Here is a 54,081-nt window from a genome sequence, read left to right on the forward strand (position 1 = left end):
TCTGTTTTTTTATTTGCTTTTGGGGGGTGGCTTACAACACCTTTTCTATTACCGCCCCCCCCCCCACCCCCGCAGGCCCACCCCCTCCCGTGGAAGGGAGAGAAAAACGGTGGGTCGGGGCGTGTCCGAGTGGTCCCCCTCCGGTAGTCGAGGGATCAGGCCCGCCACCGCCCCTACGCTTCTCGCATGATCCGTGCAGTGGCATTCGACGTCGGGGAGACCCTGATCAGGGACGACCGCGGATGGGGTGCATGGGCCGACTGGCTCGGCGTCAATCGGCACACGCTGTCTGCTCTGGTGGGTGCTGTGGTGGCACAGGGCCGGGACAACGCGGACGCGCTGAGACTCGTACGGCCCGGCATCGATGTAGCGGCCGAACGGGCAGCGATGGAGCGGGCCGGGCACGGCGAGTTCCTGGATGAGACGGACCTGTACCCGGACGTGCGGTCGTCCTTGGCCGCGCTCCGGAAGGCGGGCCTTCGCGTCGTGGTATCCGGCAATCAGACGTCCCGGGCCGGGGAGTTGCTGCGGGCGCTTGATCTGCCCGTGGATGCACTGGCCACCTCCGGCGAATGGGGCGTGGCCAAGCCTGACGCGGAGTTCTTTGCCCGCACTGTCGCGCTGGCCGGGGCCGCCGCCGACGAAGTGCTGTACGTCGGCGACCACCCGCAGAACGACGTCGCCCCCGCCCGCGCCGCCGGGATGCGTACCGCCCACCTGCGCCGGGGCCCACTCGGGCACCTCTGGGCGGACAGCGAGTACGCGCAGGCCGCGGACTACCGCGTCGGTGACCTGTTCGAGCTGGTGGAGGCCCTGCGGCGTAGGTGAGGCAACTGCGCTGCCCCGCCGGCGCGATGGCAGCGAGACAGGTTACGGCCTCTGACCGTGACGGCCCGGGTACGGTTCGGGGTGGCTGTACCGAACGGAGGTGGTATGCGCAGCATCGTGTACCACGGGGTGGGCCCGCGCATCGCCTACGAACGTCGCATCGCCGGCCTCGCCCAACACGCCCTCGCTGAGCGCGCCCGCGTCGCGCTCGGCACCATCCGGAAGATCGAACGGGGCGAGCGCGGGGTGTCCGATGCCGTGTTGGCGGCCATCGCCGATGCCCTCGATGTCGATCCGACCCGTCTGCTTCCGGACGGCGAACTGCCGGACGGGCATATGCACCAGGCGATGCCGGGGCTGTCGGCCGTCTTGGCCGCCTATGAAGAGTCGGACGACGGGCCGCTTCGCACCCTGCCCGCGCTGCGCGAGGCTGTGGCGACAGTCGTTACCTACCGGCTGAGTGCGCAGTACGCGCGTATCGCACGGGCCGCGCCGGGGCTTCTCGCCGAGCTGTGTCGTGCTTTGCACGCGGCGGTGCCGGGCGACCGGCCCGTGGTGGCCCGACTGTTGGTGGATGCCTGCCGAGCCGCGGACGCGGTGGCTTTCAAGCGCGGCGCCAAGGACCTCTCAGCGCGCCTCCTCGATCTCATGCACTGGGCCGGAGCTCGGGCTGATGACCCGATCGTGGACGCGACCGTTTCCTACGTACGGGCCGAGCTGCACTTCGGCGCCCAAACGCACGCCGTGGGCCTGCGCGTTCTGGAGCGAGCCCTCGACCGTGCCCCGCGTACCGACTCGTGCGAGGCGTTGGCGGCCCGCGGCGCGCTGCACATGCGGGCCGCGGTGCTGGCAGGCCGGTCCGGCAATGGCGACGCCGCAGACACCCACCTCGACCATGCGCGGGAACTCGGCGACCGGGTGCCGGAAGGTGTCTACCACGGCACGGCGTTCGGGCCGGATAGTGTCCGCGTCCATGAGGTGTCGGTGGCAGTGAGCCTCGGTGACGGGCGGCTCGACCGCGCGCTGCGGCTGGCTCACGAGTGGAAGCCGCCGCGAGACCTGCCGGCGGAGCGGCGGTCGGGTTTCTACATCGAACTCGGCCGTGCCCAACTCTGGGCGGGCCGGCCGGACGCCGCGTTCACTTCGTTGAAGGTCGCCCGCCGGATCGCGCCGCAGCATGCTCGGGAGCACCGCTGGGTGAGGGAGGACGCGGCCACCTTGCGCCGGCTGAAACGCGCGGACGCCGAGTCTCTGACGAACTTTGCAGAGTGGTGTCACGCGCGGGCAGGCGGCTGAACGCTACCCCTCACAGGGGTACTTGCGGTGTACGCACCAGGCCACTCTCTCTCCGAACCCAACGGCTCAGGGAGAGGCCCATGACCGCAACGAAGGCTCCACCTGCCGCAGACCTCGATGTCAGTATCGTGTTGCCGCGTGGTGATGTGCACTCCCGGTGGGGAGTCGCGCACAGCACGCTCGCTCCAGCCGGATCGGTCACTGCACCGGTCAGCAGCGGCGTGCGTGCCTGGTCCAGGGTGGCCTGCCTGCGGCACCTGTATCGGAGGCCGCAGTGACGGCCGCGACCGGCGCCGCAGGCCACCAGGAGATCAGGAAGACCGTCGAGTGCGCATTGCGCCCGGGGCCGCCCCCGCCGTACGACGAGTTAGTGGCGCAGGAGCAGAGGCTGCTCCTCCTCATCGCCGACCTGTGGATGGTGGTTGATCGCTGTCCGCTCCGCGGTGCGGAGAATGACCAGCGCAAGGCCCGGATGGACGCCATCCGTTACCAGACAGCCGTTGGGCTGGGCAACGGCCTGGTGTCCGCGCACCGGCAGGTCCGTGCTCTCGCCCGGGACTGCCTGTGGCTGCTTGATCAGCACTCCACGGCACCCCACTGACACAGCGGCCACACCTCCCTCATGAGGAGCACACCATGACCACCGACGACCAAGGGGTACGGGCCACCGCCCCCCGCTGTGACTGCGGCAGCACACTCGATCTTCGGGACGTGCTGCTCGACTCGGCCTCGGGCCCGTGCCGGAGCGTGACCTTCTGCGGGCGGTGCGCACCGTACGCCACCGAATCCGTGCCCGAAGGGGTCGCCCGGATCCTGGCCCGCCGCGCAGGCCTCCGCCTCCCCGACGATCCCCCGACGATCCGCCCCTGATGCCTCGCGGCGCCGCCCGCCTACCGGGCGGCTGCCGTCGACGCTCACCGGGCAGCACAGGGCGGGCGACCGGCATTGCGGCCGGGGGAATTTGCCGGGCCATTGCTGATGGCATTCCAAGAATTGCCCCTCCTTGTCGCATCTTTGATGCGTACGCGGTGCCCGGGTGACCCAGCGCCGGTTAGCGTGTTCGAGCGAGATCACGTTCATCGGGGGGAGCCAGTCATGGCGGCGGAACACTTCAGCGTGCATCCGGAGAAACTCCGGGGGTTGTCCAAGGACTTCACGCATACCGGTGACCGGCTCGACGGGCAGATCAAGCACTTCGCCGGTAAGGCGGAGAATGTGGACGACGCATTCGGAGTTCTCAGCGAATCCACCGAAGCCCTGGCGAAATACGTGGAGATGACGAAGGCCACGGTGACCAGCCTCCAGCAGTTGCGTCGGCAGCTGGCCGCATACGCCAGCGGGCTCGACCACTCGGCGGCCGGCTACGAACACACCGACGTGCAGCACGCGGCCGGATTCAAGGAGGCGTAGCGACCGTGGCCGAGGAACAGCAGCACATCGAGAAGAGCTTCAACATCCTCAAGCCCGGCGGCAATCCCCAGGTCCTGCGCACCTGCGCCGCGGCGTGGCGGGAGATGGCCCAGGAGCTGCGGGCGGCGGGTGCCGATCTGAACCGCCACGTGGAGGATCTGGACGAGGCGGACTGGGGCGGGAAGGCGGCCACCGGTTTCCGCGCGCACTGGAAGCACACCAAGGAACAGATCGATCACGCGCTGCCCAGATTCCATGAGGTCGCCAAGGAATTGGAGCAGGCGGCCGACCATATCGAGGACACCAACAAGCAGGTCGAGCACGTCCTTGAAGAGCTCGCGGTCACCGCGGCCGTGGGTATCGGACTGACCGTCATCACGGCAGGCTTTTCGGATGCGGTGGCCGCCGGGAGCGCGGCGGCCGAGGTCGCCGAGGCGGGCGCCGTCGTGGCACGACTCGGCAGGGTCCTCAAACAGGTCGAATCGGCCCTGGAGACCCTGCGGGAGCTGATGCAATCCAGCAAGCTCCTGAAATTCGGCGTGGAGTTCGCGACGAACACCGCGGGAAATTTCACGGGAAATGTGCTGGGCCAGGAATTCACCGGCCAGGACATCACCTGGGGCCAGGACTTCCAGGACGCCGCGGTGGCCGGCGGGGTGGGCACCGCGCTGGGGGCGGGCGGCCGGGTGCTGGGCAAAGAACTGCCCGGCGCGTTCGGCGATGTCGTCGGCGGCAAGGGCCTCGCGGGCAGAATGGCCACGGGCGCGGTCACGAGTGGGGCAGGTCAAATGGCCGCGGACGGGGTCGATATCGCCGATGGCCATGCGGGCGGCAAGACCAGCGACAGCATCATCCCCGACCTGATCACCAGTGCCGTCGGCGGTGCCGCTGGCGGTGCGGCGGTGCACGGCGGCGATTCCTGGTACGAGCACGGCGGACTCGGCGGAGGAGGGCGGCACCGCAACCCCGAGACCGGCCCGACCTTCGGCCCCGGGCGGGAGGCCGCCACCAACGGCGTGGTGTACGGAGATGCCGGCGCCAATGAGTCCGACCGCACGGCCGACCATCCGGACAGCCCGTTCGACAAGCCCCGTTCGGCACTGACCGACCCGGACGGCGCGTACAAGGGCTGAGGAGAGAGCCAGGAATGTGGGGCGTCTGGAAGAGCGTGCGCGCCTACCGCGAGGACCCCGAATGGCAATACCGGAAGCGGGAGTCCCGTGACTGGGTGAAGGCCTTCGGCGTACCCGGCCATCCCTTCGGCCCGCGCGGCAATCACGTCAAGCATGTGCTCGAGGGGCGGGTGCGCGGATACGAGGCGACGCTCTTCCATCTCGCCGCCGTGCATCAGGGCGGGCGGCACCCCACCGACGTCAGCATGTATGCGGTGGCGGTGCTGACCCTGCCGGGCCGGCTCCCCGCCACATCGGCCTCGGTGGCCAGCCTGGTGCGCTGGCTCGGTACGGAGCCACTCCCACCCCGCGCCGGTACGCCTGTCCACCTGCCCTCCAGGCACAAACCCCGCATGGTGACGTGCTCCGTCGACCCCGCCTTTGCCGAACGGGTCCTCACGGAGCAGGTGATCCGGATGACAGCGGACGCCACCATGGGGTGGCGCCTGCACGAGGACCGGATGATCGGGTGGATCAAGGATCACCAGCCGTACGAGCGCCTCATCGCGCTCGCGGAGACGATGGCCGAGATCCTCGCGGAGTTTCCCGCGTCGGTGTGGCAGCAGGGCCCCACCGGCCAAGAGCGCGAAGAGCGCCAAGCACGCTGAACCAGCGAGGGTGCGCGGGGCCGGTGGGCGGCGGCCCTGGTCGTTGCGGCGGCTCGGGGCGGCGGGGGCGCTGGGCGCCGTCGCCCCGAGCGGCTGTGACCAGGGCATGCCCGGCCGGATCCGGGCCGGCTCTAGGCCGGTTCCACCGCCTCCGCGAACTGGGCCGCGTAGAGCCGGGCGTAGGCGCCGCCGGCGGCCAACAGGGCCTCGTGGGGGCCCTGTTCGACGATGCTGCCGTTCTCCATGACGAGGATGGTGTCCGCGTCGCGGATCGTGGAGAGGCGGTGGGCGATCACGAAGCTGGTACGGCCGGTGCGCAGCTGGGCCATGGCCTGCTGGATGAGGACCTCGGTGCGGGTGTCGACCGAGCTGGTCGCCTCGTCCAGGACGAGGATGGCGGGCTCGGCCAGGAAGGCCCGAGCGATGGTGATCAGCTGCTTCTCGCCCACGGAGACATTGCCGCCCTCGTCGTCGATGACGGTGTCGTAGCCGTCGGGGAGGGTGCGGACGAAGCGGTCGACGTGGGTGGCCCTGGCGGCGGCGACGATCTGGTCCAGGGAGGTGCCGGACGGGGCTCCGTAGGCGATGTTCTCCGCGATCGTGCCGCCGAAGAGCCAGGTGTCCTGGAGGACCATGCCGATCTGGGCGCGCAGTTCCTCGCGGGCCATGGCGGCGATGTCGGTCCCGTCCAGGGTGATCCGGCCGCCGTCGACCTCGTAGAACCGCATCAGGAGGTTGACCAGGGTGGTCTTGCCGGCGCCGGTCGGACCGACGATGGCGACGGTCTGGCCGGGGTGGACGGACAGCGAGAGGTTCTCGATGAGCGGCTTGTCCGGGGTGTACGAGAAGGAGACGTCCTCGAACACGACATGGCCGCGGACCTCCGTGGGGCGGGCCGGCTCGGTGGGGTCCGGCTGCTGCTCCTCGGCGTCGAGGAGTTCGAAGACCCGCTCGGCGGAGGCGACACCGGACTGGACGAGGTTGGCCATCGAGGCGACCTGGGTCAGCGGCTGGCTGAACTGGCGGCTGTACTGGATGAAGGCCTGGACATCGCCGATGGACAGGGCGCCGGAGGCGACGCGGAGGCCGCCGACGACGGCCACCAGGACGTAGTTGAGGTTGCCGATGAACATCATCGCGGGCTGGATGATGCCGGAGATGAACTGGGCCTTGAATCCGGCGGAGTAGAGCGCCTCGTTCTGCTCGCGGAAGAGCGCCGCGGACTCCTTCTGGCGGCCGAAGACCTTCACCAGGCTGTGCCCGGTGTACATCTCCTCGATGTGGGCGTTGAGCTTGCCGGTGGTCTTCCACTGCTGGACGAACTGCGGCTGGGCACGCTTGCCGATCTTGGTGGCGACGACCACCGACACCGGGACGGTGACCAGCGCGACCAGCGCCAACAGCCAGGAGGTCCAGAACATCATGCCGAGCACGCCGACGATGGTCAGCAGCGAGGCGACGATCTGACTGAGGGTCTGTTGGAGCGTCTGCTGGATGTTGTCGATGTCGTTGGTGGCCCGGGAGAGCACCTCGCCGCGCTGCTGCTGGTCGAAGTAGCTCAGCGGCAGCCGGGCGAGCTTCTCCTCGACCTGTTCGCGCAGGCGGAAGACCGTGCGCTGGACGACGCGGGTGGCGATCCGGGCCTGGACGAAGCCGAAGACCGAGGAGCCGGCGTAGATCAGGGCGACCCAGAGCAGCACCACGCCCACCGCGTCGAAGTCGATGCCCTGGCCGGGGACGACCGGCATCGCGCTGAGCATGTCGGCCAGCCCGCCCTGGCCGTGGGCCCGCAGCTCGGCGGCGGCCTGCGCCTTGGTCAAGCCACTGGGCAGCTGCCGGCCGACGATGCCGGACATGATCAGGTCGGTGGCGTGGCCGAGGACCTTGGGGGCGACCACCATCAGCGCCACGCTCGCCACGCCCAGCAGCAGCGCGACGGACATGACGGCGCGCTCGGGGCGCATCTGGGCCAGCAGGCGTTTGCCGGAGCCCTTGAAGTCGAGGGATTTCTCGGTGGGTTGGCCGCCCATGAACCGGGCGGGTCCGGCCGCCGGGGCCGGGCCTCGTCGGGGCGCCGCCTGGGGGGTCGCCCCGGTGGCCGCCGGGGCCGCGGCGCGCGCGTCCCCCTTGTCCGCGGTGGTCACGCCGCCTCCTGCTCGGTGAGCTGGGAGAGCACGATCTCCCGGTAGGTCTCGTTGTCGGCCATCAGCTCGGTGTGGGTGCCGGTGCCGACGACCCGGCCTTCGTCGAGGACGACGATCCGGTCGGCGCCGCGGATCGTGGCGACCCGCTGGGCGACGATCACGACCGTGGCCCGGTCCGTCTCGCGGGCCAGCGCGGCCCGCAGCGCGGCGTCCGTCGCGTAGTCCAGCGCGGAGAAGGAGTCGTCGAAGAGGTAGATCTCGGGCCGGCGCACCAGGGCGCGGGCGATGGCCAGCCGCTGCCGCTGGCCGCCGGAGACATTGGTGCCGCCCTGGGCGATCGGGGCGTCCAGCCCGCCCTCCATGGCCGCGACGAAGTCCCGGGCCTGGGCGGTCTCAAGGGCGTGCCAGAGCTCCTCGTCGGTGGCGTCGGGGTTGCCGTAGCGCAGGTTGGTCGCCACCGTGCCGGAGAAGAGGTAAGGCTTCTGCGGGACCAGGCCGATGGCCCGGGCCAGCGTCTGCTCGTCGAGGGTGCGGACGTCCTCGCCGTCCACCAGGACCTGGCCGCCGGTCGCGTCGAACAGTCGCGGTACCAGCCCCAGCAGGGTGGACTTGCCCGCGCCGGTGGAGCCGATGACGGCGGTGGTCTCCCCGGGGCGGGCGGTCAGCGAGATGTCCTTGAGGACCGGCTGTTCGGCGCCCGGGAAGCGGAACTCGACGTTGCGCAGCTCCAGTTCGCCCTGCCGGCGCAGGGTGGTGACCGGGTCCTTGGGCGGGGTGACGCTGGAGTCCGTCGCCAGCACCTCCTGGATGCGTTCGGCGCAGACCTCCGCGCGCGGCAGCATCATCACCATGAACGTCGCCATCATGATCGACATCAGGATGTACATCAGGTAGCTGAGGAACGCGGTCAGCGCGCCGATCTCCATCCCGCCGCTGTCGATGCGCAGCCCGCCGAACCAGACGACGGCCACGCTGGAGAGGTTCACGATCAGCATGACCAGCGGGAACATCGTCGACATCAGCCGGCCGGCGCGCAGCGAGACGTCGTAGAGGTCGGTGTTGGCCCCGGCGAACCGCTGGTGTTCGTGCCGGTCGCGGACGAAGGCCCGGATGACCCGGATACCGGTGATCTGCTCGCGCAGGACGCGGTTGACGGTGTCGATGCGCTCCTGCACCCCGCGGAACAGCGGACGCAGCCGGCGCACGATCAGTGAGACGAGGATCCCGAGGGCCGGGACGATGACCAGGAGAAGGCCGGAGAGCGGCACGTCTTGATTGAGCGCCATGACGACACCGCCGACGCACATGATCGGCGCCGAGACCATCATCGTGAACGTCATCAGCACCAGCATCTGGACCTGCTGGACGTCGTTGGTGGTGCGGGTGATCAGCGACGGTGCGCCGAACGCGCCGACCTCCCGCGCGGAGAAGGACTGCACCCGGTCGAAGACCGCGGCGCGGATGTCCCGGCCGAGCACCATCGCCGTACGGGCACCGAAGTAGACCGCTCCCACGGCGCAGACGATCTGCAGCAGCGTGACGGCGACCATGAAGCCGCCGAGGCGCAGGATGTAGCCCGTGTCCCCCTGCACAACACCGTTGTCGATGATGTCGGCGTTCAGGGTGGGCAGGTAGAGGGTGGCCAGGGTCTGGATCAGCTGAAGCAGCACGATCAGGGATATGGAGCGCCTGTGGGGGCGCAAATGCGCCCACGCGAGTCGGACCAGCACACACTGAGACTAATAGAACGCTTGCCTTCGGCAATCGAATTTCCGGAGTACGCCGGGGGCTGGCCGGGGTGCGGTACGGGGCGGCGCCCGGACCGGACCGGCCGCCGCGTGCGCCATCATGGAGGCGGCAACGACGGGGTGCCCGCCACCGCGGGCACGCCCCCTGACCGACACGACGAAGAGGCCGCCGTGACAACAACTGGCACCGTGCGCTACTGGGCCGCGGCCAAGGCCGCCGCCGGCACGGCAGAGGAGCCGTATGCGGCGGCGACGCTCGCCGAGGCGCTCGACGCGGCACGCGCGGCGCATGCCGCGAACCCCGAGTTCGCCCGCGTCCTGACGCGCTGCTCTTTCCTGGTGGACGGCGATCCGGTCGGCACCCGCGACCATGCGGGGGTGTCGCTGGCCGAGGGCGGCACCGTCGAGGTCCTTCCGCCGTTCGCGGGAGGGTGAGCAGCAGACCATGAGCGACCACCAGCCGCAGGGCCACCGCCCGTACCCGCCGCACGACCCCTACGCCCAGCAGGACCCCTACGGCCAGCAGGCCCCGCAGGATCCGTACGCCCAGCAGGCCCCGCAGGCCCCTTACGCCCCGCAGGCCCCGCAGGCCCCTTACGCCCCGCAGGACCCCTACGGCCGGCCGGCCCAGCAGGCGCCGCAGCCGGGGCATCCGCCGTACGACCCGCAGGCGGGGTACGGCGACCCGTACGGGCAGCAGGCGTACGACCCGGCCGCAGCGCAGCAGCGGCCGCAGGGACAGCCGGGGCAACCGGGGCCGGGGCACGCCCCGTACGGGTACGACGCCCACGCCCAGCAGCAGCCACAGCAGCCCCAGCACCACCAGCAGCCACACCCGCAGTACCAGCACCAGCACCAGCAGTACCCGCAGCAGGCGCAACAGCAGCACGGCCAGCAGCAGCCACACCAGCAGCAGCACGGCCAGCACCCTCAACACCACCAGCAGCAGCCCGGCCAGCACGCCCAGTCCGGCCAGCACGGCCAGCACGGCCAGCACTCCCCGCTGCCCGCCCAGCCCGCGCAGCACCAGAGCCCGCAGCACCAAAACCCGCTGCCGGCCGAGGAGCCGTACGCCCGCCAGCACCCGCAGGCCCGGCCCACGGCCCCGGCCCCGGCCGCCGCGCCCGCTGCCCCGGCGGCTCCGACCTCGCCGCTCCTGACCGCGCCGCTCGCCCCCAACCAGCGCGCCCGCGCCGAGGGTCGCTCGCCGATCATCCCGCCGGGGATCCAGCCGGCCGCGCTGACCGCCGTGCTCGCCCTGCTGCTGGCGCTCACCGCGCCGCTGCCCCGCCCGGTGCTCGCGGTGCCGGTGGTCCTGCTGCAGGCGGTCACCGCCGCCGGCTGGTTCCGGCTGAACGGCATGTGGCCGGCCCGCCAGGGCATCGCGCTGGCGTTCCTGGCCGGGGTGACCACCGATGTCGCACTGCTGGCCACCGACCGGGACAGCGCCCCGCTGGTGGGGATCGGCACGCTCGGCGTGTGGTGCCTGTTCGTCCTCGTCCTCCAGCTGCGCAACCGCAGCAGCGCCGACGAGCGGCTCTACGCGCTGACCGCGGGGCTGACCTCGACCGCGTTGGCGGTACTCGCCGCCGGGCAGCTGGCCGCGGCCCCGCACGCCGTGGTGGTCGGCGCCGCCGCGGTCGGGGTCGCCACCCTCGCCCGGGCGCTGCCGCTGCCCTCCCCGGTCTCGATCGGCGTCTCCCTGGTGGCCGCCGCGGGCGCCGGTATCGCCGCTGGGCAGCTGACCGGCCTGGGCGCGGCCGGTGCGCTGCTGGGCCTGGCGGCCGGCGGCTGCGCCCTGATCGGCCTGCGGGTGGCCAGCTACGACTACCCCTCCCGCTTCGTCCACATGACGGCCGGGGTGGCCCTGCCGCTGGCCCTGGCCGCACCGGCGGTCTACGTCCTGGGGCGGGCGCTGGGGTGAGCCCCGTAGGGGCCGCGGACCGCAGACGGCGGGCCCGCGGACCGCAGAGTGCGCGGCGGCTGCCGGGCGGTGGATGCACCGGCCGGCGGCCGCCGCTCCCGCTTCCCCGACCCCGTCCTCTAGGGTCTGTCCGGAGCGCAGGCAGGGGGCCTGCCCGGACGAGCGGCCGCGATCCGGCCGAAGTGTGGGGGAAGTGGTTCGATGCGTGCACTACGGGTGCTGCTGATCATCCTTGTCATATTCGGCGGGCTGTTCGTGGCCGCCGACCGAGTGGCGGTGAACCTCGTCGAGGACCAGGCCGCGGAGAAGATCCGCAGCAGCCAGGGCCTCGACCGGGCGCCGGAGGTCTCCATCAAGGGCTTCCCCTTCCTGACCCAGGTCGCCGGGCGCAGCCTCGATGAGGTGGACGCCGACCTCAAGGGCATCGAGGCCCGGGCCCAGGGGCGTACGCTGCGCATCGACCGGCTCTCCGCGCAGTTCCACGAGGTCGGGCTGACCAGCGACTACATGTCCGTCGAGAGCGCCGCCTCGGCCACCGGCACGGCCCGCATCAGCTACGCCGACCTCACCAAGGCGGCGGGCGGCGACGTCAAGATCTCCTACGGCGGGCAGAAGAACGGCCGCAGCCAGGTCAAGATCTCGCCGAATCTGCCGGCCCTCAGCACGCTGGACGTGACCGGCTCCATCTCCATCGTGGGCGGCAACACCGTCCGGCTGCGCGCCGACGGCCTCCCCACGATGTGCCGGGTGCTCCCGGGCTGCGAGTCCAAGGTCCGTGCCCAGACCGACCACGACTGGAAGCTGGACCAGCTGCCCGGCAATCTGAAGCTGGACAAGGTGGCGACGCAGGCGGACGGCCTCTCGATCTCCGCCTCCGGCAAGAACGTCAAGATCACCGGCTGATCGGCCGCCCCCGGCGGGCCGCCCCACCGGCCCGCCGTCCATTCCCTGAGACACGCCAGTCCGTACGCCAGACCCCCCACCTGCGCGTCCGCCCCGGCACCTTCTCCGCGACCGGCGCGAACGGCTTCGCGTATCACAGTGCGGACAATCACGTCTCACCATTCGACACGCCGGTGACATGCCCGGCTCCGCGTCCCTACGATCGGAGCCATGCAGAGCGCATTGAGCCGTCCCCACCCCCGGGGTCTGGCGGTACTCACCAAGCGGCGGGCAGTCGACCTGTGCCGCGTCGCCGCCATGCTCTGTCGCCCTGTCTGACGGATCCTTCGCCCCCCGTCACACCCCGGCCGGCCCCTCTGGCCGGAACCCCGCGTGTCCCCGCACAGCGCCCTCGGGCCCGTACGACACTGAACGGCGCCCGACGACCGGCGCTCGCCCGGCGTACCCGCGTGCCACTCCGCAACCGCCCCCGCAACTGCCCCGGAGGAGAAGAACATGAGCCGTAGCGACGTCCTCGTAGACGCCGACTGGGTCGAGGCCCACCTCGAGGACCCGAAGGTGGTTCTCGTCGAGGTTGACGAGGACACCTCGGCCTACGACAAGAACCACATCAAGAACGCCGTCCGGATCGACTGGAAGCAGGACCTCCAGGACCCGGTGCGCCGCGACTTCGTCGACCAGGAGGGCTTCGAGAAGCTCCTCTCGGCGAAGGGCATCGCCAATGACGACACCGTCGTCCTCTACGGCGGCAACAACAACTGGTTCGCCTCCTACGCGTACTGGTACTTCAAGCTCTACGGCCACGGCAGCGTCAAGCTGCTCGACGGCGGCCGCAAGAAGTGGGAGCTGGACTCCCGCGACCTGGTCGACGGCTCCGAGGTCCCCGAGCGCCCGGCCACCGACTACAAGGCCAAGGCCCAGGACACCTCCATCCGCGCCTTCCGGGACGACGTCGTCGCCGCGATCGGCAACCTCAACCTGGTCGACGTGCGCTCCCCCGACGAGTTCAGCGGCAAGCTGCTCGCCCCGGCACACCTCCCGCAGGAGCAGTCGCAGCGCCCCGGCCACGTGCCCAGCGCCCGCAACATCCCGTGGTCGAAGAACGCCAACGACGACGGCACCTTCAAGTCGGACGAGGACCTCAAGGCCCTCTACGAGGCGGAGTCCGTCGACCTGGCCAAGGACACCATCGCCTACTGCCGCATCGGTGAGCGCTCCGCGCTGACCTGGTTCGTGCTGCACGAGCTGCTCGGCCAGAGCAACGTCAAGAACTACGACGGCTCCTGGACCGAGTACGGCTCGCTGGTCGGCGTCCCGATCGAGCTCGGCGCCAACAAGTAAGCAAGAAGCTTCTCCCCCGACCCTCAAGGAAGTACCCATGTGTGGAGCACAGGCCGGCGGCCCGGACGCCTCGACCATCAAGCCCGGTGAGACCACGATCCAGGGCAGCGTGACCCGCGACGGCGAGCCCGTCACCGGTTACGTCCGACTCCTGGACAGCACCGGAGAGTTCACCGCCGAGGTCCCCACCTCCGCGACCGGACAGTTCCGCTTCTACGCGGCCGAGGGCACCTGGACGCTGCGGGCGCTCGTCCCCGGTGCCACCGCGGACCGCACCGTCGTGGCCCAGAAGGGCGGCCTGGCGGAGGTCTCGATCGCCGTCTGACGGCAAAGCCGCCCTCATGGGCAGCTTCCCCGCGGCCGGAGGGCCGCACCCCAGAGGTTTGGACGCCTTACACGGGGGTGCGGCCCTTCTGCCTGCGCACCGGCCCCCACCGGGCCGCGACCGGGCCGCTGCCCGGCTTCTTTCCCGTCCCGCGCGGACTTACCGTGGAGGTATGGACCCGCACCGCCGGTCGCCCGCAGAGCGCCGTCATCGCCGGTACTTCGTGCTGATGGGCGTGTGCCTGGTGTTGTTCGTGCTCGCCTGGGCCGTGGTGCGGCTGTGGTCGGTGCCGGCCGCGGTGGGCATGTGCGTGGCCGCCATGGTGATCCCGCCGGTCGCGGCGATCATCGGCAACCGGCGCGAGCCCGACGAGCGCTGGTGGGACGAGTCCGGCGACCCCGAGTCCGACCGCTGGTGGCGGGAGCTGGACGAACGGGGCGACGACAAGCACCCGTGGCAGTGAGCGGACAACGCACGCTGCCGCCGGGACGCCGTCCCACAGCGGCACACGACGCACACCGGCACGCCCCATTCACCGACGCCCCGTACACCGGCGCGCCCCGTAGAACAGCACGCCCTGTAGAACAGCACGCCCCGTAGAGCAGCGCGCCCACCGCACCGGCGCGCTCCGCACACCAGCGCCGGGACGCTCAGTACACCAGCGTCAGCACGTCGTCCGGCATGACCTCGCTGACGAACACCTGGGCCCCGGCGATGCCCGCGCCCTCGATCAGGTCCTTCTGTTCGATGTTCCGCCGGGCCGCGCACTGGGTGCTGACGGTGATCGCCCCGCCGCCCTTGCGGATCGTGTCGATCAGCTCCGGCAGCGGCTCGGTGTGCGGCAGCGAGAACTCGGCCGCCCGGCCGGGCAGCGCGAACCACACCGCCTCCCCGGTCAGCCACAGCGAGACCTCGACGCCGTCGGCCGCGGCCGTCGCCGCCACCGTGAACGCCTGTGCACACCGCTCGGGCGCATCGGCACCCGACGTCACCTTGATCACGAGCTTCTTCGCCATGAGGCCAGAGTAGGCCCGCGGGGCGTCCGCGGCGGACCTCACAGCGCCGCCGTCACCGCCGCCGACTAGACTCGCAGGCGGTCCGTTACACCCTCACTCCGTCCAAGGAGCGCGCTCGTGCTTGAGGCATTCTTCACCACCCTGCTGGTTCTGGTCGCCGTCGGCGTGCTCGCGTTCGCCGGGCTGACCTGGAAGAAGCTGTACCAGGGCCAGCGCTGACCCACCGCCGTCCGCCCTCGTCGGAGCGCTCCGCGCGCCCCGTCGATCCCGTCTCTACAGATCGCCTGAGCTGTCATGATCGAGATTCCGTCCGACCTGAACCCGGCCCTGGTGCCGCTCGCCTTCCTCCTCGGCCGCTGGGAGGGTGCCGGCGTCGCCGACTTCCCCGGCACCGAGAAGTGCAACTTCGGGCAGGAAGTCACCTTCAGCCACGACGGCCGGGACTTCCTTGAGTACACCTCGCACAGCTGGGAGCTCGACCAGGAGGGCAAGAAGGTCCGCGCCCTGGAGAGCGAGAGCGGCTACTGGCGCATCGACGCGGACCGCAAGGTCGAGATCGTGATGAGCCGCGACCAGGGTGTGGTGGAGATCTGGTACGGCGAGCTGGCCGACAAGAAGCCGCAGATCGACCTGGCCACCGACGCCGTGGCGCGGACCGCCGCGGCCGGCCCGTACAGCGGCGGCAAGCGGCTGTACGGCTACGTCAACGGCGACCTGATGTGGGTCGGCGAGAAGGCCACCCCGGACGTCCCGCTGCGCCCGTACATGTCGGCCCACCTGAAGAAGGTCGCCGACCTCAAGGAGTGGGCCGAGAGCCTGCCCGACGACATGCCGGACGGCGTGTCCTTCTTCAACCCGGACGGCACCCCCTACCAGGGCTGACCGTCCGCAACCGCACCACGCGCCCCGCGGGGGAAGTCCGGTGAGAGTCCGGCGCTGACCCGCAACGGTAAGCGGAGAGTCTCCGCAAGCCCGATCGCCCGCGGCGGCGTTGGATCCTGACAACTCGCCGTGGACTGCGAGGGGACACCGCCGCTGCCCCGGCCGCGGGCCGGGGCTCCTTTCCGTACGCACGGCCCGAGCCGAAGGCGTACGCCCCGTGGCAAGCCCCGCCCGTACCGCCCCGCTGGTGGTCGCGCTGAGCGCCGCCCTGCTCGGCTCCCTGCTGTGCGGCGTCGGCCTCGGCGCCGCCGGGGTGAGCTGGGCGCAGGTGGTGCGCTACCTCGGCGCCGGACTGACCGGCGGCACCCTCCCGGCCGGTGACGCCGCCGCCTACACCATCGTCTGGGAGCTGCGCTTCCCCCGGGCCGTGCTGGCCGCGGTCGTCGGCGCCGGGCTCTCCGCCATCGGGGTCGCCGTCCAGGCACTGGTCCGCAACGCGCTGGCCGACCCGTTCGTGCTGGGCATCTCCTCCGGCGCGGCGGTCGGCGCCAACGCGGTGCTGCTCTTCGGTGCGCTCGGGGCGCTCGGCGTCTGGGCGCTGTCGGTCTCGGCGTTCGTCTCCGCGCTGCTGGCCATGGCCCTGGTGTACGCGGCCGCCCGCACCGCCCATGGGCTCACCCCGCTGCGGCTGGTGCTGACCGGCACCGCCATGTACTACGGCTTCTCCGCCGTCACCACCCTGATGGTGTTCACCGCCGACCGCGGGGAGGCGGCCCGCTCGGCGATGATGTGGCTGCTCGGCAGCCTGAGCGGGGCTGGCTGGGGGTCGCTGCCGGTCGCCGCGGCCGCGGTCGCCGTCGCGCTGGCCCGCCTGCTGTGCACCGCCGGCCGGCTGAACGCGCTGGCCATGGGCGATGAGACGGCCGCCGCCCTCGGCGTGGACGCCGGGCGGCTGCGCCGCGAGCTGTTCGTGCTCGCCGCCGCCGTCACCGGCGCGGTGGTCGCGGTCAGCGGCGCCATCGGGTTCGTCGGGCTGATGGTGCCCCATGTCGCCCGGATGCTGGTCGGCGCCGACCACCGCCGGGTGCTGGCGGTCGCCCCGCTGCTGGGTGCGGTGCTGCTGGTGTGGGTGGACCTGTTGTCGCGGGTGCTGCTGGCGCCGGTCGAACTGCCGGTCGGGGTGATCACCGCGGTGATCGGCGTGCCCTGCTTCGTGCTGCTGATGCGGCGGCGCGGCTACACCTTCGGAGGCGGCGCCTGATGCGGCTCGACATCGAGGACCTGTCCGTGGACGTGGCCGGCCGGCGCCTGGTCCACGACATCGCGCTGCGGGCCGGCAGCGGCCGGGTGATCGGCCTGGTCGGACCCAACGGCAGCGGCAAGTCGACCCTGCTGCGCTGTGTCTACCGCGCGCTGCGGCCGTCCGCCGGGACGGTCCGGCTGGACGGTGCGGACCTGCACGCCATGGACGTGCGCGAGGGCGCCCGGCTGCTGGCCGCGGTGCCCCAGGAGAACGGCACCGAGTTCGACTTCACCGTCGCCGAGATCGTCGCGATGGGGCGGCTGCCGCACCAGCGCGGTGCGGGCCGGGCGAGCGCCGCGGACCGGGCGGTGTGCGAGCGGGCGCTGACCCGGGTCGGCGCGCAGCACCTGGCCGACCGCGGCTTCCTCGGCCTCTCCGGCGGCGAGAAGCAGCGGGTGCTGATCGCCCGCGCGCTGGCCCAGGAGCCACGGGTGCTGGTCCTCGACGAACCCACCAACCACCTCGACATCGCCCAGCAGTTGGAGGTGCTGGGGCTGCTGCGGGACGGGGACGCCCACCGGGCCGGGTCCGCCGGGGACACCACCCGGGCCGGGTCCGCTGAGGGCGCCGACCGGACCGGGTCCGCAGGGGGACCGACCGTGCTGACCGCCCTGCACGACCTCAATCTGGCCGCGGTGCACTGCGATGAGCTGTACGTCATCGCCGGCGGCCGGCTTGTCGCCTCGGGGCCGCCGCACGACGTGCTGACGCCACAGCTGCTGGCCGAGGTCTTCGGCGTACGCGCGCACCGGGTCCGGCACCCCGAATCCGGCGCCGTCCAGCTGCTGTTCGACCGTCTCCCGCACCCCGCCCCGCGCGCCTCTTCCTAAGGACCCGCCATGCCCCGTCGCCCCGCAGCACTGCTCACCGTCCTCGCCCTGGGCCTGACCGGCTGCGGCGCCACGATCTCCGACGCCGGCAAGAAGGGCGGACCGGGCGGCCACCGCCCCGTCACCGTGGAGAACTGCGGGGTGCGGACGACGTACGACAGCACGCCCCGCCGCGTGGTCACCAATGACGTGGGCATCACCGAGATCATGTTCGCGCTGGGCCTGGAGGACCGGATGGCGGGGTACGCCATGCCCGACGACCGGGGCGACCTCGACTCCGTGCCCTGGAAGGCCGCCTACCGCAAGGTCCGCTGGCTCTCCAAGAAGCCGCTCACCAAGGAGCTGGCCCTGGACGCCCGGGCCGACCTGGTCTTCGCGGGCTGGAACTACGGCTTCGGCGAGGACAACGGCCTGACCCCCGCCGCCCTGAAGAAGCTCGGCATCGGCAGCTATGTGCTGACCGAGTCCTGCCGCCACGGCCGCGACGGCAGCGCCCGCGGGGTGCTGCCGCCCCTGGAGGCGCTCTACGCCGACCTGCGGAACCTGGGGAAGATCTTCCACGTGGAGGCCCGCGCCGCCGCACTGGAGAAGACCTACCGCCGCCAGGTCGCCGAGGCCGCCGCCCAGGCCCCCGCGCCGGACCGCCGCCCCACCGTGTTCCTCTACGACGACGGCCGTGACAAGCCGCTGACCGCGGGCCGTTACGCCGGCCCGCACGACATCATCGGCAAGGCCGGCGGGGTGAACGTCATGGGGGACCTCAAGGACTCCTGGACCACCGTCGGCTGGGAGACCGTCGTCGCCCGCGACCCCGACGTGATCGTCATCAACGACTACGGCGACACCTCCGCGGCGCAGAAGAAGGCGTTCCTGCTGTCCGCTCCGCCGCTGGCCGGCGTCTCTGCGGTCAAGCACCGCCGGATCTACGTCATGGACTACGCCGAGCTGGTCGAAAGCCCCCGCAATCCGGCCGCGGTCGGCGCGCTGGCCGGCTATCTGCGCGGCATCCGGGCGGACGGCTGAGCCCGGCGGCCCCTGCGCACCCGCCGCCCGCCCTCCTACACTGGCCCTGTGGTGACCACCGACTGGCAGAGCGACCTCCGCAGACGCGGCTACCGACTGACCCCCCAGCGCCAGCTCGTACTGGAGGCCGTCGACAGGCTGGAGCACGCCACCCCGGACGACATCCTCACCGAGGTGCGCAAGACGGCGGGCGGGGTGAACATCTCCACCGTCTACCGGACCCTGGAACTGCTGGAGGAACTGGGGCTGGTCAGCCACGCCCACCTCGGTCACGGAGCGCCCACGTACCACCTCGCCGACCGTCACCACCACATGCACCTGGTCTGCCGGGACTGCACCGAGGTCATCGAGGCGGACCTGTCGGTGGCCGAGCCGTTCACCGCGATGCTGCGCGAACAGTTCGACTTCGACACCGACATGAAGCACTTCGCGATCTTCGGGCGCTGCGCGGCGTGCCGCACCAAGGCGGCCCGGGCCGACGGCTGAGGCAACCGCCGGCTAGTCGTAGGCTGGGCTCATGCTGCGACAATCATCCGCCAGCCCCCTGCTGTCGCTGCCCGGCGCTGTCCCCGCCGAGGCCCCCGACGAAGGCGTCGCCGCGCACTACGGCGACCTCTTCCGGGAGCAGCGCGCCCTCGCCGACGGCACCGGTTTCGTCGACCTCTCGCACCGCGGCGTGGTCACCGTCTCCGGCCCCGAACGGCTGAGCTGGCTGCATCTGCTGCTCACCCAGCACGTCAGCGAACTCCCGGCCGGTCAGGCCACCGAGGCGCTGATCCTCTCCGCGCACGGCCACGTCGAGCACGCCGTCTACCTCGTCGACGACGGCACCACCACGTGGCTGCACGCCGAGCCGGGCACCCAGGAGGCGCTGATCGCCTACCTGGAGAGCATGAAGTTCTTCTACCGGGTCGAGGTCGCCGACCGCACCGACGCGTTCGCCGTGGTGCACCTGCCGGCCGGCTCGATCACCGAGGCGCCCGCGGGCACCGTCGTCCGGGAGACCCCGCACGGCCGCGATCTGTTCCTGCCGCGCGCGGACCTGGAGTCCTTCGCCGCCGCGCACGGCCCGGCGGTCGGGGTGCTGGCGATGGAGGCGCTGCGGGTCGAGGCGCACCGCCCGCGGCTGGGCCTGGAGACCGACCACCGCACCATCCCGCACGAGCTGGGCTGGATCGGCACCGCCGTCCACCTCGACAAGGGCTGCTACCGCGGCCAGGAGACCGTCGCCCGGGTCCACAACCTCGGCAAGCCGCCGCGCCGGCTGGTCTTCCTGCACCTGGACGGCAGCGAGGTGCACCTGCCGCCGCACGGCACCCCGGTACGCCTCGCCTCGGACGGGCCGGAGGGCCGCCAGCTCGGCTTCCTCACCACCTCCGCCCGCCACCACGAGCTCGGCCCGATCGCGCTGGCCCTGGTCAAGCGGAACGTGCCGGTGGACGCCGCCCTGCTGGCGGGCAGCACGGCGGCGGCCCAGGAAGTGATCGTCGAGCCGTAGGCCCCGGCGGGCGGAGGGGCGGGGCGGGGGGCTGGGCCCCTGGCACGCCCCTCCGCCCAGCCGGAACGCCCCTCCGCCCAGCCGGAACGCGCCTCCGGCCTTCCCTGGCACGCGGATCGGTCTCCCCCCGGCACGAGCCACCGGCCTCTCCGGCCCCTCCGGCCCGCGGATCAGAACACAACGCTCAGGGAGCAACCCCCGACACACACGGTCGGATCTCGCCACCCGCAGTCAGATTCGGAACGGGCCGGAAACGGGCTCGGAACGGGTTGCGGAACGGGCTCACAAGCGTCGCGGATCAGACTTCCACGAGCACCGTGAACGGCCCGTCGTTGGTCAGTGACACCCGCATCTGCGCCCCGAACCGGCCGGTCTCCACCTGGGCGCCCAGCGCCCTCAGTTGGGCGACGACCTCGTCGACCAGCGGCTCGGCGACCGGCCCCGGGGCGGCGGCGTTCCAGGTGGGACGGCGGCCCTTACGGGCGTCACCGTAGAGAGTGAACTGGCTGATCACCAGCAGCGGCGCCGAGGTATCCGAGCAGGACTTCTCCCCCTGCAGGATCCGCACCGACCACAGCTTCCGGGCGAGCTGCGCCGCCTTCTCCGGGGTGTCGTCGTGGGTCACCCCCACCAGCACGCACAGCCCCTCACCGACGATCTCCCCGACCGTCTCGCCCGCCACCTCGACGCGGGCACCGTCAACTCTCTGCACCACGGCTCGCATACCCGCCATCATGCCGGGCGGCCGGACCGCTTCGGACAGCCGTGCCCCCACGGGGGCCGTTCGGGTGCCATGGCCCTGCAGAAGGACCGCCCAGAGTGGCACGATGCGTGCACGTGGTGCGTTTCACGGACAACATGCCCTGGACGCGGCACCGGACGAGGGGACGGAACGATTCATGAGCACTGTCGGCGCCGGACAGACACCCGGTCCCGCACCAACCGCCCGTACGACACCGACCGGCCGGGCGACACCGGCCTCCCCCGCAGCCGACACCGGCCATACCGCGCCCACGCCTCCGACGCCACCGTCCGCCGCCACCACCAGCACCTCCACCGCCACCACCGCCCCACCCACCTCGACGACCACGACAGCGGCTCGCCCCGAGCCCGCCGGCACCAAGGACGGCCCCATGCTCCAGGCAGGCCAGGCGCAGCACCCCCGCCCTCCGCAGCAGCGCGACCGCTGCCGCCCTGCCACCGCCTCCGATCTGTCCGGCCTGGGGCTGCCCGAGCTGCGGGTGGTGCGGCGCGACTCCCAACAGGAAGAGGCCGATCTGAGCTACCTGCGGCGGCTGCTGCAGGGCCGGATCGACATCCTGCGGGCCGAGATCGCCCGCCGTACCGCACAGCACTCACCGCTGCTGGACCGGCTGCCGGAGATCCTGGCGGACCTGCCGTCGCGGCACCGCTCGTCGGCTCGCCATGTGACGGTGGGCACGCCGCACAGCGAGGAGTACCGCAGGCTCGCCGAGGAAATGCTGGGTGAGGTCGAACTCTCCGACCTCACCGCGCGCACGGACCAGGAGCTGCACGACGCGATGGGGCGGCTGATCCAGTACGAACGCCAGGTGTCGCGCCGCCGCCAGTCGCTGCAGCGCACCACCGACGATTGCAGTGCGGAAATCGCCCGCAGGTACCGTGAAGGCGAAGCGCAAGTAGACGACCTGCTGTCCTGACCTGGCCGCGAGCCTTCCGGGCAGGGGTCGCCCCTCCCCACCCCGGAAGGCCACCGATGACCTCGTCCTCGCCCACCCCGATACCCGACCGCTCGTCCCCGGCCACGACCGAGGCCGCTCCGACCGCGGCCTCCCCGGTCCTGGCCGAGGTCGTGCGCTCCGGCTTCGTCGAGGGACGGCACCGGGGCTCGCTGGTGGTGCTGGCGGCCGACGGCAGCGTGGAGTGGGCACTGGGCGAGGTGACCGCCCCGGTCTTCCCCCGCTCGACGAACAAGCCGATGCAGGCCGCTGCGGTGCTCCGGGCCGGCCTGGAGCTGTCCGGCGAGCGGCTGGCGCTGGCCGCCGCGAGCCACTCGGGCGAGGCCTTCCACCTGGAACTCGTCCGCAAGATGCTCGCCGAGCACGGACTGACCCCCGACCAGTTGCAGACCCCGCCCGATCTGCCGCTGGACCCGCAGGAGGCGGAGGCCTACCTCGCCTCCGGCCAGGTCCGGGACCGTCTCACCATGAACTGCTCGGGCAAGCACACCGCCATGCTGGCCGCCGCCGCGCTCAACGGCTGGCCGCTGGACAGCTACCTCGACCAGGGCCACCCGCTGCAGCAGCTGGTGACCGAGGGCGTCCGCACCGCGAGCGGCGAGGACGTCGCCCACGTCGGCACCGACGGCTGCGGTGCGCCGCTGCTCGCCCTCTCCCTGGTCGGTCTGGCCCGGGCCTTCCAGCACTTCGTACAGGCCGACCCCGGCACCCCGGAGCGCCGGGTCGCGGATGCGATGCGCGCCCACCCTGAGTTCGTGGCCGGCACCCGCCGCCCCGACACCTGGCTGATGCAGGCGCTGCCCGGCACCCTGTCGAAGATGGGCGCCGAGGCCGTCCAGGCGGTGGCCCTGCCCGACGGCCGCGCACTGGCCTTCAAGATCGACGACGGTGCCGTCCGCACCCTCGGCCCGGTCCTCGCCCGCGTCCTGCGCCGGATGGGGATCGACTCCCCCATCCTGGCCCGCCTGGAGGACGCCCCGCTGCTGGGCGGCGCCGTACGGGTCGGGGAGATCCGCGCCGCCTTCTGACGCCCGCACCGCCGTACGGCGGCCGGTCCGGGCGGGTGCCGCCGGGGCCGGCCGCCACCTTCGGCCCGTGACCGCTGCCGCATCGGCCATGGCCTGCATAAAGTGGCGATGACAGCGCAGGACGCACCACCCACGACAGCAGGAGGCCGGCGACATGAGCGAGGCGAATCCGGAGCCGCAGGGGCCCGAGTCGATCGAGCACGCGCACGACCCCGAGGTACTGCAGCTGGCGGCGAAGGTCTTCGACCTGGCCCGGCACGGCGACACCGACACCGTCGCCGCGTATGTGGACGCAGGCGTACCCGCCAACCTGACGAACGACAAGGGCGACTCGCTCGTGATGCTGGCCGCCTATCACGGCCACGCCGCCACCGTGGAGGCGCTGCTGCAGCGCGGCGCCGACCCCGACCGCACCAATGACCGCGGCCAGACGCCGCTGGCCGGCGCGGTGTTCAAGAGCGAGGACGAGGTCGTCAAGGCCCTGGTCGCCCATGGCGCGGACCCGTCGGCGGGCACCCCCTCTGCGATCGACACCGCCCGGATGTTCCAGAAGACCGAGCTGCTGAAGCTGTTCGGGGCGGAGTGAGCTGCTGAAAGCCCTTCGGGGCCGCAGGGGCCACAGGGACCACGGAGGAGCCGCGGAGGGAGCGACAGGCATCGGTGGGCTGAGGTGACGGCCGAGGCGGTGCGGTGCGGGGCGGGGCTCGGAGACGAGAGGCGAGAGGCGGGAGGCGGGAGGCGAGGCGGTACGGAGCGGGGCGGGGCGCCGGGACGGGCGAGCGCAGTTGACCTCAAGTTTGATTGAGGTTCTAGCGTCGGCTCCCGACGGCAACACCGCCGTCCGCCGACGCCGCCTCGCCATGAAGGGCCGAGCATGCCCCAGCACCCGTACCGCCTCGCAGTGATCATCGGCAGCACCCGGAAGGGCCGGTTCGCGCCCGTCATCGCGAACTGGTTCACCCGCCAAACGGAGCGCCACCCCCACATCGAGGTGGACACCGTCGACCTGGACGCCCTCCGCCCGTACGAACTCCGCTACGGCAGCGAGGAGTACGAGACCTTCGCCAAGCGCATCGACGAGGCCGACGCCTTCGTCGTGATCACCCCGGAGTACAACCACTCCTTCCCGGCCCCGCTCAAGCACGCCATCGACCTGCTGCACCCGCAGTGGCAGGCCAAGCCGGTCGGCTTCGTCTCGTACGGCGGGATCTCCGGCGGCCTCCGCGCCGTCGAGCAACTGCGGCTGGTCTTTGCCGAGTTGCACGCCACGACGGTACGCGAAACGGTGAGCTTCCCGGTCGCCGGCGAGCTCTTCGACGACGCCGGCGACCTCCACGACCCGGCCCCCGCCACACAGGCCGCCGACACCCTCCTCGACCAGCTGACCTGGTGGGCCCTGGCCCTGCGCGAGGCACGGGCAACGCGGCCGTACGGCAGGGCCTAGGCCCCGACGCCGCCCCGACGCCGCCCCGACACCCCGAACGCCCCGATGCTCCCGACGCCCCACCGCCCCACCGGCCTACCCGGCGGCGACGGCCCGCACCGGCCCCCCGAGCCGCGGCTCCCGGCCGAGGCTGCCGGGCAGGGCTCCCAGCCGCGGCTGCCGGCCAGGGCTCCCGGCCGAGGCGGACTAGTTCGCCACGGGATCCGCACCACCCATGGGATCCGTACCGCCCACGGGATCCGGATCGCCCGTGGGCCGCCCGCCCTCCGGCCCGACGGCGCGGTCGACGAGCGCCGAGATCAGCCCGTCGGTCTCCTCGACCGGCACCACCCCCGGCAGCGTCAGCTGCTCCAGCATCAGCCCGGTCATCGCGAGGTAGATCAGCGTCACGGCCGTACGGTCGCCCGGCAGTCCGCTCTCCAGGTGGAAGCGGATGTCGTCGTCGAGCGTCGCCCGGATGACCCGGCTCAGCTCCTCGCGCAGCTCCGGCCGCCGGGTCGCCTCCAGACGCAGCTCCAGCATCGCCAGATAGCCGATGCGGTTCTCGGTCACCCGGCGGTTGATCCAGCGCATCAGCTCGGCCACCAGCGCCCGACTCGGCGGCGCCGCCATCACCGCGGTGACCTCATCCGGGTCGGGCGCGATGCGCTGATGGATCTGCCCGGTGACCTGGCCCAACAGGTCGTCCCTGTTGGCGAAGTAGTTGGAGGCGGTGCCCTTGGGCACGCCTGCGGCCGCATCGACGGCCCGGAAGGTCAGCCCGCGCGCACCGTCCTGCGCCAGCACCTCGATCGCGGCGTCCACCAACGCCGTCCGCCGCTCAGGATTACGCACCATGCCGTCGTCCACCTCGCACCATCTCGTCCACGCTCCCTCACACTTACTCGCGGCCCCGCCCCGACCCCTTCGGCCCCTCCAGCCCCATAGCCCCCTTAAGCCCCTTGGGCCTCTTGGACTCCTTCCGACCCTTCGGGCTGGTGACCACGGCCTCCACGCACCCGGCAACTCCCTCGCCGGACGGCGCCCTTGCCCCGCATACGGGGAAGCAGCTCCTACCCGGACGGCGGCCTTCGCATGATTGAAGGAAGCCATCAAGAGGCGGATACCTGCACCTCCACCCGAGGCCCCGCCCGCACACCCTTTCCGCAAGAGCGACGCCCTTTCCCCGAAAGGGACTTGCAACCACTACATCCAGAGTACTACAACTGGAGTTGTTGCCGTGGCCGGACCAGTCGGCCGCGAACGGAGAGGACCACCATGCGCTTCGCCAAGCTCGGCACCGCCCTGCTCACCGACGACGTCGCCGCGAGCACCCGCTTCTACACCGACCACTTCGGCTTTGAAGCAGTCGCCGAACTGGACTGGTACGCCAGCCTTCAACACCCCCAACACCCGGCATACCACCTGGACTTCACCAAGCGCGGCCACGAGGCCATGCCGGAGGGATTCCGTGCGCAGGAGACCGGCGGCGTCCTGCTCGGCTTCCTCGTGGAGGACGCCGAGGCCGAGGAGGCCGCCCTGCGCGCCAAGGGCGTAGCGATCGCCGAACCGCTGCGCGACGAGCCCTGGGGACAGCGCCGCTTCAACGTCTGGGCCCCCGAGGGCACCCTGATAGAGGTCCTGCAGAACATCGCCCCGGATCCCGAGTGGATGGCTGCCCAGGGGCTGTGAGGCCCCGCTGGGGGCCGCCGTGAGTACCGCCGGTCACGGGGCCGGGGCAGCGGCTCGAACGCCCGCCTTGGACCCGACCTGGACACCTGCCCGGGCGCCGGCCCAGGCCCCAGGAAGCCGCCTCAGAACTACCCGGCACCTCACACTTCGCACCTCGCGCCCGGCGCCCTCCGGCACCCGGCACCCGGCACCCGGCACCCGGCACCCGATCAACGCCTGACCGTCGTGGCGACATGCATCAGCATCGCGCACGGAATCCGTCCGTCCGGCCGCGTCAACTCCCGCGCCTCCGCCTCGACACGGGCGCGCAGCTCAGCCGCGAGCGCGGGGGCGAGCGGCCCAAGGTCGTAGCAGCCCCCCACGGTCGCCCAGACCTGTTCCCACGGCCCGGTCAGATCGATCCGTTCGGTCTTCCACTCCACGGGCCCGAACCCGGCAGGCCCGAAAACCTCATCGAGCCCCTCACGGGTCCGCAGCCTCCGGTCCCCGAGTCGCGGAATCTGCTGCTCCTCCGGGGCGGCGCCGATCAGCGACCGCGCGGCCCGCTGAAAGCACTCGTACGCCTCCCCGCCGGCCGCCCCGCCGCTCACCGCGACGGCCAGCGTGCCACCGGGCGCCAACACCCGTGCCACCTCGTCCGCGACCCGCTCCACCTCGCCCATCAGCATCAACGCCATATGGGATACACAACCGTCGAACTGCGCACTGCGGAAAGGAAGTTGCTGCGCACGCCCGGCGCACAGAGCGGCCCTTTCGAGCCCCGGTCGGCGGCGCGCCAGCGCCAGCTCCGCCACGGACAGATCCAGGCCGGCCACCTCCCGACCGGGCCGCCCCCTACGGCTCTCCGCGAGGAGCTCCAGCAGCAGCCCGTCGCCGCACCCGAGGTCCAACACCCGCTCACACGCGGCCATCCGATCCCGCAGCAGGGCGTAACTGGACCGGCCGTCCTCGGCGCGCCCATGCGCCATCGCACGAGCCGTCACCGCCGGATGCGCCGCATGAAAGTCCCGCAGAAAGGCTTCCGCTTCCTCCGTCGTGGCCATCCGCCGATCCTAGAAGCCCCGTACCGCCCCGTCCCGGCTTCCCGTCCAGCCGTCCAGCCGTCCAGCCGTCCAGCCGTCCCAGCGTCCCGGAACCACGCCCGGCCGCCGCCCGCAGTCCCGGATTCCGCGCCCGGCCGCCGCCCCGACACCCTCGGGCCCCAGCACCGGTCCGGTCAGCCCAGCCGCGGCCGTTCCTGCAGGGCCCAACCGTTCCCGTCCGGATCGCTGAAGTAGACGAACGAGTTCCAGGCCCCGCCAGGACCGTCGGCCATCGCACCGTCCTCGATGTGCTGTACGGGCCCGGCCGACACCCCCCGTTCGATCAACTGCGCCCGGGCCGCCGCGATATCGGACACCACCAGCTGCAACCCCTGCACCGAACCGGGTACCACCGGCGTCACACCGTCCCCGGCACCGAGCACAATCGAGCAGCCCGACCCCGGCGGCGTCAGCTGGACAATGCGCACCTCGTCACCGACGCACATGTCGTGGTCGACGGCGAAGCCCATCTGCTCGCTGTAGAAGCGTTTCGCCCGCTCCACATCCGACACCGGAACGGGCACCAGTTCAAGCTTCCAGTCCATGGCGGGCCGTCCTTCCGCACGGACGACGACCGCTCCTGCACGGCCGCCGTCACCACCGACCTTCTCGCCCCGTCGTACGTCGCTGTCGTACGTCGCTGTCGTACGTCGCTGTCGTACGTCGCTGTCGTACGTCGCTGTCGCACGCCAGCACCGCACATCCCCGTCGCACGTCGTCGCCGTACACAGCCGCCGTACACAGCCCCGTACGCCGCTGCCAAAAAGTCTAGAGAGCCACCGACGGATCCGCGCCCGCAGAGGCCCACCAACACCTCACGTCCCGCCCGCCCTCACCCCCTGCCCACACCCCGCAAGCCCAAGCACACGCCCTGACACAGACCCAAGGCACGACCAGGCCACCGGGCTCACGTCACCGGGCTCATGTCACCGGGCTCACGTCACCGGCCGCAAGGCCCCGACCAACTCCCCTGACGCCGGCCTTCGCCACCGATCCCCATTGACGGAGTGAGTACTCACTCCGTACCGTCGGACCATGACTCCACCCCGTCGTCGCGCCCCCGGCATGAGCCTCGAGGAGCGCAGGGCCATGATCGTGGCCGCCGCACTGCCGCTTGTGGCGGAGTACGGCGCCGCGGTCACCACCAGCCAGATCGCACGCGCCGCCGGCATCGGGGAGGCCACGGTCTTCCGCGCCTTCAAGGACAAGGACGAGCTGCTTAACGCCTGCATCGCCGAGGCGACCGGCACCGGCCATGTGCTGCGCGAGCTGGCCTCGATCTCCCTGGACGAACCGGTCGCCGCACGCCTCACCGAGGCCGCCGAAGCGCTGCGTGCCCACATGGAGCGAATGGGCACCGTCATCGGTGCCCTCCATGCCTCCGGCCACCGCCTCACCCGTCCCCCGGGGCCCAGCGAAGACACCCCGGAGGACGGCCCGCCCGTGGACCCCCGCGCGGAGTCCTTCCTCGCCCTGCGCGAGGGGATCGTCGAACTGATCGAGCCGGACCGCTCCGCCTTCCGCCTCGGCCCCGACAAGGTGGCCGCCGCGTTCCTCGGCCTGCTCTTCACCCGGCTCCATTCACCGATTCCGGGAGCCGACGCCCCGCTCACACCCGAAGAGCTCATCGCCGTACTCCTGCACGGCACTCTCCACCAGCCCGGGAGCACCCCATGACGGTAACCCTGAACCACACGATCGTCCCGGCCGCCGACCACCGCGCGGCGGCGCGCTTCTTCGCTACGGTGATGGGGCTACCGGAGCTGCCACCGGCCGGCCGACACGGTCACTTCATCCCGGTCCGCGTGAACGAGTCCCTCACCCTCGACTTCATGACCGTGCCGGACGCCCAGGGCCATCACCTCGCGTTCGACGTGGACGCCAGGACCTTCGACGAGATCCTCGCCCGCATCCAGTCGGCCGGTATCCCCTACGGCAATGACCCGGCCAGTCCCGACAACGGCCGCACCGATCACCCCCTGTGCGCCCGCGGTCTCTTCTTCCGCGACGCCTCCCACAACCTCTACGAGGTCATGTCCCCGGCATAGCCACCCCGTTCACGCCCCACGCCCCGTACCCGCGCCCCTCGTTCCCGGCGCCCCACCCCCGCCCCCTGCGCCCTGCGCCGACGGGGCCCCTGCCCTCCACCCGCTTGCCCTTCCCTCAGCCGTTGACGAACGTCATGCTCACCTGGTCGTAACGGGTGCCGGCTATCTGAGCGGCGGGGGCCGCGGCGTCTATTGCGGCGAGTTCGTCGGCGGACAGCTCGAGCGCGAGCGCGCCGAGGTTCTCCTCCAGATACTTCTGGCGGCGCGTGCCGGGGATCGGGACCACATCGTCACCGCGGTACTGCACCCAGGCCAGGGCGAGTTGGCCGGCGCTGACGCCCTTTTCCGCGGCGAGTTGGTGCAGCTTGTCGACGATGGCCAGGTTCTGCTCCAGGTTGCCGTCGGCGAAGCGCGGCTGGGTCCGGCGCAGGTCGGACTCCGGAAGACCCTCCACCGAGGTGTAGCGGCCGGTCAGGAAGCCGCGCCCCAGGGGCGAGAACGGCACCAGGCCGATGCCGAGTTCCCGGCACACCGGCGCGATCTCCTGCTCCAGATCACGGGTCCACAGCGACCACTCGCTCTGCAGCGCGGCGATCGGATGCACCGCATGCGCACGCCGTACCGTCTCCGCGCCCGCCTCGGACAGTCCGAGATGCCGCACCTTGCCGGCCTCGACGAGTTCGGCCATCGCCCCGACGGTCTCCTCGATCGGTACGTCGGGGTCGACACGGTGCTGGTAGTAGAGGTCGATGTGGTCGACCCCGAGCCGGCGCAGTGACGCGTCGCAGGCCTGTCGAACGTAGGCGGCGTCACCCCGGATCGCGGTCGGCTCGCCGAGCTGGTTGGCGAAGCCGAACTTCGTGGCCAGGACCACCTCGTCCCGCCGGCCGGCTATGGCCCGGCCGATCAGCTCCTCGTTGTGGCCAGCCCCGTAGAAGTCGGAGGTGTCCAGGAGGCTGATACCGAGATCGAGCGCGCGGCGAATGGTCGCGATCGACTGTTCGTCGTCGGACGCGCCATAGCCGTGGCTCATCCCCATGCAGCCGAGCCCCTGCGCGGATACCGTCAGCTCCCCGAGCTTGCGCGAAGGTACGTTCATCGTGGTCATACTGCTGATGCCTCCTGAACCGGGCCTGTCCCGAACGTCAGTCAGGACGCTATGAGTTGGAGTGCACTCGAAGTCAACAATCCGTGATGCACCTCGGCCGCACGGCCAGCGGCCAGCCGCCAGTCGCCAGTCGCCAGTCGCCAGTCGCCAGTCGCCAGTCGCCAGTCGCCAGCAAGCCTCGCACCTCTGATCCGTGACATCCGATCCGCGACAGCCGATCGCGCCGCCTGCTCTGTGGACGACACACGCCGCACCGAGGTGGCAGTCTGCCCCGGTCCGACGATCCCGGCCCTCGGAGGTCGGGGCCGTCCCACCCGGTCAGCCTGTGTCGCCCGCTATCGCCCGCAGGGCCTGGCAGTGGGCGGTGAACGCGGACCGTCCGCCCGGTGTCAGGGACAACCAGGTGCGGGGGCGCTTGCCGACGTACCCCTTGGTGACTGCGACGTATCCGGCCTTCTCCAGGGTCGCCACCTGCCGCGACAGGACCGAGTCGCTCACCTCGACGGTGTCGCGGACGAAGGCGAACTCGGCCTTGTCGGCGGCAGCCAGCGTGGCCACGATGGAGAAGCGCACCGGTGCATGGATGACCTCGTCCAACCCGTGGCGCGGGTGGGCGCGCTGGTACGAATCGGTCACCGCCGGGCCTCCAGATAGCCGCCTATGACGCCGGGCAGGGCGACCACGACGGCACCCGCCACCCACCACGCCGTAACACCGCGGAACCAGGTGGTGCCGGGAAACAGCACGGCGACGTAGAGCAGCCCACACAAGATGATCATGCCGGAGTGCCGCCGCCCGTATCCCCGCCGGACGACCCGCTGCCGGGTCGAGTAGACCGTCAGCCCGGTGAGCGCGGCGCACCAGAAGCCGCTACCGATCGCCACCCCGTAGGGATGGGGCAGCAGTCCGAGGACGAGCACCAAGACCGCGGCCGCGCAGCCGTAGATCACTTGATAGCGAGCGTGCCCCTTCGCACTGCTCCGGACCGTCGAGCCCAGTTCCTGCGCACGAGCCAGCGCGGCCGCCGCGTCTTTGGATGCGTATGCACGCTCCGTCATCTCAGTCCCCCCTGACTGATCTTCGGGCCCTTGGACCCCTTCATCTGCCGAACCGCGTTCGGCCCCCACCGAGACCGTCGAGACCGTCCGACCTCAGTTCGTACATTCATCGTCGCAAGAACTTTCCAATCCGACAAGTACTTTCCGTTCACTCGATCGATGGCCCACCACCCGCCCCATCGCCCCGGTCATTCACTGCTCCCTCCATCCGGCCGTTCACGGCACCTGTCCAGCCCGGCTGTTCCCGGCGCCTGTACGCCCCAGCCATTCCCGGCGCCGGTCCGGCCGGCCGTTCCCAGCACCTTCGGCGACGTCCGATTCGCCCCGCCACCACCCCCACCTCTCCCGCCTCCCCTGCCGCTTCCGCCCCCAGCGCCCGACTCGCCAGCCCCAACCCCACCCCGCGTTCCGGCCGCACCACCCTCGCTAGGGTCGTGCTGTGTGAATACCAACTCGCCCTTCAGCGAAGCCTTTGTCAGCCTCACCGAGCCGCACGCCGCCTGGGGCGCCGAGCAGCTCGAAACGTTCAACGCCTTCCTGCCGACCGGCCCTTGGACTGCCGACTTGGAGCAGCGCCGCTACCGCCAGTCCGGCCGCGACCTGCGCATCTCGATCCTCGGCAGCTATGACGAGTCGGACGGCACCTGGCTGTGGGGGTGGGCCAACCCCGGCTTCCGTGAGCTGCCGGCGGTCGAGGCGGCGGAGGCGGTACGGCAGTTCGGACACGCCCACGGCGTACGGGAATTCACCGAGGAGGTGCTGGACCTCTCGGCGTGTGCCCGTCCTCGGATGGCGGTGGAGACCCTGGCGTTCGGCGCGATGGGCATACTGCGCGCCGCCGGCTACATAGGCGTGCAGGCAAGTCCGAGCACCCGGCTGTACATGGTGCCGGACGATCCGCAGGTGCCGTGGGCGACCCCCGATCCGGTGACGCTGCCGCGGATGCTGGTGGCCGGCGCGGGTGTGCACGGGAGTTCGGCCCACGCCGTGGTGACCGGCTACTGCGACCACCACGAACTCGCCCGGCGCCACGGCCCCGGCCGGATCAGCACGGACCTTCCCGGCGGGACGACGGCGGAGATCTCCTTCGACGACGCCGGGCGGATCGGCTCGGTCGAAATCGGGGCCTTGGACGGGCAGAAGCCCCGCTGACCCGACGCCCCGCGACGAGGGCGGGCTGCCGCCTCCGCATGAGGGCTCCACCATCACGGCACCGGCATCACGGCGCGCTGGCATCACAATGCCGGCATCACAATGCCGGCATCACAACACCGGATGACAGCTCCGGCATCACGGCACCGCAATGGCTCCACTCTGTGCGCCGCGCCCCAGGTCAGGTACTGTTGCCGGTCCCAGCAGTGGACCGACCGAGGAGGTGAGACCGATTCCCCGCCAGACCAGGCAGGCGCTCCCGGCTCACGCCCGTGCGGTGCACCCGACGCAGGTGACCGCCCGACACATGTGATGCGGGCAGCGCCCCAGGCGCCCCGAAAGGCTCACATGCCGTCCCACCAGAAGTCGTCCTTCCCGATGCCTTCACCGCTCACCTCGCCCCTCTCCCGCCCCCGCCCCCTCTCCCCGACGCTTCGTCACGCCATCGTCGACAGGCTGCGCACAGCCGGCTGCGTCTTCGCCGAGGACGAGGCGGAACTGCTGCTCTCCACCGCGCGCACGCCGGACGAACTCGCCGCCATGGTGGAGCGCCGGGTCACCGGTTTCCCCCTTGAACACGTCGTCGGCTGGGCCGAGTTCCACGGCCTGCGGGTCGCCGTCGACCCCGGCGTCTTCGTCCCGCGCCGTCGCACCGAATTCCTGGTGGGACAGGCGGTGAAACTCGGACGTCGGGCCGGCAGCCACGGTCCCCGGGCCAACGGTCAGACGCCTCTGGGTACCGACGCCCACGATCACGAGCCCCCGGGAACGGGCACCGGCACGGGCGACCGGGCTCCCATCGCCACCGGCAGCACACCCCGCCCCACGGTCATCGTCGACCTGTGCTGCGGCTCTGGTGCCGTGGGCGCCGCGCTGGCCGCCGCCCTGGGGCCGGTCGAACTCGTCGCGGCCGACATCGAACCCGCGGCGGTGCGCTGCGCCCGCCGTAACACCGCGCCTGCCGGAGGCGTGGTCCACGAGGGCGACCTCTTCGATCCGCTGCCCAACGGGCTCCGCGGCCGCATCGACATCCTGGTGGCCAACGTCCCTTACGTACCGACCGAAGAGGTCGGGCTGCTCCCGCCTGAAGCGCGCGAGTACGAGCCGCTGGTGGCGCTCGACGGCGGCGCGGACGGGCTCGACGTGCTGCGGCGGGTGACCGCGGAGGCCTCACAGTGGCTGGCCCCGGGCGGCCACCTGCTGGTCGAGACGAGCGAACGGCAGGCGCCCCGGGCCGTCCAGGAGTTCACCCGTAGCGGGCTCTTCCCCCAGGTGGCCGCGTCCGACGAGCTCTCCGCCACGGTCATCATCGGGACCCGCCCGACCGGGTAACAATGCCGAGTCGCAGCACCGGACGCCGCAACCACGGACCACCGCGGTAGCCCGGACCACCGCGGTACGGACCACCGTAGCCCGGAGCGCCGTAGCACCGGCCGCCGCAGGACCGGCCGGTGCTACACCGAGCGCCCCTGCACCGAGCGCCCCTGCACCGAGCCGTCCTGCACAGCCCCGGCGCGTCAGCCTCCGGCGAACCGGTCCACCAGGACGTCGAGCCGCTGCTGTGCCCCTTCCCGGGGAAGCCGGCCCGAGCGGGCGAGCGTGACCAGGCCGTGCAGGGCCGACCAGAAGACCTCGACGAACAGGGCCGGTTCGGCGTCCCCCGCGAGGCCGCCGAGCGTGTCGAGCAGCGTTCCGAACGCCTCGCGCAGCGGCGCCGGTGTCGCCGCGTCGGCGAACGGGAGGCCGGCGTCGAGGAGGAACATCGCGTCGTAGAGCGCGGGGTTGTGCTCGGCGAAGTCGACGTACGCCGCCACGAGGGAGGCCACCGCGGCCCGCCCCGACGGCCCGTCCGCCACCGCGCGCCGGAGCGCCTCCGTCAGCTCGGCGAAGCCCTCCAAGGCCACCGCCGCGACGATCTCCCGCTTGCCCCGGAAGTGACTGTAGAGCACGGGCTGGCTGTACTCGATGCGCTCGGCCAGCCGGCGGGTGGTGACGGCGTCCCAACCCTGGGACTCGGCGAGTTCACGGGCCGTCGCGACGATCAGCTGGTGGCGGTGGGTCCGCTCACGTTCCTTGCGTTCCTGTACCGACATACCTCGATCCTAGCACCGCTAGACATTCGAGCGTTGTTCGGTCTAGCATCGCATGGCAATCTAGCGGCGCTAGAAAATTGCCGTTGAGCCTCAGGAGGGGACATGCACAACGCACTGGCCATCGCCACGGTCGTCATCGTCGGCCTGCTGGTGGGCGTGGAGTTCGCGGTGGCGGCCTTCATCAACCCGATCCTCGACCGGCTGCCGAACGACGGCGGCCTCGCGGCCCGCAGCGACGGCGCCCGCATCCTCGGCAGGGTGATGCCGTTCTGGTACATCGGGTCGGTCGCGCTCGGTGCGATCTGGACGGCCGTGGCGTGGGGGACCGCGCGGACGGGGCTCGTCGCCACGGCCACCGCCCTGCTCGCCCTGAGCGTGCTGATGTCGATCGCCCTGCTCGTCCCGATCAACTCGCGCGTCGCACGGTGGACTCGGGACGGCGTTCCGGCGGACTGGAAGCAGCAGCTCGGCCGTTGGGACCGGTTCCACTACGTACGCGTCGCCGTCATCGTCACGGCCTTCGCCCTGCTCGTCACCGCCCTCACGTTCACGTAACGCCCCACCTGCACCTTCGGGGCCGAGCCCAGTGACCACCCGTCAACCTGCCGGGTGCGGCGGTGCGGACGGCAGCGGAGAGCGGGACCAGCGGACCGGATGGCCGTCGGAGCCATCGGCGAGCCAGGAGCCGTCGCCTGATCCGGCCCGATCGACAAGGCGCCCCTAGCATGGGCGCCCATGGGGACGCACATCGACGGATTGATCGAGACACGCAGGGCAGGCGGGGCGTGGGAGATGGCGGTCGATCTGCTCGACTTCGACCTCGGGAAGGCCCGGGACGCCCGCGAGTGCCTGTTCGGCTACGGCGGGAGCCTCGGGGTGGAGCGGCCGCTGTTCGACCAGCGGGGGTGGCCGGAGGACGCCTGCGACGAAGTGCCGAAGGGGTGTGACGAACTGAACCACAGCCACTCGTACGCGACGTGGGCCGAGATCGCGGCGGTCGACTGGGACGCGCCGCTCTGCGACGGCCCCGACGGGAACCGTCTGGGCGAGTGGCGACCGGGGCCGGACGGCGAGCTCGTCCTGGACGACGTGGCCTGGGCGCCGATCCAGGTGCTCGACGCGGCGGAGGAGCTCTTCGGCGAGGATCTGTTCCCGTCCGAATGGCCGCCGGGCGGCGAGGTCCATCTCAACGACTGCGTGTACCGTCCGGTGGTCCTCACGGCCGGGATGTTCGTTCCACCGGACGGCCGTTGGGCCCCGGTGTGGGCGTCGATGAGCGCGCTGGCGGCCGAGTACGGGAACGAGAACGTCCGCCTGGTGGTCTGGTTCGGCTGAGCCGGCTCGACCGGATTCCCGGCCGGAGCCGGACCCCCGGACCTGGGCTGAGGGGGCGGTCCGGTACGGCACCGGCGTCGTGCTCCGATGCACAGATGCGGCCCCACCCCCGTGCGGGGACCGTTCTGCCAGCGGGATTCCGCTCGACACCCGGGTCACGCCCGCCCAGGAGAATCACCTCCCCTCCCCCGGCCCTCCCTCCGACTGCCGGCCGGTTCACACTTTTGCTAGCGCTTGCTTGCAATAGTTAGCACGAGGAGGCACCATCGACGTATGGCATCACTCAACGTCGGCAATCTCGGCGAGTTCCTGCGGGAGCAGCGGCGCACCGCGCAGCTGAGTCTGCGGCAGCTCGCGGATGCCGCCGGGGTGTCCAATCCGTATCTCAGCCAGATCGAGCGCGGCTTGCGCAAGCCGAGCGCGGAGATCCTGCAGCAGCTCGCCAAGGCGCTGCGGATATCCGCGGAGACGCTCTACGTCCAGGCCGGGATTCTGGACGAACGGCACGGTCTGGACGGGGTCCAGGTGCAGACCGCGATACTCACCGACCCGGCGCTCAACGAGAGACAAAAGCAGGTCCTGCTGCAGATCTACGAGTCCTTCCGCAAGGAGAACGGGCTGGTCGGCGGCGGTGACGATGCTGCGAGCGGGCAAGGGGACACGCCGCAGAAGGCGTCCCCCGAACACGGCACGGACCCCCGTGAGACAGAGGCCGACGGCGGCCCGCACGCCACCTGAGCAACCGATTCCGTTTCCAGGAGGAACAACGCCATGGCCATCACCACCGATGACCTCCGCAAGGCCCTGACCGACACGACCCCGCTGTACGCCCTGGCCGGCACGGTCGACCTGGCCGCCGAGAAGCTCGGCGAGGTCCCGCAGCTCGTGGAGAAGATCCGCGCCGAGGCCCCCAAGCGCTTCGAGTCGGTGCGCGGCACCGACCCCAAGGACGTCCAGGCCCTGGTCACCAAGCAGGCCAAGGACGCCCAGGAGAAGCTGGGTGAGCTGCTGGAGTCCCTGGACGGCGACTTCAAGAAGCTCCGCGACCAGGCGCAGGAGCTGGCGCTGCAGGGCGTCGGCCGGGTCGCCGAGACCGCGGTGAAGGCCCGCGAGGGCTACGAGGAGCTGGCCGAGCGCGGCCGGGGCGCGGTGGCGACCTGGCGCGGCGAGGCCGCCGAGCGCGCCGAGGACATCGCGGTGGCGATCGAGCCGGAGCCGGCGCCCAAGCCCGCACCCAAGAGCGGCGCCCGGACCGGGGCCGCCAACGGCGCCAAGGCGGAGTCCAAGGCCGGCGCCTCGACCCAGACCAAGCCGGCCGCGGCGAAGAAGCCGGTCGCCCAGCGCAAGCCGGCCCCGGCGACGAAGAAGACCACCCCGCCGTCCGCGAAGTGAGCCGCATCACGGTTCAGTGAGGACCGGGTTTCACCGGCCGGGCCGGGCACACTTGAGGTGCCCGGCCCGTTGTCCGGGTACGGTGGGGCCGCAGGACGGCCGACGGCCGTGACGGACCAGAGACGACACGACAGGCGAACGGGCGGTGGCCGGCGGTGCTGATTTACGGATTCCAGAGCCTGCTGGGCTGGGCGCAGCTCGCCCTGGGCATCTATGCCGGCGTGATGCTGATCGACGCCGCGGTGCGCCGCGAGGATGCCTACCGCGCCGCCAGCAAGCAGACCAAGGGCATGTGGTTGATCTTCCTCGCCCTGGCCACGGCGCTGCTGTTCATCCTGCCGATCATGTCGTTCCTGCCGGTCATCGGCGTGATCGCGGTGATCGTCTACACCGTCGACGTACGGCCTGCGCTCCGCGCGGTCAGCGGCGGCGGGCGTGGTCCGCGGCGCGGCGGCTCCAGCTCGGACGGGCCCTACGGGCCGTTCAACGGCGGGCGCTGAGCCGCCCGCAGACTCCGGGCACACACGCTGCGCAGCCGGCCGGTGCGGCAGGCCGCTTCAGCGGCGGTCCAGCAGGAGGACGGCCACATCGTCGGTCAGTTCGCCCCCGTTGAGGTCGCGTACTTCCCGGACGGCGGCGTCCAGCAGTTCCTCGCCGGTCAGACCGGTGGCCATCTGGCGCCCGACCAGCTCGGTCATGCCTTCCTGGCCCAGCCGCTGGTTCCCCTGACCGATCCGGCCCTCGATCAGGCCGTCGGTGTACATCATCAGGCTCCAGGACGCGCCCAGCTCCACCTGCCGGCGCGGCCAGCGGGCGTGCGGCAGCAGGCCCAGCGCCGGGCCGCCGAACTCGTACGGCAGCAGCCGGGGGTGGTCGCCGGCGCGGGCCAGCAGCGGCGCGGGGTGGCCGGCCAGCGACAGGCCGGCGCGGTGGCCGTCGGCGGAGATGTCGACGGTGCAGAGCGTCGCGAAGATCTCGTCGTCGGAGCGCTCGTGCTCCAGCACCTTCTGCAGGGTGGCCAGCAGCTCGTCGCCGGACAGCCCGGCGAAGGTCAGCGCGCGCCAGGCGATCCGCAGCTCGACGCCGAGCGCGGCCTCGTCGGGGCCGTGCCCGCAGACGTCGCCGATCATCGCGTGGACGGTGCCGTCCGGAGTGCGGACGGTGTCGTAGAAGTCGCCGCCGAGCAGCGCGCGGCTGCGGCCGGGGCGGTAACAGGCGGCGAACCGCAGGTCGGAGCCGTCCAGTAGCGGGGTGGGCAGCAGGCCGCGCTCCAGGCGGGCGTTCTCCTGGGCCAGCATCCGGGACTCGGTGAGCTGGCGCTGGGCGAGGTCGGCGCGCTTGCGCTCGACCGCGTAGCGCACGGCGCGGCTGAGGACCGCGCCATCGAGCTCGTCGCGGAAGAGGTAGTCCTGGGCGCCGACGCGTACCGCATCGGCGGCGCGCTCGGCGTCGGTCTCGTAGGTCAGCACGAGGACGGCGTGCGCGGGTGCCAGCCGCAGGACGTCCCGCAGTATGCCCAGCTCGTCGTCCGGGGCGCCGGCGCGCTCGCCCTCCCGCTCGGTGCGGTCGCTGGGCTCGGCCGGGGCCAGATCGAGCAGGATGCAGTGCACATCGTCGGTGAGCAGCCGCTCGGCCTCGGTGAGGTTGCGGGCGGTGCGCAGGCGGACCTTGCGGCCCGCCCAGTCCCACATCTCGGGGACGTGACTGTTGGGGTCCTCGCCGATGAGGAGGAGGGTCAGGCCCTGCGGGGCCGGTTTGTGCTCGGCCGGCTCCTGGTCGGGGTGCTGGTCGACCACCCGCTGCTGGCCGGTGAACGGCTGGTCGGAGACCTGCAGGCCGTACGGCGCCGGATGGGCCGACGGCCGGTCGGCGGCGGGTGCCGGGGCGCGCAGGCTCCGGTCCGTCGCGTCCCCCGCGCCCGGCGCGCCGGCGACCGGTGCGACGGCCGCGCAGGCGTCGTCCACCGGTCCTGCCTGGTGCGGCAGCACGACCGACCGCTGGTGCGGTACGGGTACGGGCATGGGTCTGGTTCCTTCCCTCCCCCCGAGGGGTGCGATGGGCGCCGACCGGCGCTCCACTGTGCCCGGCTCGCTCCGCTCGTCGGTCATCTGAGCGGCACACACACGGGGCACTGGAAGGCGACCATAGCGCCAGTGTGGAGGGGTTTGGAATGGCCGAAGACAATCGGCCCTTGTCATATGCCCAGGCCGATAAGCCATTTGACCTGCGGCGGGCGGAATGCGGAATGACGAACATCACCCCGCTTGGGCGCTTTCAGCTGCCCGGTGACAACCCTCGGGCAGCAAACATTCCGGTCATTCGCCGTCCTAGTGAGCTGCGTCATCGTGGCGGGCGTCACCATCGGGGCGCACCACACCGAGGATCGGCATGGTGCCGGCACCGGTGATCGTCACCTGGCGGCCGGGGCGCGGGGCATGGACGATCGCGCCGTTTCCGAGATACATCCCGACATGACTGGCGTCGGTGAAATAAATGATCAGATCGCCCGGCCGCATGTCCTTGAGAGCCACGTGCGGCAGCTGCCGCCACTGCTCCTGCGAGGTTCTCGGAATGGTCCGGCCGCCGTGCTCCCAGGCGCGCAGGGTCAGCCCGGAGCAGTCGAAGGTGTCCGGCCCCTCGGCACCCCACACATAATCCTTGCCGATCTGTGCGGTGGCGTACGAAATGGCCTTCTTGCCCGGCGCCGAAGCGGTGTTGCTGATCTCGTCGAGGATGCCGGAGTCGAGCCACTTCTGCTGCTGCTTGAAGGCCTGCTCGTCCTCCAGTTTCTTCAGCCGGTCCTTTTCCTTGGCGGCCAGCCGGGATTCCAGCTCCTTTGCCGCATCGATCTTTTTCTTGATGTCCCGCTGGGCGTTTTCCTTCTTCTTGCGGTTCGCCTCCAGGCGCTCCCAGCGGTCCGTGGCGGAATGCGAATAGCTCTCCAAGTCGCCCTGGATTTTCGTCAGTTGACTGATCAGGCGTTTGGCGGCCAGCTGCCCCTTACGGGCCAGCAGGGCATTGTCGAGGAAGCCCTCGGGGTTGGCGGCGAGCATCAGCTTGGCCTCCGCGGGAAGCCCGCCGCCGCGGTACTGGGCGCTGGCCAGCGCGCCCACCTGCCGCTTGAGGGTGGTCCGCCGGCGCTGGGTGGCGTCGATGGTGCGGGCCAGCTTGACGATCTCCTTCTGCTGGAGCTCGACCTGTTCCTTGGCCGCGTTGTAGGCCTCGGTCGCCTGCTCGGCCTTGCGGTAGAGGGCGTCGATCTTCTTGCGCACGTCGTCCAGGCGCTGGGCGTCGGAGTCGTCGGCCGGCGCCGGGGCGCCCTTGGTCGGGGGCTTGGGGTCGTCGGCGTACGCGGCACCCGTCGCGGTGCCGAGCAGTCCGGTCACGGTGAGGACCACGGCCGCGCACGCCACCCCTCGCCGGACCCTTGCAAGGCCTGCGCCCCGGCCTGTGGCCTGACCTGTGGCCTGACCTGTGCCCCGGCCGGTGGCCCGGCCCGCCCCCCGCCCCTCCCGCACGCTCCGTGGGCCCCGCTCGTCGCGCGCACCCCCGTCGTCCCGTACGTCGCCTGCTTCCCGAACGCCCTGCTGTGCCCCCTGGCGTCCCACCAGCCACCTCCGGTCGTTCCGCACCGATTTCGTGTGTTCCTCCGGCGCGGATGCTGCCATACCGACCGGTAATTCAACAGAGTGACGGGCTGTTCTGCGCCGTGTACGGACGCCGCTCACCTCGCACCCACCTGATGGCCGAGGTTCACCCTGCGTTCACCCTCCTCCATCGGCCGCTTCACTTGATCTACCTAATTTCAGCCGTACCGAGTGCGCGCCACGCCCTCATGGCAAGCGCGACGCGGCTAGGACATACCTGGCCGGCACACCGCACCCCACGGCGGTCATCACCCACCTCACCACCCAGCACGCCGATGATGCGGCGCGCCCCAGGAAGGAATTCCCGACAGTGAAGCTTCAGCGCAAGAACCGGGTTCGCGCCCTCGCCGTTGGCGCTCTCGCCGTCTCCGGTGCCCTGGCCCTGACGGCGTGCGGCTCCGACGACACCACCGGCGGCAGCGGCGGCAGCGGCAGCGCCGCCAAGACCTCGAACATCAAGTGTGAGGGCAAGGGCAAGCTGCTCGCGTCCGGCTCCTCGGCGCAGAAGAACGCCATGGACGTCTGGGTGCAGAACTACTCGGGCGCCTGCAAGGACACCGAGATCAACTACCAGCCGACCGGCTCCGGTGCGGGTGTCACCACCTTCCTGCAGGGCCAGACCGCCTTCGCGGGCTCGGACTCCGCCCTCAAGCCCGACGAGATCACCAAGTCCAAGCAGGTCTGCAAGGGCGGCCAGGCCATCGACCTGCCGATGGTCGGCGGTCCGATCGCGGTCGGCTACAACGTCCCCGGCGTCGACAACCTGGTGCTGGACGCCCCGACCCTGGCGAAGATCTTCGACTCGAAGATCACCAAGTGGAACGACCCGGCGATCAAGAAGCTGAACCCGAGCGCCAAGCTCCCGGACCTCAAGATCCAGGCGTTCCACCGCTCCGACGACTCCGGCACCACCGACAACTTCACCAAGTACCTCAAGGGCGCCGCCCCGGGTGACTGGAAGCACGAGCCGGCGAAGAAGTGGGAGGGCACCGGCGGCCAGGCGGCCTCCGGCTCGGCCGGCGTCTCCTCGCAGGTCAAGCAGACCAGCGGCGCGATCTCCTACTTCGAGCTGTCGTACGCGACCGCCGGCAAGATCCCCACGGCCAAGCTGAACACCGGTGCGAAGGCGCCGGTCGACGCGACGGTCGACAATGCTTCCAAGGCCATCTCCGAAGCCAAGCAGGTCGGCAAGGGCGACGACCTGGCCCTGCAGCTCAACTACACCACCAAGGCCGAGGGCGCCTACCCGATCACCCTGGTGACGTACGAGATCGCCTGCAACAAGGGCAACAAGGCCGAGACCCTGCCCGCCACCAAGTCGTTCCTCACCTACATCTCCAGCAAGGACGGCCAGGCCGCGCTGAAGGCCCTCGGCTACGCCCCGCTGCCCACCGAGATCGCCGACAAGGTCCGCGCGACCGTCGCGAAGATCGCCTGACCAACCCAGGGTGGCGGCCCGAGGCCAGTACGGTCTCGGGCCTCCGCCCGTCCGGTGCACCGCCGCGCCAGGAGCCCCCACCGGCTCCGCAGACCGGAGAATCCATGACTCACGACTCCTCGATAACCGACACCCCACCGGCACCACGCAACGACCGCCCGTCGGTGTCCGGACGGGCCGTTCGCCCCGGTGACCGGATCTTCCTCGGCCTCTCCCGAGGTTCCGGTATCGCCCTCCTGGTGATCATGGCCGCCATCGCGGTCTTCCTCACCTACCGGTCCGTGCTCGCCATCTCCGGCGACAAGGCCAACTTCTTCACCACGTTCGACTGGAACGCCACCGGCACCGACCCGAAGTTCGGCATCGCGGTGCTCGCGTTCGGCACGGTCGTCAGCTCGGTGATCGCGATGGTCCTCGCGGTCCCGGTCGCGGTCGGCATCGCGCTGTTCATCTCGCACTACGCCCCGCGCAAGCTGGCCTCGCCGCTCGGCTACGTCATCGACCTGCTCGCCGCGGTGCCCAGCATCATCTACGGCCTGTGGGGCGCCCTCTTCCTCGTGCCGCACCTGACCGGTCTCTACAACTGGCTGAACGACTACCTCGGCTGGACCGGCATCTTCAGCTACTCGCAGGGCGCGCCCCGCTCGCTGTTCACCGTGGGCATCCTCCTCGCGATCATGGTCCTGCCGATCGTGACCAGCGTCAGCCGTGAGGTCTTCCTCCAGGTGCCCAAGATGCACGAGGAGGCGGCGCTGGCACTCGGCGCCACCCGCTGGGAGGTCATCCGGATGGCGGTGCTGCCCTTCGGCCGCTCCGGCGTCATCAGCGCCTCCATGCTGGGCCTGGGCCGCGCGCTCGGCGAGACGATGGCCGTCGCCACGGTCCTCTCGCCCAGCTTCCTGATCAGCGCCAGCCTGCTGGACCCGGGCGGCGGCACCTTCGCCCAGAACATCGCCAGCAAGTTCAGCGAGGCCGACCAGTTCGGCCAGGACGCCCTGATCGCCTCCGGGCTCGTCCTCTTCGTGATCACGCTGGTCGTCAACGGCGCGGCCCGCCTGATCATCGCCCGCCGCAAGGAGTACTCGGGAGCCGCAGCATGAGCGCCGTGACTGACCACCGACCGGTCGCCAACGGCGGCGCCCCGCTTCCGGTCTCCCTCAAGCAGGCCCGCCTGCCCCGTTGGACCACCCCGCTGCTCGCACTGGTCGCGGTCGGCGCCGGCTGCGGCATCGGCGTGGGCGCCGGCCTGGACAGCACCCTGCAGTGGGGCCTGATCGCCGTCGTGCTGTTCATCCTCGGCACGTTCGCGCTGGCCGCCGGCGTCGAGGGCGCCCGGCAGGCCAAGGACCGGCTGGCCACCAGCCTGGTCTGGGTCGCCTTCCTGCTCGCCGTGATCCCGCTCGCCTCGCTGCTGTGGGAGACCGTCGTCCGCGGCAGCAAGGTCCTCAACGGCTACTTCCTGTCGCACTCGATGGGCACCCTGCCCGACGCGATGCCCGGCGGCGGCATCTACCACGCGATCATCGGCACCCTGGAGCAGGTCGGCCTGGCCACCCTGATCGCCGCGCCGATCGGCCTGCTCACCGCGATCTACCTCGTCGAGTACGGCCGCGGCCGGCTCGCCAAGGCCGTCACCTTCTTCGTCGACGTGATGACCGGCATCCCCTCGATCGTGGCCGGCCTGTTCATCCTCTCCGTGTGGATCCTGATCCTCGGCTTCGGCCCGTCCGGCTTCGCCGGCTCGATGGCGCTGGCGATCCTGATGATGCCGGTCGTGGTCCGCTCCACCGAGGAGATGCTCAAGCTCGTCCCGAACGAGCTGCGCGAGGCCTCGCTGGCCCTGGGCGTCCCCAAGTGGCGCACCATCCTCAAGGTCGTGCTGCCGACGTCGATCGGCGGCATCACCACCGGCGTGATGCTCGCCATCGCCCGTATCACCGGTGAGACCGCCCCCGTCCTGCTCCTGGTCTGGGGAGCGAAGACGATCAACAACAACCCCTTCGAAGACGCCCAGCAGTCGCTTCCGCTCTACGTTTTCCAGCAGTGGCAGCAGGGTTCCGAGGCCTCCTACGACCGCGCCTGGGCCGCGGCTCTGGTCCTCATCGCCTTCGTCATGATCCTCAACCTGGTGGCCCGCGGCATCGCCCGCTGGAAGGCCCCACGCGGAGGACGGAGTTGAGCTGCAGCGGAGGTCGGGGGTCGCATCCGAGGAACGAGGGTGCGGCACCCGGCCGGAGCGGAAGCGAAACGAAGTCCGACCATTTGACGCAGCCCGGCCGCTGACCAAGCCCGGCGACAGAAAGAAGCAGTGATTTCCATGGCCAAGCGAATCGACGTCAGCGGCCTCTCCGCGTACTACGGCAGCCACAAGGCCATCGACGACATCTCGATGACCGTCGAGCCGCGCTCCGTGACCGCCTTCATCGGCCCCTCCGGCTGCGGCAAGTCGACCTTCCTGCGCACCCTGAACCGGATGCACGAGGTCACCCCCGGCGGCCGCGTCGAGGGCAAGGTGATGCTGGACGACGAGAACCTCTACGGCTCCGGGGTCGACCCGGTGGCCGTGCGCCGCACCGTCGGCATGGTCTTCCAGCGCCCCAACCCGTTCCCCACCATGTCGATCTTCGACAACGTCGCGGCAGGCCTGCGACTGAACGGCTCGTACAAGAAGAGCGAGCTGAAGGACATCGTCGAGCGCTCCCTGAAGGGCGCCAACCTCTGGAACGAGGTCAAGGACCGGCTGAACAAGCCCGGCTCGGGCCTGTCCGGCGGTCAGCAGCAGCGGCTGTGCATCGCCCGCGCCATCGCGGTCGAGCCGCAGGTGCTGCTGATGGACGAGCCCTGCTCGGCGCTCGACCCGATCTCCACCCTCGCCATCGAGGACCTGATCGGCGAGCTGAAGGAGCGCTTCACGATCGTCATCGTGACGCACAACATGCAGCAGGCCGCGCGCGTCTCGGACCGTACGGCGTTCTTCAACCTCGCGGCCGTCGGGCAGCCCGGCAAGCTGATCGAGATCGACGAGACCGAGCGGATCTTCTCCAACCCCTCGGTCCAGGCCACGGAGGACTACATCTCCGGCCGCTTCGGCTAGGCCCGCCCGGCCGACGCCCCCCAGAGCGTCCTGCGGTGCTGCATGGCGGTGCCACCGCAAGACGAAGGGCCCGCCCCTCCTTCCCGGGGGGGGCGGGCCCACTGCGTCGTCCGGCCGGATGCGGCGGCCGGGGCCGGGTGCGTCAGCCGAAGGCGAGCTGGATCAGCCAGTACGCGAGCGCCGCGACCAGCGCCGCCGCCGGCATGGTGATGAACCAGCCCATGACGATGTTCTTGGCGACGCCCCAGCGCACCGCGCGCGGGCCCTTGGTCGAGCCGACGCCCATGATCGCCGAGGTGATGACATGGGTCGTGGAGATCGGCGCCTGGAACATGAACGACGCGGTGTACATGACCGAGGCCGCGGTGGTCTCCGCGGCGAAGCCCTGCGGCGGGTCCAGCTCGATGATGCGGCGACCCAGGGTGCGCATGATGCGCCAGCCACCCGCGTACGTGCCCAGCGAGAGGGTGAGCGCACAGGCCAGCTTGACCCAGATCGGGATGGCGTCGTTCGCGTCCTCGACATCGGCGATGACCAGGGCCATCACCACCACGCCCATGGTCTTCTGGGCGTCCTGCAGACCGTGGCCGAGCGCCATACCGGCGGCCGAGACGGTCTGGGCTATGCGGAAGCCGCGCTTGGCCTTGTGCGGGTTGGCCCTGCGGAAGATCCACAGGATCACGACCATCACGAGGTAGCCGAGCACCAGGCCGATCACCGGCGAGATGAACATCGGCAGGATGACCTTGTCGACCACCCCGGACCAGATGACCTTCGTGCCGCCGGCCAGCGCCGCGCCGACCATGCCACCGAACAGCGCGTGCGAGGACGACGAGGGCAGCCCGAAGTACCAGGTGACGAGGTTCCAGACCACCGCGCCGAGCAGCGCGGCGAACAGGATGCCCATCCCCTGGCTGCCGTGCGGCGTGGCGATCAGGCCCTCACTGACCGTCTTGGCGACCCCGCTGCCCAGGAAGGCGCCGGCGAGGTTCATCACGGCGGCCATCGCCAGCGCGGCCCGCGGCGTGAGCGCACGGGTCGAGACCGAGGTCGCGATCGCGTTGGCGGAGTCGTGGAAGCCGTTGGTGTAGGTGAAACCGAGCGCGACCGCAATGGTCACGACGAGCGCGAAGGTGTCCATGGCCGGCGCTCAGGACTCCTTGACCGCAATGGTCTCGACCGTGTTGGCGACGTGCTCGAACGCGTCCGCAGCCTCTTCCAGGATGTCCACGATCTGCTTGAGCTTGAGGACCTCGATGGCGTCGTACTTGCCGTTGAAGAGGTGCGCCAGCAGCTTGCGGTGGATCTGGTCGGCCTGGTTCTCCAGGCGGTTGACCTCGATCCAGTACTCGGTGAGGTTGGACATCGTGCGCAGGTTCGGCATCGCCTCGGCGGTCAGCTCCGCCGCCCGCGCCAGCACCTCGATCTGCTGCTCGATGCCCTTCGGCAGCTCCTCGACCTTGTAGAGGACGACCAGATCGACGGCCTCCTCCATGAAGTCCATGATGTCGTCGAGCGACGAGGCGAGGTTGTAGATGTCCTCGCGGTCGAACGGCGTGATGAACGAGGAGTTCAGCTGGTGGAAGATCGCGTGCGTCGCGTCATCTCCCGCATGCTCCGCCGCACGCATGCGTTCGGCGATCTCGGCCCGCGCGGAGGCGTCCGCCCCGAGCAGTTCCATCAGGAGCTTCGAGCCCGTGACGATGTTGTCCGCGGAGGCGGCGAACATGTCGTAGAAGCTCGTCTCCCTGGGGGTCAGACGAAAACGCACGTGAAATCCTCGGGGTACATCGGATTCGGTCGGGTTGATGCTAGGCGCATCATCCAGCCACTGCTAACCGGCATTCCTTCAGTGTCGCCCATCGTGCAGCATGCTCTGCACGGGGTACCGCCGGTGCCCGCAAAGTTCGGTACCATATACCCACCAGGGGTATGCAAATCGCCGGGATTCCACGGGAGAAGGCCATGACGACCACGGACGCCGACGCCAACGGCAGCACCGCAGCCGCCACGGCCGGCCACCCCGGGCAGCCGGGCCGCACCCCCCGGGACGCGAACGAAACCGTGACGGATAACGCAGAGCCCTCCGCCCCGGCCGGTCCGCACGGCTACGCACAGCAGAAGGACGCGCACATCAAGCGACTGCGCCGGATCGAGGGCCAGATCCGCGGACTCCAGCGGATGCTGGAGGAGGATGTCTACTGCATCGACATACTCACCCAGGTCTCGGCGAGCACCAAGGGCCTGCAGTCCTTCGGGCTCCAGCTCCTGGAGGAGCATCTGCGGCACTGCGTCGCCGACGCGGCGGTCAAGGGCCCCGAGGCGATCGACGCCAAGGTCCAGGAGGCGACCAAGGCCATCGAGCGGATGCTGCGCACCTGACCGTGGCTACCCGGGCTCAGCGGCCCGGTCACGATGGTCGCCGTCGACGTCCAGCACCTCGTCGATACGGTCCGCGCTGAGCCGATCCTCACTGGCGGCCGCGGCCGCGATCATCAACTCACCAGCCAGGTCGATCTCGACGAGGGCCACGTGGTCCTGAACCGTCTGATGGCGGTGGCCGGCCACGAGCAACACCTCCTCCTTCGAGCGCCTTCCCACGCCTCTGGTGGTTACCGCCCAGCGTAGGGACGGCCGCACCCTACGCGCATGACACGGATGGACCATTTCCGCCCCGGAGGGCACCGCCGCCCCCGGCCGCCGGGCGGCTAGGGCGCAGCGGAAGCGATCTTCCCGGCGTAGATGTCGCGGCGATCCGGGAGCCGCACGACCACCGGGGTGCCAAAGCCGGACAGCTCCGTCGTCGAGGTCACCGACGCACCGTTGGGCGCTCCGTTGGCGAAGCGGAAGCTCTGGCGCACCTTGCGCAGCCGCCCCGCTTCGTCCAGATACGCGTCGAACGGCACGGTGTCGGTGGTGAACCCCTTCTCCGCGGCGACCAGCGCCGGCCGGGTACCCGGCGACGCCGCCCGGGCGGCCCGCGCGATGTCCGTCGTCCCCCGGTAGTGCCGCACCCGGACGCCGCCCATCCGCTCCTCGCCCTGGTAGGTCACCTCCCGTGCCCCGCGGAGCAGTTCGGCCGCAGTCAGCGGGTCGGTGGCACCGCCGGTGACCAGGTTCCCGTCGGCCAGCGCGGCGGTGTCCACCCGCACCCACTTGTCGGCCGGCACCCCCGCACCGCGGTTCTTCATGTACAGCGCACCGGGCGCGAAGATCTCGGTGATCGGCTGCCGGCCCTCGGCGGGCCGGCCCGCCGGATCGGGCAACACCACCCGCAGCCGCCCGGTGCTGGTGGTGAAGTCGTAGCCGCCGGTGCCCCGGATGGCGACCAGGGTGCCGCCGCTGACCGTCTCCATGGCGCTGCGCACCTCGGCGGAGCGGGCCCGGAGCAGGACGTCGGCGCTGCCGCGGACTTGCGCGGCGGCCGCGACGGGGGACCGGCCGGCCGGCTCCTGGTCGTCGGCCGCGGCGCCGTCGGGGGAACAGCCCGTCGTCAGCAGCCCGACCGCCAGCCCCGTCCCGCACGCCGCGGCCACGACGGCCGCGCCGCCTCGCCTGTCCTGCACCACCATCGCGTACGAGCCCCCTCGGCCGCCGTCTTCGGGACCGTCCTGGCCGGCCGGTCCGCTCGGGAGGGTCGGACGTCGCGCCGGCGCCGCACCTGACGTTCCGTCGACCGATCCGTTCAACGACCGTTACGGGGGCTCGTCACGCAACGGCACCGGGGGCGCGTAGCGTGGACGGGTGCCCGAGCCAGCCCACACGACCTCCACCACCGAACGCGGGTCCTTCTGCACGGCCCGTTGTGAGTGCGGCTGGCGCGGTCCGGCCCGCCGCGCCCGCTCGCAGGCACGCACGGACGCCGAGCGCCACCAGGCCGACCCCGAGTCCGGGGCCCTGACCGGACGCACCGTGGAATGAGACAGTCCGTTCCGGGAACCCCCAACGCCCGTACGCCATCTGGGTAATGAGAGAGGCAGCAGCACCGCGCCGGCAACGGACGGCAAGGCCGGAATCGGACAGTCCGGGACGGCGCGGAGCATGCCGGGCACGGCGGAGTGCGGGGGAGGTACACGGCTCACCGCCCGGTGCTGTGCTCCCAACACGCACCCCGCGGGACCACGGCCGGCCGCCGGCGAGCGGGGCGCGACCGTACCGACATCGAGGGGGACTCATCCCAGTGAAGCGGCGCACACTCCTGCAGGCCGGCACCGGACTGGCGGCGGCCTCGGTCGCCCTGGCCACCGGCTGCGACAACAAGACCGGCAAGGCGGGCGCGGCCTCCTCCGCCTCCGCCTCCGGGGCCACCGCCGGCTCCGGCGCCGGTGCCGCACAGACCAACGCGGCCGCCGTCCCCGCCGGCGCCGCCCGGGCCACCCAGGCGAACTGGACCGCACTCGGCAAGAGCCTGGACGGCAAGCTCATCCGGGCCTCCGACGCCGCCTACGCCACCGCCCGCAAGCTCTACAACACCCGCTACGACACGCTGAAGCCGTCGGCCATCGCCTATGTCGAGCACCCCGCCGACATTGCCGAGTGCCTCACCTTCGCCCGACGCCACGGCACCCCGGTCGCCATCCGCAGCGGCGGCCACTCCTACGCCGGCTGGTCCAGCGGCAACAACAAGCTGATCATCGACGTCTCGGCGCTCTCCAAGGTCGGCGCGCCGTCCGGCGGGACCACCCGGATCGGCGCCGGCGCCAAGCTCATCGACGTCTACGAGGGCCTGGGCGCGCACGGCGTGACCATACCCGGGGGCTCCTGCCCCACCGTCGGCATATCCGGCCTCACCCTCGGCGGCGGCCACGGCGTGGTCTCCCGCGCCTACGGCCTGACCTGCGACAGCCTCGTGGGCGCCACCCTGGTCACCGCCGACGGCAAGACCGTCGACTGCGACCGCAAGCAGCACACCGACCTCTTCTGGGCGCTGCGCGGCGCCGGCAACGGCAACTTCGGCGTGGTCACCGAACTCCGCTTCCGTACGCATCCGGCGCCGCGCGCGGTGATGGCGTACATGACCTGGCCGTGGTCCAAGGCGGCGAAGGTGGTGGCGTCCTGGCAGAAGTGGGGCCCGACCCAGGCCGACGAGATATGGTCCGCCTGCCATCTCGACGCCCGCCCCGGCGGCACCCCGTCGGTGTCCATCGCCGCCTTCTCCCTGGGCAGCCACCGCGACCTGCAGAACGCCGTGGACAAGCTCGCCGACCAGGCCGGCGGCCCCGGCCCGGCCTCCAGCATCCACCTCACGCCCAAGGACTACCTGGACGCGATGGAGTCGTACGCCGGCTGCTCGTCAAAGTCCACCGCGCAGTGCCACATGCCCGGTTCGCTGCCCGGCCACACCGGCTCCGGCCAGTTGGGCCGGGAGACCTACGCGGCCCGCTCGCACTTCTTCGACCGCTCGCTGTCCCCGGCCGGCATCCAGACCATGCTGCAGCAGATCGAGAGCGGCGGTCGCAAGGGCGTCACCGGCAATGTGGCACTGACCGCGCTGGGCGGCGCCATCAACCGCGTCGGCCGCACCGACACCGCCTTCGTGCACCGCGGATCGCGGTTCCTGGCCCAGTACTTGACGTCCTGGTCGGCGAACGGCTCGCCCGGCGCCCGCACAGGGTGGCTCAATTCGTTCCATGACGCGATGCAGCGCCACTCCTCGGGCGCCGCGTACCAGAACTACACCGACCCCGGCCTGACCGACTGGAAGTCCGCCTACTACGGCGCCGCCGCTGACCGGCTCGCCCAGGTCAAGCGGGCCTACGACCCGCAGCGGCTGTTCAGCACCTTCCCGCAGGCGCTCTGAGCCGCACCCGTCCGGCAGCGGACACACGGACGGCCCGGTCCCCTCAGGGGCCGGGCCGTCCGCATCCGCCAGGTCTTCTCCGTCCCGTACGGCCGCGCGGGCCGTACGGGCGCTCAGGCCGCCAGGTCCTTGTCCCGCTCCGGGTGCCCGCCCGGCACCGCCGATCCGGTGGCCACCACCCGGCTGCCCTCGGCGCCGGCGGGCTCCACGGCCACCCCCGGCGCCCGCACCAGCCAGGACACCTTCGACCGGGCGATCGCGCTCATCAGCGGCACCAGCAGCGCCTGGGCGAGCGGCGCCAGCAGCAGCGCGACGGCGGTGCCCAGCGCGAAGCCGCCGATCACATCGGTGGGGTAGTGCACGCCCATGTAGACGCGGCAGAAGCCCTCGGCGAGCGCCAGCAGGATCCCGATCACGCCGTACTTCCGGCTGGCGAGGAACAGCCCCACGCCGACCGCCATCGTCAGCGTGGCGTGATCGCTCACGAACGAGAAGTCGCTCTTCCCGGGGATCAGCACGGCCAGCCCGGCGTGGTCCTTGAACGGCCTCGGCCGCTCGACGAAATCCCGGATCGGGATGTTCGCCAACAGGGCGATGCCGGCCGCCAACGGCGCCCACACCAGACCCGCGACGGCGGACGGCGCACCCGGCCGGCGGCGCGCGGACCACCAGGCCACCAGGCACAGCACCGCGAGCGCGGCGATGAGGCCGTACTCGCCGATGTACTCCATGGCCTTGTTGACCCAGTGGGGGGCGTCCTTGGCAAGGCCGTTGATGCCGTCGAGCACGTCGACATCGGGGTTCGGCCCCTCCAGTGCGAGTCCAGCCATCTACCGTGGCCCCTTATCTTTCCCGCGCGCGAGCGCCTTGGTGTGCTGCCAACCCCCGTGGTCGTCGAGCGTGTGCTGCTGCGAGCGCTGCTACGTCCCCACGCACAGGAAACGACATCCCTGCGCCGGTCGTTCCATCCTCCACGGGATGATCACCAGGACGTTATCGAAGCTTGACTCATCACCGCAGTTCAGGGCCTCATGTTTACGCAGCGTTCGCAGCAGGGAGTGCTTTTGCGCCATCCGAGGTGACCCGGGTCGCCCCGATGTAGTCCGGTGTGTCGATCTTGTCGAACCGGATCTTCGCGCCCGTGTAAGGCGCATTGATCATGTACCCGCCGCCCACATAGATCCCCACGTGGTGGATCGACCGCGGGTCGTTCAGGTCGTACGCGAAGAACACCAGGTCTCCCGGGAGCAGCTCACCGCGCTTGGGGTGCGGTCCGGCGTTCCACTGGTCGTTCGCCACCCGCGGCAGCTCGATGCCCACCGAGCGGTAGGCGGCCTGGGTCAGGCCCGAGCAGTCGAACCGTCCGCGCTGCGCGGCCGTGCCCGTCCCGCCCCACAGGTAGGGCGTGCCGAGTTTGTCCTGCGCGAAGTAGATGGCCCCGGCGGCCTGCCGGGAGGGTGCCACCGGGCCGGCCGGCGCCTCGAAGCTCTTCGCCAGCGTCGTGATGGTCTTCACGTAGTTCTGGGTCTCCCGGTAGGGCGGCACCCCGTTGTACTGGATCACGCGGTAGGCACCGGCGTTGTACGCAGCGAGCATGTTCTTCGTCGCGTCACCGGGCGCATTGCGCACGTACTTGGCCAGCTCACAGTCGTACGAGGCGGCCGAGGCGATGGCGTCGGCCGGGTCCCAGACGTCCCGCCGCCCGTCACCGTTCCCGTCCACCCCGTGGGTCTGCCAGGTCGCCGGGATGAACTGCGCCATGCCCTGCGCGGCGGCCGGGCTCTGCGCCCGGGGGTTCCAGCCGCTCTCCTGGTAGAGCTGCGCGGCCAGCAGCGGGGGGCTTATCGCCGGACAGAGCGCCCCCCACTTCTGCACCATGTCCTGGTACGCGGCGGGCACCGCACCCTTCGCCAGCCCGGCCGCCCGGCCCCCGAGCCCGGCCAGCCCGGCCGCCACCACGTACGTAGCGATCACCAGCAACGCGAGCAGGCCGAACAGCAGCCCCGCCCCGAGCCCGCCGGCCACCCAGAATTTCCGCACCCCACAACCCTCCCCCATCCAGGCCCGGTTCACTGCCCTTTTCCAGCCTCACGCTGCGCGTTGCGTCACACAGGAGGCGCAGGGGCGCTCCGACCGGGGGCGCGATCCCACTCCCGGCGGCACCCGGCGCACCGCCGGACGGGCGACGGCACACCGGCCCCGGGAACGGAATGCGGGTCTTTCACCTCTTACCTCGGGGAACGGACGGGTCGTCACCCGCGCTGCCGGGCGGCGCACTTCCCCGGCGGGGCGGGGCGGCCACTGCGCCGCCGCCCCGATGATCATTGCTCAGGGTTATCGGCCGTGATACACACGGTGAGAGTAGTCGGTTCGATGGACGGCGTGCGCCCATCCACACACGCCACCCCCATGGGATCCGTCAAAGAAAGGTGCCAAGTCGACTTCTGACGGCGCCTTTGTCGGCGAAGATAGAAGCGGCCTGTGCCGCCCCGGTGCAGGTACGGACAGCGAACTACCCACAAAGGGGCGGTGAGTTCAGACATGGCACAGATGTCACAGATGTTCCTTGCGGCCGAAAAGGGCGACATCACCACCATCATCGGCGGAATCGCCCCGGACTGGGGCCCGTTCGGCAGCCTGGGCAACGAGGCCCGGGTGATGGTCGAGGTGGTCATGGCGGTGGCGATCCTGCTGTGCCTCGGCATCGCGATCTGGGGCGCCG

General features: G+C 71.1%; 61 protein-coding genes and 1 riboswitch (1 of these 62 only partly in view). Of the genes, 42 read left to right on the plus strand and 19 right to left on the minus strand.

Annotated elements, in window-relative coordinates; translation table 11 throughout:
* Positions 1-186 precede the first annotated feature (186 nt).
* The 7 genes from AB0G84_RS33435 (at position 187) to AB0G84_RS33465 (ending at position 5,314) form a co-directional block, all read left to right on the plus strand.
* Positions 187-828 carry an HAD family hydrolase gene (locus tag AB0G84_RS33435; protein ID WP_361329467.1) on the plus strand — a complete coding sequence of 214 codons (642 nt, stop codon included), beginning with the start codon at positions 187-189 and terminating at the stop codon, positions 826-828.
* A gap of 105 nt (positions 829-933) precedes the next feature.
* Positions 934-2,124: a helix-turn-helix transcriptional regulator gene (locus AB0G84_RS33440; protein ID WP_361329470.1), complete on the plus strand. Its 1,191-nt coding sequence runs from the start codon at positions 934-936 to the stop codon at positions 2,122-2,124.
* 274 nt (positions 2,125-2,398) lie between these two features.
* Positions 2,399-2,725, plus strand: a complete 327-nt coding sequence (locus AB0G84_RS33445) for a DUF6415 family natural product biosynthesis protein (RefSeq protein ID WP_361329473.1) — start codon at positions 2,399-2,401, stop codon at positions 2,723-2,725.
* 35 nt (positions 2,726-2,760) lie between these two features.
* Positions 2,761-2,994 (plus strand): hypothetical protein, encoded by a 234-nt coding sequence (locus tag AB0G84_RS33450; RefSeq protein ID WP_361329476.1) that lies wholly within the window; start codon positions 2,761-2,763, stop codon positions 2,992-2,994.
* 225 nt (positions 2,995-3,219) lie between these two features.
* Positions 3,220-3,534 (plus strand): type VII secretion target, encoded by a 315-nt coding sequence (locus tag AB0G84_RS33455; protein WP_361329479.1) that lies wholly within the window; start codon positions 3,220-3,222, stop codon positions 3,532-3,534.
* A 5-nt stretch (positions 3,535-3,539) separates the two neighbouring features.
* Positions 3,540-4,667, plus strand: a complete 1,128-nt coding sequence (locus AB0G84_RS33460) for a WXG100 family type VII secretion target (protein WP_361329482.1) — start codon at positions 3,540-3,542, stop codon at positions 4,665-4,667.
* A gap of 14 nt (positions 4,668-4,681) precedes the next feature.
* The gene (locus tag AB0G84_RS33465) at positions 4,682-5,314 is read left to right on the plus strand and encodes a hypothetical protein (RefSeq protein ID WP_361329485.1); all 633 of its coding nucleotides are present in this window, start codon (positions 4,682-4,684) and stop codon (positions 5,312-5,314) included.
* 131 nt (positions 5,315-5,445) lie between these two features.
* Here the strand turns inward: AB0G84_RS33465 and AB0G84_RS33470 are convergent, their stop codons facing one another.
* Entirely contained in the window at positions 5,446-7,344 is a 1,899-nt protein-coding gene (locus AB0G84_RS33470; protein ID WP_361329651.1) for an ABC transporter ATP-binding protein, read from the minus strand.
* Between the two features lie 110 nt (positions 7,345-7,454).
* A complete protein-coding gene (locus AB0G84_RS33475) occupies positions 7,455-9,188 on the minus strand; it encodes an ABC transporter ATP-binding protein (protein WP_361329489.1) in 1,734 nt (577 codons plus the stop codon).
* Between the two features lie 189 nt (positions 9,189-9,377).
* Between AB0G84_RS33475 and AB0G84_RS33480 the strand changes: the two genes are divergently transcribed.
* The 7 genes from AB0G84_RS33480 to AB0G84_RS33510 all read left to right on the plus strand — a co-directional run bounded on the left by AB0G84_RS33480 (position 9,378) and on the right by AB0G84_RS33510 (position 14,162).
* Positions 9,378-9,641 (plus strand): MoaD/ThiS family protein, encoded by a 264-nt coding sequence (locus AB0G84_RS33480; RefSeq protein WP_361329492.1) that lies wholly within the window; start codon positions 9,378-9,380, stop codon positions 9,639-9,641.
* 10 nt (positions 9,642-9,651) lie between these two features.
* The gene (locus tag AB0G84_RS33485) at positions 9,652-11,130 is read left to right on the plus strand and encodes a hypothetical protein (RefSeq protein WP_361329495.1); all 1,479 of its coding nucleotides are present in this window, start codon (positions 9,652-9,654) and stop codon (positions 11,128-11,130) included.
* Positions 11,131-11,331: 201 nt separating this feature from the next.
* The gene (locus AB0G84_RS33490) at positions 11,332-12,033 is read left to right on the plus strand and encodes a DUF2993 domain-containing protein (RefSeq protein WP_361329498.1); all 702 of its coding nucleotides are present in this window, start codon (positions 11,332-11,334) and stop codon (positions 12,031-12,033) included.
* 210 nt (positions 12,034-12,243) lie between these two features.
* Positions 12,244-12,351, plus strand: a complete 108-nt coding sequence (locus AB0G84_RS33495; protein WP_361329501.1) for a putative leader peptide — start codon at positions 12,244-12,246, stop codon at positions 12,349-12,351.
* A 177-nt stretch (positions 12,352-12,528) separates the two neighbouring features.
* Positions 12,529-13,374, plus strand: coding sequence for a sulfurtransferase (locus AB0G84_RS33500; RefSeq protein ID WP_361329504.1), 846 nt, complete (start codon positions 12,529-12,531; stop codon positions 13,372-13,374).
* 37 nt (positions 13,375-13,411) lie between these two features.
* Positions 13,412-13,699 (plus strand): DUF1416 domain-containing protein, encoded by a 288-nt coding sequence (locus AB0G84_RS33505; RefSeq protein ID WP_361329507.1) that lies wholly within the window; start codon positions 13,412-13,414, stop codon positions 13,697-13,699.
* Between the two features lie 172 nt (positions 13,700-13,871).
* Positions 13,872-14,162, plus strand: a complete 291-nt coding sequence (locus AB0G84_RS33510; protein ID WP_361329510.1) for a DUF3099 domain-containing protein — start codon at positions 13,872-13,874, stop codon at positions 14,160-14,162.
* 187 nt (positions 14,163-14,349) lie between these two features.
* Here AB0G84_RS33510 and AB0G84_RS33515 read toward each other — a convergent pair whose 3' ends face one another.
* A complete protein-coding gene (locus AB0G84_RS33515; RefSeq protein WP_361329513.1) occupies positions 14,350-14,715 on the minus strand; it encodes a DsrE family protein in 366 nt (121 codons plus the stop codon).
* 294 nt (positions 14,716-15,009) lie between these two features.
* Here AB0G84_RS33515 and AB0G84_RS33520 point away from each other — a divergent pair, with 294 nt between their 5' ends.
* The 6 genes from AB0G84_RS33520 to AB0G84_RS33545 all read left to right on the plus strand — a co-directional run bounded on the left by AB0G84_RS33520 (position 15,010) and on the right by AB0G84_RS33545 (position 20,251).
* Entirely contained in the window at positions 15,010-15,597 is a 588-nt protein-coding gene (locus tag AB0G84_RS33520; RefSeq protein WP_361329516.1) for an FABP family protein, read from the plus strand.
* Between the two features lie 29 nt (positions 15,598-15,626).
* A riboswitch (cobalamin riboswitch) is annotated at positions 15,627-15,697 on the plus strand.
* A 117-nt stretch (positions 15,698-15,814) separates the two neighbouring features.
* Positions 15,815-16,858, plus strand: coding sequence for an iron ABC transporter permease (locus tag AB0G84_RS33525; protein WP_361329519.1), 1,044 nt, complete (start codon positions 15,815-15,817; stop codon positions 16,856-16,858).
* The gene (locus AB0G84_RS33530; RefSeq protein ID WP_361329522.1) at positions 16,858-17,730 is read left to right on the plus strand and encodes an ABC transporter ATP-binding protein; all 873 of its coding nucleotides are present in this window, start codon (positions 16,858-16,860) and stop codon (positions 17,728-17,730) included. The genes AB0G84_RS33525 and AB0G84_RS33530 overlap by 1 nt, the downstream gene beginning before the upstream one ends.
* A gap of 9 nt (positions 17,731-17,739) precedes the next feature.
* Positions 17,740-18,753 (plus strand): ABC transporter substrate-binding protein, encoded by a 1,014-nt coding sequence (locus AB0G84_RS33535; protein ID WP_361329525.1) that lies wholly within the window; start codon positions 17,740-17,742, stop codon positions 18,751-18,753.
* Between the two features lie 48 nt (positions 18,754-18,801).
* The gene (locus tag AB0G84_RS33540) at positions 18,802-19,239 is read left to right on the plus strand and encodes a transcriptional repressor (RefSeq protein ID WP_361329528.1); all 438 of its coding nucleotides are present in this window, start codon (positions 18,802-18,804) and stop codon (positions 19,237-19,239) included.
* Positions 19,240-19,270: 31 nt separating this feature from the next.
* The gene (locus AB0G84_RS33545; RefSeq protein WP_361329531.1) at positions 19,271-20,251 is read left to right on the plus strand and encodes a folate-binding protein; all 981 of its coding nucleotides are present in this window, start codon (positions 19,271-19,273) and stop codon (positions 20,249-20,251) included.
* A gap of 298 nt (positions 20,252-20,549) precedes the next feature.
* Here the strand turns inward: AB0G84_RS33545 and dtd are convergent, their stop codons facing one another.
* On the minus strand, positions 20,550-20,975 hold the full coding sequence (dtd, locus tag AB0G84_RS33550; RefSeq protein WP_361329534.1) for a D-aminoacyl-tRNA deacylase: 426 nt from the start codon (positions 20,973-20,975) through the stop codon (positions 20,550-20,552).
* 409 nt (positions 20,976-21,384) lie between these two features.
* Here dtd and AB0G84_RS33555 point away from each other — a divergent pair, with 409 nt between their 5' ends.
* The 4 genes from AB0G84_RS33555 to AB0G84_RS33570 all read left to right on the plus strand — a co-directional run bounded on the left by AB0G84_RS33555 (position 21,385) and on the right by AB0G84_RS33570 (position 24,441).
* Positions 21,385-21,930: an ABC transporter substrate-binding protein gene (locus tag AB0G84_RS33555; RefSeq protein WP_361329653.1), complete on the plus strand. Its 546-nt coding sequence runs from the start codon at positions 21,385-21,387 to the stop codon at positions 21,928-21,930.
* A 56-nt stretch (positions 21,931-21,986) separates the two neighbouring features.
* Entirely contained in the window at positions 21,987-22,997 is a 1,011-nt protein-coding gene (locus AB0G84_RS33560; RefSeq protein WP_361329537.1) for an asparaginase, read from the plus strand.
* 154 nt (positions 22,998-23,151) lie between these two features.
* On the plus strand, positions 23,152-23,583 hold the full coding sequence (locus AB0G84_RS33565; protein WP_361329540.1) for an ankyrin repeat domain-containing protein: 432 nt from the start codon (positions 23,152-23,154) through the stop codon (positions 23,581-23,583).
* A gap of 288 nt (positions 23,584-23,871) precedes the next feature.
* On the plus strand, positions 23,872-24,441 hold the full coding sequence (locus AB0G84_RS33570; protein WP_361329543.1) for an NADPH-dependent FMN reductase: 570 nt from the start codon (positions 23,872-23,874) through the stop codon (positions 24,439-24,441).
* A gap of 186 nt (positions 24,442-24,627) precedes the next feature.
* Here AB0G84_RS33570 and AB0G84_RS33575 read toward each other — a convergent pair whose 3' ends face one another.
* On the minus strand, positions 24,628-25,278 hold the full coding sequence (locus tag AB0G84_RS33575; RefSeq protein ID WP_361329546.1) for a TetR family transcriptional regulator: 651 nt from the start codon (positions 25,276-25,278) through the stop codon (positions 24,628-24,630).
* A gap of 420 nt (positions 25,279-25,698) precedes the next feature.
* Here AB0G84_RS33575 and AB0G84_RS33580 point away from each other — a divergent pair, with 420 nt between their 5' ends.
* Positions 25,699-26,112, plus strand: coding sequence for a VOC family protein (locus AB0G84_RS33580; RefSeq protein WP_361329549.1), 414 nt, complete (start codon positions 25,699-25,701; stop codon positions 26,110-26,112).
* Between the two features lie 209 nt (positions 26,113-26,321).
* On the opposite strand, the gene AB0G84_RS33585 is transcribed toward AB0G84_RS33580, so the two are convergent.
* Positions 26,322-27,155, minus strand: a complete 834-nt coding sequence (locus AB0G84_RS33585; RefSeq protein WP_361329552.1) for a class I SAM-dependent methyltransferase — start codon at positions 27,153-27,155, stop codon at positions 26,322-26,324.
* A 173-nt stretch (positions 27,156-27,328) separates the two neighbouring features.
* The gene (locus tag AB0G84_RS33590) at positions 27,329-27,739 is read right to left on the minus strand and encodes a VOC family protein (protein WP_361329555.1); all 411 of its coding nucleotides are present in this window, start codon (positions 27,737-27,739) and stop codon (positions 27,329-27,331) included.
* Positions 27,740-28,283: 544 nt separating this feature from the next.
* Between AB0G84_RS33590 and AB0G84_RS33595 the strand changes: the two genes are divergently transcribed.
* Both AB0G84_RS33595 and AB0G84_RS33600 read left to right on the plus strand, forming a co-directional pair.
* The gene (locus tag AB0G84_RS33595) at positions 28,284-28,871 is read left to right on the plus strand and encodes a TetR/AcrR family transcriptional regulator (protein ID WP_361329656.1); all 588 of its coding nucleotides are present in this window, start codon (positions 28,284-28,286) and stop codon (positions 28,869-28,871) included.
* Positions 28,868-29,242, plus strand: coding sequence for a VOC family protein (locus AB0G84_RS33600; RefSeq protein ID WP_361329558.1), 375 nt, complete (start codon positions 28,868-28,870; stop codon positions 29,240-29,242). Before AB0G84_RS33595 ends, AB0G84_RS33600 begins: the two co-directional genes overlap by 4 nt.
* A gap of 115 nt (positions 29,243-29,357) precedes the next feature.
* Here the strand turns inward: AB0G84_RS33600 and AB0G84_RS33605 are convergent, their stop codons facing one another.
* The 3 genes from AB0G84_RS33605 to AB0G84_RS33615 form a co-directional block, all read right to left on the minus strand.
* On the minus strand, positions 29,358-30,350 hold the full coding sequence (locus AB0G84_RS33605; RefSeq protein ID WP_361329561.1) for an aldo/keto reductase: 993 nt from the start codon (positions 30,348-30,350) through the stop codon (positions 29,358-29,360).
* Positions 30,351-30,668: 318 nt separating this feature from the next.
* A complete protein-coding gene (locus tag AB0G84_RS33610) occupies positions 30,669-30,986 on the minus strand; it encodes a transcriptional regulator (protein WP_361329564.1) in 318 nt (105 codons plus the stop codon).
* Complete coding sequence (locus AB0G84_RS33615; protein ID WP_361329567.1) at positions 30,983-31,408, minus strand: hypothetical protein; 426 nt, start codon at positions 31,406-31,408, stop codon at positions 30,983-30,985. Before AB0G84_RS33615 ends, AB0G84_RS33610 begins: the two co-directional genes overlap by 4 nt.
* Positions 31,409-31,849: 441 nt before the next feature.
* On the opposite strand from AB0G84_RS33615, the gene AB0G84_RS33620 reads away from it, so the two are divergent.
* Both AB0G84_RS33620 and AB0G84_RS33625 read left to right on the plus strand, forming a co-directional pair.
* Positions 31,850-32,560, plus strand: a complete 711-nt coding sequence (locus AB0G84_RS33620; RefSeq protein WP_361329570.1) for a DUF6882 domain-containing protein — start codon at positions 31,850-31,852, stop codon at positions 32,558-32,560.
* Between the two features lie 378 nt (positions 32,561-32,938).
* Positions 32,939-33,892, plus strand: coding sequence for a putative protein N(5)-glutamine methyltransferase (locus tag AB0G84_RS33625; protein ID WP_361329659.1), 954 nt, complete (start codon positions 32,939-32,941; stop codon positions 33,890-33,892).
* 185 nt (positions 33,893-34,077) lie between these two features.
* On the opposite strand, the gene AB0G84_RS33630 is transcribed toward AB0G84_RS33625, so the two are convergent.
* Positions 34,078-34,653 (minus strand): TetR/AcrR family transcriptional regulator, encoded by a 576-nt coding sequence (locus AB0G84_RS33630; RefSeq protein ID WP_361329573.1) that lies wholly within the window; start codon positions 34,651-34,653, stop codon positions 34,078-34,080.
* A gap of 102 nt (positions 34,654-34,755) precedes the next feature.
* On the opposite strand from AB0G84_RS33630, the gene AB0G84_RS33635 reads away from it, so the two are divergent.
* The 5 genes from AB0G84_RS33635 to AB0G84_RS33655 all read left to right on the plus strand — a co-directional run bounded on the left by AB0G84_RS33635 (position 34,756) and on the right by AB0G84_RS33655 (position 37,880).
* A complete protein-coding gene (locus tag AB0G84_RS33635) occupies positions 34,756-35,208 on the plus strand; it encodes a DUF1772 domain-containing protein (protein ID WP_361329576.1) in 453 nt (150 codons plus the stop codon).
* Between the two features lie 180 nt (positions 35,209-35,388).
* Positions 35,389-35,988, plus strand: coding sequence for a hypothetical protein (locus AB0G84_RS33640; protein WP_361329579.1), 600 nt, complete (start codon positions 35,389-35,391; stop codon positions 35,986-35,988).
* A 273-nt stretch (positions 35,989-36,261) separates the two neighbouring features.
* Entirely contained in the window at positions 36,262-36,726 is a 465-nt protein-coding gene (locus tag AB0G84_RS33645; protein ID WP_361329582.1) for a helix-turn-helix transcriptional regulator, read from the plus strand.
* Between the two features lie 33 nt (positions 36,727-36,759).
* Complete coding sequence (locus AB0G84_RS33650) at positions 36,760-37,380, plus strand: hypothetical protein (RefSeq protein ID WP_361329585.1); 621 nt, start codon at positions 36,760-36,762, stop codon at positions 37,378-37,380.
* Between the two features lie 155 nt (positions 37,381-37,535).
* A complete protein-coding gene (locus AB0G84_RS33655; RefSeq protein WP_361329588.1) occupies positions 37,536-37,880 on the plus strand; it encodes a DUF2516 family protein in 345 nt (114 codons plus the stop codon).
* Between the two features lie 57 nt (positions 37,881-37,937).
* On the opposite strand, the gene AB0G84_RS33660 is transcribed toward AB0G84_RS33655, so the two are convergent.
* Positions 37,938-39,401 carry a SpoIIE family protein phosphatase gene (locus AB0G84_RS33660; protein ID WP_361329591.1) on the minus strand — a complete coding sequence of 488 codons (1,464 nt, stop codon included), beginning with the start codon at positions 39,399-39,401 and terminating at the stop codon, positions 37,938-37,940.
* Positions 39,402-39,707: 306 nt separating this feature from the next.
* On the minus strand, positions 39,708-40,778 hold the full coding sequence (locus AB0G84_RS33665) for an NlpC/P60 family protein (protein WP_361329594.1): 1,071 nt from the start codon (positions 40,776-40,778) through the stop codon (positions 39,708-39,710).
* A 559-nt stretch (positions 40,779-41,337) separates the two neighbouring features.
* On the opposite strand from AB0G84_RS33665, the gene pstS reads away from it, so the two are divergent.
* From pstS to pstB, 4 genes are all read left to right on the plus strand, one after another.
* Positions 41,338-42,465, plus strand: a complete 1,128-nt coding sequence (gene pstS, locus AB0G84_RS33670; RefSeq protein ID WP_361329597.1) for a phosphate ABC transporter substrate-binding protein PstS — start codon at positions 41,338-41,340, stop codon at positions 42,463-42,465.
* Between the two features lie 104 nt (positions 42,466-42,569).
* Complete coding sequence (gene pstC / locus AB0G84_RS33675; RefSeq protein ID WP_361329600.1) at positions 42,570-43,565, plus strand: phosphate ABC transporter permease subunit PstC; 996 nt, start codon at positions 42,570-42,572, stop codon at positions 43,563-43,565.
* Positions 43,562-44,644 (plus strand): phosphate ABC transporter permease PstA, encoded by a 1,083-nt coding sequence (gene pstA, locus AB0G84_RS33680; protein ID WP_361329603.1) that lies wholly within the window; start codon positions 43,562-43,564, stop codon positions 44,642-44,644. The genes pstC and pstA overlap by 4 nt, the downstream gene beginning before the upstream one ends.
* Before the next feature lie 138 nt (positions 44,645-44,782).
* Entirely contained in the window at positions 44,783-45,559 is a 777-nt protein-coding gene (gene pstB, locus AB0G84_RS33685; RefSeq protein WP_361329606.1) for a phosphate ABC transporter ATP-binding protein PstB, read from the plus strand.
* A gap of 142 nt (positions 45,560-45,701) precedes the next feature.
* Here pstB and AB0G84_RS33690 read toward each other — a convergent pair whose 3' ends face one another.
* Positions 45,702-46,700: an inorganic phosphate transporter gene (locus AB0G84_RS33690; protein WP_361329609.1), complete on the minus strand. Its 999-nt coding sequence runs from the start codon at positions 46,698-46,700 to the stop codon at positions 45,702-45,704.
* 9 nt (positions 46,701-46,709) lie between these two features.
* Complete coding sequence (locus AB0G84_RS33695; protein WP_361329612.1) at positions 46,710-47,330, minus strand: DUF47 family protein; 621 nt, start codon at positions 47,328-47,330, stop codon at positions 46,710-46,712.
* Positions 47,331-47,524: 194 nt separating this feature from the next.
* Between AB0G84_RS33695 and AB0G84_RS33700 the strand changes: the two genes are divergently transcribed.
* Entirely contained in the window at positions 47,525-47,941 is a 417-nt protein-coding gene (locus tag AB0G84_RS33700) for a metal-sensitive transcriptional regulator (protein WP_361329615.1), read from the plus strand.
* Between the two features lie 6 nt (positions 47,942-47,947).
* Here AB0G84_RS33700 and AB0G84_RS33705 read toward each other — a convergent pair whose 3' ends face one another.
* Entirely contained in the window at positions 47,948-48,160 is a 213-nt protein-coding gene (locus AB0G84_RS33705) for a hypothetical protein (RefSeq protein WP_361329618.1), read from the minus strand.
* Between the two features lie 107 nt (positions 48,161-48,267).
* The gene (locus tag AB0G84_RS33710; RefSeq protein ID WP_361329621.1) at positions 48,268-49,131 is read right to left on the minus strand and encodes a hypothetical protein; all 864 of its coding nucleotides are present in this window, start codon (positions 49,129-49,131) and stop codon (positions 48,268-48,270) included.
* A gap of 172 nt (positions 49,132-49,303) precedes the next feature.
* Between AB0G84_RS33710 and AB0G84_RS33715 the strand changes: the two genes are divergently transcribed.
* Together AB0G84_RS33715 and AB0G84_RS33720 are read left to right on the plus strand one after the other, a co-directional pair.
* Complete coding sequence (locus tag AB0G84_RS33715; RefSeq protein ID WP_361329624.1) at positions 49,304-49,480, plus strand: hypothetical protein; 177 nt, start codon at positions 49,304-49,306, stop codon at positions 49,478-49,480.
* 259 nt (positions 49,481-49,739) lie between these two features.
* Entirely contained in the window at positions 49,740-51,359 is a 1,620-nt protein-coding gene (locus AB0G84_RS33720) for an FAD-binding oxidoreductase (protein ID WP_361329627.1), read from the plus strand.
* Positions 51,360-51,472: 113 nt separating this feature from the next.
* On the opposite strand, the gene AB0G84_RS33725 is transcribed toward AB0G84_RS33720, so the two are convergent.
* Together AB0G84_RS33725 and AB0G84_RS33730 are read right to left on the minus strand one after the other, a co-directional pair.
* Positions 51,473-52,189 carry a phosphatase PAP2 family protein gene (locus AB0G84_RS33725; protein WP_361329630.1) on the minus strand — a complete coding sequence of 239 codons (717 nt, stop codon included), beginning with the start codon at positions 52,187-52,189 and terminating at the stop codon, positions 51,473-51,475.
* Positions 52,190-52,394: 205 nt separating this feature from the next.
* Entirely contained in the window at positions 52,395-53,399 is a 1,005-nt protein-coding gene (locus AB0G84_RS33730; protein ID WP_361329633.1) for a bifunctional lytic transglycosylase/C40 family peptidase, read from the minus strand.
* A gap of 519 nt (positions 53,400-53,918) precedes the next feature.
* On the opposite strand from AB0G84_RS33730, the gene AB0G84_RS33735 reads away from it, so the two are divergent.
* Positions 53,919-54,081: the 5' portion of a hypothetical protein gene (locus tag AB0G84_RS33735; RefSeq protein WP_046930918.1), read on the plus strand. The gene runs 146 nt beyond the window's last position; 163 of the gene's 309 nt are visible here — the first part of the coding sequence; the start codon lies at positions 53,919-53,921; its stop codon lies off the right edge, out of view.

It is taken from the genome of Streptomyces sp. NPDC020742 (genome assembly GCF_040641675.1).
GTDB lineage: Bacteria > Actinomycetota > Actinomycetes > Streptomycetales > Streptomycetaceae > Streptomyces.

What these genes read in the sequence shown, in the direction of transcription:
- AB0G84_RS33455 (WP_361329479.1), top strand. Translation starts at nt 3,220, where the DNA reads ATGGCGGCGGAACACTTCAGCGTGCATCCGGAGAAACTCCGGGGGTTG.
- AB0G84_RS33600 (WP_361329558.1), top strand. Translation starts at nt 28,868, where the DNA reads ATGACGGTAACCCTGAACCACACGATCGTCCCGGCCGCCGACCACCGC.
- AB0G84_RS33645 (WP_361329582.1), top strand. Translation starts at nt 36,262, where the DNA reads ATGGCATCACTCAACGTCGGCAATCTCGGCGAGTTCCTGCGGGAGCAG.
- AB0G84_RS33625 (WP_361329659.1), top strand. Translation starts at nt 32,939, where the DNA reads ATGCCTTCACCGCTCACCTCGCCCCTCTCCCGCCCCCGCCCCCTCTCC.
- AB0G84_RS33590 (WP_361329555.1), bottom strand. Translation starts at nt 27,739, where the DNA reads ATGGACTGGAAGCTTGAACTGGTGCCCGTTCCGGTGTCGGATGTGGAG.
- AB0G84_RS33580 (WP_361329549.1), top strand. Translation starts at nt 25,699, where the DNA reads ATGCGCTTCGCCAAGCTCGGCACCGCCCTGCTCACCGACGACGTCGCC.
- AB0G84_RS33505 (WP_361329507.1), top strand. Translation starts at nt 13,412, where the DNA reads ATGTGTGGAGCACAGGCCGGCGGCCCGGACGCCTCGACCATCAAGCCC.
- AB0G84_RS33710 (WP_361329621.1), bottom strand. Translation starts at nt 49,131, where the DNA reads ATGGTGGTGCAGGACAGGCGAGGCGGCGCGGCCGTCGTGGCCGCGGCG.
- AB0G84_RS33530 (WP_361329522.1), top strand. Translation starts at nt 16,858, where the DNA reads ATGCGGCTCGACATCGAGGACCTGTCCGTGGACGTGGCCGGCCGGCGC.
- AB0G84_RS33565 (WP_361329540.1), top strand. Translation starts at nt 23,152, where the DNA reads ATGAGCGAGGCGAATCCGGAGCCGCAGGGGCCCGAGTCGATCGAGCAC.
- AB0G84_RS33640 (WP_361329579.1), top strand. Translation starts at nt 35,389, where the DNA reads ATGGGGACGCACATCGACGGATTGATCGAGACACGCAGGGCAGGCGGG.
- AB0G84_RS33485 (WP_361329495.1), top strand. Translation starts at nt 9,652, where the DNA reads ATGAGCGACCACCAGCCGCAGGGCCACCGCCCGTACCCGCCGCACGAC.
- AB0G84_RS33520 (WP_361329516.1), top strand. Translation starts at nt 15,010, where the DNA reads ATGATCGAGATTCCGTCCGACCTGAACCCGGCCCTGGTGCCGCTCGCC.
- AB0G84_RS33500 (WP_361329504.1), top strand. Translation starts at nt 12,529, where the DNA reads ATGAGCCGTAGCGACGTCCTCGTAGACGCCGACTGGGTCGAGGCCCAC.
- AB0G84_RS33635 (WP_361329576.1), top strand. Translation starts at nt 34,756, where the DNA reads ATGCACAACGCACTGGCCATCGCCACGGTCGTCATCGTCGGCCTGCTG.
- pstC (WP_361329600.1), top strand. Translation starts at nt 42,570, where the DNA reads ATGACTCACGACTCCTCGATAACCGACACCCCACCGGCACCACGCAAC.
- AB0G84_RS33515 (WP_361329513.1), bottom strand. Translation starts at nt 14,715, where the DNA reads ATGGCGAAGAAGCTCGTGATCAAGGTGACGTCGGGTGCCGATGCGCCC.
- AB0G84_RS33725 (WP_361329630.1), bottom strand. Translation starts at nt 52,189, where the DNA reads ATGGCTGGACTCGCACTGGAGGGGCCGAACCCCGATGTCGACGTGCTC.
- AB0G84_RS33555 (WP_361329653.1), top strand. Translation starts at nt 21,385, where the DNA reads ATGCTCCAGGCAGGCCAGGCGCAGCACCCCCGCCCTCCGCAGCAGCGC.
- AB0G84_RS33495 (WP_361329501.1), top strand. Translation starts at nt 12,244, where the DNA reads ATGCAGAGCGCATTGAGCCGTCCCCACCCCCGGGGTCTGGCGGTACTC.
- AB0G84_RS33575 (WP_361329546.1), bottom strand. Translation starts at nt 25,278, where the DNA reads ATGGTGCGTAATCCTGAGCGGCGGACGGCGTTGGTGGACGCCGCGATC.
- AB0G84_RS33440 (WP_361329470.1), top strand. Translation starts at nt 934, where the DNA reads ATGCGCAGCATCGTGTACCACGGGGTGGGCCCGCGCATCGCCTACGAA.
- AB0G84_RS33490 (WP_361329498.1), top strand. Translation starts at nt 11,332, where the DNA reads ATGCGTGCACTACGGGTGCTGCTGATCATCCTTGTCATATTCGGCGGG.
- dtd (WP_361329534.1), bottom strand. Translation starts at nt 20,975, where the DNA reads ATGCGAGCCGTGGTGCAGAGAGTTGACGGTGCCCGCGTCGAGGTGGCG.
- pstB (WP_361329606.1), top strand. Translation starts at nt 44,783, where the DNA reads ATGGCCAAGCGAATCGACGTCAGCGGCCTCTCCGCGTACTACGGCAGC.
- AB0G84_RS33450 (WP_361329476.1), top strand. Translation starts at nt 2,761, where the DNA reads ATGACCACCGACGACCAAGGGGTACGGGCCACCGCCCCCCGCTGTGAC.
- AB0G84_RS33700 (WP_361329615.1), top strand. Translation starts at nt 47,525, where the DNA reads ATGACGACCACGGACGCCGACGCCAACGGCAGCACCGCAGCCGCCACG.
- pstA (WP_361329603.1), top strand. Translation starts at nt 43,562, where the DNA reads ATGAGCGCCGTGACTGACCACCGACCGGTCGCCAACGGCGGCGCCCCG.
- AB0G84_RS33510 (WP_361329510.1), top strand. Translation starts at nt 13,872, where the DNA reads ATGGACCCGCACCGCCGGTCGCCCGCAGAGCGCCGTCATCGCCGGTAC.
- AB0G84_RS33605 (WP_361329561.1), bottom strand. Translation starts at nt 30,350, where the DNA reads ATGACCACGATGAACGTACCTTCGCGCAAGCTCGGGGAGCTGACGGTA.
- AB0G84_RS33615 (WP_361329567.1), bottom strand. Translation starts at nt 31,408, where the DNA reads ATGACGGAGCGTGCATACGCATCCAAAGACGCGGCGGCCGCGCTGGCT.
- AB0G84_RS33660 (WP_361329591.1), bottom strand. Translation starts at nt 39,401, where the DNA reads ATGCCCGTACCCGTACCGCACCAGCGGTCGGTCGTGCTGCCGCACCAG.
- AB0G84_RS33650 (WP_361329585.1), top strand. Translation starts at nt 36,760, where the DNA reads ATGGCCATCACCACCGATGACCTCCGCAAGGCCCTGACCGACACGACC.
- AB0G84_RS33535 (WP_361329525.1), top strand. Translation starts at nt 17,740, where the DNA reads ATGCCCCGTCGCCCCGCAGCACTGCTCACCGTCCTCGCCCTGGGCCTG.
- AB0G84_RS33545 (WP_361329531.1), top strand. Translation starts at nt 19,271, where the DNA reads ATGCTGCGACAATCATCCGCCAGCCCCCTGCTGTCGCTGCCCGGCGCT.
- AB0G84_RS33595 (WP_361329656.1), top strand. Translation starts at nt 28,284, where the DNA reads ATGATCGTGGCCGCCGCACTGCCGCTTGTGGCGGAGTACGGCGCCGCG.
- AB0G84_RS33630 (WP_361329573.1), bottom strand. Translation starts at nt 34,653, where the DNA reads ATGTCGGTACAGGAACGCAAGGAACGTGAGCGGACCCACCGCCACCAG.
- AB0G84_RS33570 (WP_361329543.1), top strand. Translation starts at nt 23,872, where the DNA reads ATGCCCCAGCACCCGTACCGCCTCGCAGTGATCATCGGCAGCACCCGG.
- AB0G84_RS33465 (WP_361329485.1), top strand. Translation starts at nt 4,682, where the DNA reads ATGTGGGGCGTCTGGAAGAGCGTGCGCGCCTACCGCGAGGACCCCGAA.
- AB0G84_RS33690 (WP_361329609.1), bottom strand. Translation starts at nt 46,700, where the DNA reads ATGGACACCTTCGCGCTCGTCGTGACCATTGCGGTCGCGCTCGGTTTC.
- AB0G84_RS33560 (WP_361329537.1), top strand. Translation starts at nt 21,987, where the DNA reads ATGACCTCGTCCTCGCCCACCCCGATACCCGACCGCTCGTCCCCGGCC.
- AB0G84_RS33585 (WP_361329552.1), bottom strand. Translation starts at nt 27,155, where the DNA reads ATGGCCACGACGGAGGAAGCGGAAGCCTTTCTGCGGGACTTTCATGCG.
- AB0G84_RS33470 (WP_361329651.1), bottom strand. Translation starts at nt 7,344, where the DNA reads ATGGGCGGCCAACCCACCGAGAAATCCCTCGACTTCAAGGGCTCCGGC.
- AB0G84_RS33435 (WP_361329467.1), top strand. Translation starts at nt 187, where the DNA reads ATGATCCGTGCAGTGGCATTCGACGTCGGGGAGACCCTGATCAGGGAC.